The organism is Pseudoalteromonas spongiae UST010723-006, assembly GCF_000238255.3.
Classification (GTDB): Bacteria; Pseudomonadota; Gammaproteobacteria; order Enterobacterales; family Alteromonadaceae; genus Pseudoalteromonas; species Pseudoalteromonas spongiae.
This window is the reverse complement of the sequence record NZ_CP011039.1, coordinates 2,022,812-2,080,482: the sequence shown is the minus strand read 5'-3', so window position 1 is coordinate 2,080,482 and position 57,671 is coordinate 2,022,812. Positions and strand designations below refer to the sequence as shown.

At 41.2% G+C, this 57,671-nt stretch carries 47 protein-coding genes, 5 tRNA genes, 1 other RNA gene and 1 pseudogene (1 of these 54 cut by a window edge); 35 read left to right on the top strand and 19 right to left on the bottom strand.

From position 1 onward, the window contains the following. Window positions 1–7: 7 nt before the first annotated feature. From PSPO_RS09695 to ssrA, 3 genes are all read right to left on the bottom strand, one after another. Window positions 8–1,174: a hypothetical protein gene (locus tag PSPO_RS09695; protein ID WP_010559644.1), complete on the bottom strand. Its 1,167-nt coding sequence runs from the start codon at window positions 1,172–1,174 to the stop codon at window positions 8–10. A 365-nt stretch (window positions 1,175–1,539) separates the two neighbouring features. After that, a complete protein-coding gene (locus tag PSPO_RS09690) occupies window positions 1,540–2,712 on the bottom strand; it encodes an acyltransferase family protein (RefSeq protein ID WP_010559645.1) in 1,173 nt (390 codons plus the stop codon). Between the two features lie 81 nt (window positions 2,713–2,793). After that, window positions 2,794–3,149, bottom strand: a transfer-messenger RNA (tmRNA) gene (gene ssrA, locus PSPO_RS09685). A 216-nt stretch (window positions 3,150–3,365) separates the two neighbouring features. Here ssrA and PSPO_RS09680 point away from each other — a divergent pair. Next, the gene (locus PSPO_RS09680; RefSeq protein WP_148665238.1) at window positions 3,366–4,664 is read left to right on the top strand and encodes a M61 metallopeptidase family protein; all 1,299 of its coding nucleotides are present in this window, start codon (window positions 3,366–3,368) and stop codon (window positions 4,662–4,664) included. A gap of 84 nt (window positions 4,665–4,748) precedes the next feature. On the opposite strand, the gene rnt is transcribed toward PSPO_RS09680, so the two are convergent. Next, the gene (gene rnt, locus PSPO_RS09675) at window positions 4,749–5,408 is read right to left on the bottom strand and encodes a ribonuclease T (protein ID WP_010559647.1); all 660 of its coding nucleotides are present in this window, start codon (window positions 5,406–5,408) and stop codon (window positions 4,749–4,751) included. A 228-nt stretch (window positions 5,409–5,636) separates the two neighbouring features. Here rnt and PSPO_RS09670 point away from each other — a divergent pair, with 228 nt between their 5' ends. Beyond that, the gene (locus PSPO_RS09670) at window positions 5,637–6,473 is read left to right on the top strand and encodes a flagellar protein MotY (RefSeq protein WP_084616552.1); all 837 of its coding nucleotides are present in this window, start codon (window positions 5,637–5,639) and stop codon (window positions 6,471–6,473) included. Between the two features lie 53 nt (window positions 6,474–6,526). Here the strand turns inward: PSPO_RS09670 and PSPO_RS09665 are convergent, their stop codons facing one another. Together PSPO_RS09665 and PSPO_RS09660 are read right to left on the bottom strand one after the other, a co-directional pair. Further along, complete coding sequence (locus PSPO_RS09665; RefSeq protein WP_010559649.1) at window positions 6,527–6,856, bottom strand: hypothetical protein; 330 nt, start codon at window positions 6,854–6,856, stop codon at window positions 6,527–6,529. 14 nt (window positions 6,857–6,870) lie between these two features. Next, a complete protein-coding gene (locus PSPO_RS09660) occupies window positions 6,871–7,305 on the bottom strand; it encodes a CBS domain-containing protein (RefSeq protein WP_010559650.1) in 435 nt (144 codons plus the stop codon). A 372-nt stretch (window positions 7,306–7,677) separates the two neighbouring features. Here PSPO_RS09660 and PSPO_RS09655 point away from each other — a divergent pair, with 372 nt between their 5' ends. Next, window positions 7,678–10,476, top strand: coding sequence for a collagenase (locus PSPO_RS09655; RefSeq protein ID WP_010559651.1), 2,799 nt, complete (start codon window positions 7,678–7,680; stop codon window positions 10,474–10,476). Window positions 10,477–10,541: 65 nt separating this feature from the next. Here the strand turns inward: PSPO_RS09655 and mnmC are convergent, their stop codons facing one another. Beyond that, window positions 10,542–12,524 (bottom strand): bifunctional tRNA (5-methylaminomethyl-2-thiouridine)(34)-methyltransferase MnmC2/FAD-dependent 5-carboxymethylaminomethyl-2-thiouridine(34) oxidoreductase MnmC1, encoded by a 1,983-nt coding sequence (gene mnmC / locus PSPO_RS09650; RefSeq protein WP_010559652.1) that lies wholly within the window; start codon window positions 12,522–12,524, stop codon window positions 10,542–10,544. A 207-nt stretch (window positions 12,525–12,731) separates the two neighbouring features. On the opposite strand from mnmC, the gene fabB reads away from it, so the two are divergent. The 11 genes and pseudogenes from fabB to purF all read left to right on the top strand — a co-directional run bounded on the left by fabB (window position 12,732) and on the right by purF (window position 26,732). Further along, entirely contained in the window at window positions 12,732–13,946 is a 1,215-nt protein-coding gene (gene fabB / locus PSPO_RS09645) for a beta-ketoacyl-ACP synthase I (protein WP_010559653.1), read from the top strand. 116 nt (window positions 13,947–14,062) lie between these two features. Further along, window positions 14,063–15,190, top strand: coding sequence for a 4-phosphoerythronate dehydrogenase (locus tag PSPO_RS09640; protein WP_010559654.1), 1,128 nt, complete (start codon window positions 14,063–14,065; stop codon window positions 15,188–15,190). A 1-nt stretch (window position 15,191) separates the two neighbouring features. Then, complete coding sequence (locus tag PSPO_RS09635) at window positions 15,192–16,208, top strand: aspartate-semialdehyde dehydrogenase (protein WP_010559655.1); 1,017 nt, start codon at window positions 15,192–15,194, stop codon at window positions 16,206–16,208. Between the two features lie 321 nt (window positions 16,209–16,529). Beyond that, window positions 16,530–16,904: pseudogene (locus PSPO_RS22030) on the top strand (FimV/HubP family polar landmark protein); the annotation flags it as partial. Window positions 16,905–20,309: 3,405 nt separating this feature from the next. Next, window positions 20,310–20,786 carry a FimV/HubP family polar landmark protein gene (locus PSPO_RS22025; protein ID WP_416143373.1) on the top strand — a complete coding sequence of 159 codons (477 nt, stop codon included), beginning with the start codon at window positions 20,310–20,312 and terminating at the stop codon, window positions 20,784–20,786. A 100-nt stretch (window positions 20,787–20,886) separates the two neighbouring features. Continuing rightward, the gene (truA, locus tag PSPO_RS09625) at window positions 20,887–21,678 is read left to right on the top strand and encodes a tRNA pseudouridine(38-40) synthase TruA (protein ID WP_010559657.1); all 792 of its coding nucleotides are present in this window, start codon (window positions 20,887–20,889) and stop codon (window positions 21,676–21,678) included. A gap of 131 nt (window positions 21,679–21,809) precedes the next feature. Beyond that, window positions 21,810–22,685, top strand: coding sequence for an acetyl-CoA carboxylase, carboxyltransferase subunit beta (gene accD, locus PSPO_RS09620; protein ID WP_010559658.1), 876 nt, complete (start codon window positions 21,810–21,812; stop codon window positions 22,683–22,685). 29 nt (window positions 22,686–22,714) lie between these two features. Then, on the top strand, window positions 22,715–23,983 hold the full coding sequence (folC, locus tag PSPO_RS09615) for a bifunctional tetrahydrofolate synthase/dihydrofolate synthase (protein WP_010559659.1): 1,269 nt from the start codon (window positions 22,715–22,717) through the stop codon (window positions 23,981–23,983). Between the two features lie 2 nt (window positions 23,984–23,985). After that, a complete protein-coding gene (locus PSPO_RS09610) occupies window positions 23,986–24,636 on the top strand; it encodes an SPOR domain-containing protein (RefSeq protein WP_010559660.1) in 651 nt (216 codons plus the stop codon). A gap of 60 nt (window positions 24,637–24,696) precedes the next feature. Beyond that, window positions 24,697–25,185, top strand: coding sequence for a CvpA family protein (locus PSPO_RS09605; protein WP_010559661.1), 489 nt, complete (start codon window positions 24,697–24,699; stop codon window positions 25,183–25,185). A gap of 26 nt (window positions 25,186–25,211) precedes the next feature. Continuing rightward, window positions 25,212–26,732, top strand: a complete 1,521-nt coding sequence (gene purF, locus PSPO_RS09600; protein WP_010559662.1) for an amidophosphoribosyltransferase — start codon at window positions 25,212–25,214, stop codon at window positions 26,730–26,732. Between the two features lie 92 nt (window positions 26,733–26,824). Here purF and PSPO_RS09595 read toward each other — a convergent pair whose 3' ends face one another. After that, window positions 26,825–27,427 carry a Yip1 family protein gene (locus PSPO_RS09595; protein ID WP_010559663.1) on the bottom strand — a complete coding sequence of 201 codons (603 nt, stop codon included), beginning with the start codon at window positions 27,425–27,427 and terminating at the stop codon, window positions 26,825–26,827. 262 nt (window positions 27,428–27,689) lie between these two features. Between PSPO_RS09595 and miaE the strand changes: the two genes are divergently transcribed. After that, window positions 27,690–28,466 (top strand): tRNA isopentenyl-2-thiomethyl-A-37 hydroxylase MiaE, encoded by a 777-nt coding sequence (gene miaE / locus PSPO_RS09590; RefSeq protein ID WP_040641962.1) that lies wholly within the window; start codon window positions 27,690–27,692, stop codon window positions 28,464–28,466. A 24-nt stretch (window positions 28,467–28,490) separates the two neighbouring features. Here the strand turns inward: miaE and PSPO_RS09585 are convergent, their stop codons facing one another. Together PSPO_RS09585 and PSPO_RS09580 are read right to left on the bottom strand one after the other, a co-directional pair. Then, window positions 28,491–29,213, bottom strand: coding sequence for a UDP-2,3-diacylglucosamine diphosphatase (locus tag PSPO_RS09585; RefSeq protein ID WP_010559665.1), 723 nt, complete (start codon window positions 29,211–29,213; stop codon window positions 28,491–28,493). A gap of 44 nt (window positions 29,214–29,257) precedes the next feature. Next, the gene (locus tag PSPO_RS09580; RefSeq protein ID WP_010559666.1) at window positions 29,258–29,752 is read right to left on the bottom strand and encodes a peptidylprolyl isomerase; all 495 of its coding nucleotides are present in this window, start codon (window positions 29,750–29,752) and stop codon (window positions 29,258–29,260) included. Window positions 29,753–29,893: 141 nt separating this feature from the next. On the opposite strand from PSPO_RS09580, the gene cysS reads away from it, so the two are divergent. Beyond that, window positions 29,894–31,270, top strand: a complete 1,377-nt coding sequence (cysS, locus tag PSPO_RS09575; protein WP_010559667.1) for a cysteine--tRNA ligase — start codon at window positions 29,894–29,896, stop codon at window positions 31,268–31,270. 69 nt (window positions 31,271–31,339) lie between these two features. Here cysS and folD read toward each other — a convergent pair whose 3' ends face one another. After that, a complete protein-coding gene (gene folD / locus PSPO_RS09570) occupies window positions 31,340–32,194 on the bottom strand; it encodes a bifunctional methylenetetrahydrofolate dehydrogenase/methenyltetrahydrofolate cyclohydrolase FolD (protein WP_010559668.1) in 855 nt (284 codons plus the stop codon). Window positions 32,195–32,465: 271 nt separating this feature from the next. On the opposite strand from folD, the gene PSPO_RS09565 reads away from it, so the two are divergent. The 11 genes from PSPO_RS09565 (at window position 32,466) to PSPO_RS09515 (ending at window position 41,862) form a co-directional block, all read left to right on the top strand. After that, window positions 32,466–32,542 (top strand) — tRNA-Pro (locus PSPO_RS09565). A 43-nt stretch (window positions 32,543–32,585) separates the two neighbouring features. After that, window positions 32,586–32,662: transfer RNA gene (locus PSPO_RS09560), tRNA-Arg, on the top strand. Between the two features lie 37 nt (window positions 32,663–32,699). Further along, a tRNA-His gene (locus tag PSPO_RS09555) sits at window positions 32,700–32,775 on the top strand. A 19-nt stretch (window positions 32,776–32,794) separates the two neighbouring features. Next, window positions 32,795–32,871, top strand: a tRNA-Pro gene (locus PSPO_RS09550). Between the two features lie 26 nt (window positions 32,872–32,897). Beyond that, window positions 32,898–32,974, top strand: a tRNA-Pro gene (locus tag PSPO_RS09545). Window positions 32,975–33,280: 306 nt separating this feature from the next. Beyond that, window positions 33,281–34,585, top strand: coding sequence for a trigger factor (gene tig / locus PSPO_RS09540; RefSeq protein ID WP_010559669.1), 1,305 nt, complete (start codon window positions 33,281–33,283; stop codon window positions 34,583–34,585). A 190-nt stretch (window positions 34,586–34,775) separates the two neighbouring features. Next, on the top strand, window positions 34,776–35,387 hold the full coding sequence (gene clpP, locus PSPO_RS09535; protein ID WP_010559670.1) for an ATP-dependent Clp endopeptidase proteolytic subunit ClpP: 612 nt from the start codon (window positions 34,776–34,778) through the stop codon (window positions 35,385–35,387). 111 nt (window positions 35,388–35,498) lie between these two features. Then, a complete protein-coding gene (gene clpX / locus PSPO_RS09530) occupies window positions 35,499–36,782 on the top strand; it encodes an ATP-dependent protease ATP-binding subunit ClpX (RefSeq protein WP_010559671.1) in 1,284 nt (427 codons plus the stop codon). Between the two features lie 173 nt (window positions 36,783–36,955). Next, window positions 36,956–39,313 carry an endopeptidase La gene (gene lon / locus PSPO_RS09525; RefSeq protein ID WP_010559672.1) on the top strand — a complete coding sequence of 786 codons (2,358 nt, stop codon included), beginning with the start codon at window positions 36,956–36,958 and terminating at the stop codon, window positions 39,311–39,313. Window positions 39,314–39,517: 204 nt separating this feature from the next. Beyond that, complete coding sequence (gene hupB, locus PSPO_RS09520) at window positions 39,518–39,790, top strand: nucleoid-associated protein HU-beta (protein ID WP_010559673.1); 273 nt, start codon at window positions 39,518–39,520, stop codon at window positions 39,788–39,790. A 164-nt stretch (window positions 39,791–39,954) separates the two neighbouring features. After that, a complete protein-coding gene (locus tag PSPO_RS09515) occupies window positions 39,955–41,862 on the top strand; it encodes a SurA N-terminal domain-containing protein (protein WP_010559674.1) in 1,908 nt (635 codons plus the stop codon). An 80-nt stretch (window positions 41,863–41,942) separates the two neighbouring features. Here PSPO_RS09515 and PSPO_RS09510 read toward each other — a convergent pair whose 3' ends face one another. Genes PSPO_RS09510 through pspF form a run of 6 tightly spaced genes read right to left on the bottom strand, consistent with a single transcriptional unit; the run spans window position 41,943 to window position 48,362 of the window. Then, window positions 41,943–42,704 (bottom strand): ATP-binding cassette domain-containing protein, encoded by a 762-nt coding sequence (locus tag PSPO_RS09510; protein WP_010559675.1) that lies wholly within the window; start codon window positions 42,702–42,704, stop codon window positions 41,943–41,945. Then, the gene (locus PSPO_RS09505; protein WP_010559676.1) at window positions 42,704–43,702 is read right to left on the bottom strand and encodes a peptide ABC transporter ATP-binding protein; all 999 of its coding nucleotides are present in this window, start codon (window positions 43,700–43,702) and stop codon (window positions 42,704–42,706) included. Before PSPO_RS09505 ends, PSPO_RS09510 begins: the two co-directional genes overlap by 1 nt. Then, window positions 43,703–44,596, bottom strand: a complete 894-nt coding sequence (locus PSPO_RS09500) for an ABC transporter permease subunit (protein WP_010559677.1) — start codon at window positions 44,594–44,596, stop codon at window positions 43,703–43,705. Further along, window positions 44,583–45,617, bottom strand: a complete 1,035-nt coding sequence (locus PSPO_RS09495; protein WP_040641959.1) for an ABC transporter permease — start codon at window positions 45,615–45,617, stop codon at window positions 44,583–44,585. The genes PSPO_RS09500 and PSPO_RS09495 overlap by 14 nt, the downstream gene beginning before the upstream one ends. Continuing rightward, window positions 45,617–47,299, bottom strand: a complete 1,683-nt coding sequence (locus PSPO_RS09490; protein ID WP_010559679.1) for an ABC transporter substrate-binding protein — start codon at window positions 47,297–47,299, stop codon at window positions 45,617–45,619. Before PSPO_RS09490 ends, PSPO_RS09495 begins: the two co-directional genes overlap by 1 nt. Then, a complete protein-coding gene (pspF, locus tag PSPO_RS09485) occupies window positions 47,283–48,362 on the bottom strand; it encodes a phage shock protein operon transcriptional activator (protein ID WP_010559680.1) in 1,080 nt (359 codons plus the stop codon). The genes PSPO_RS09490 and pspF overlap by 17 nt, the downstream gene beginning before the upstream one ends. A 184-nt stretch (window positions 48,363–48,546) precedes the next feature. On the opposite strand from pspF, the gene pspA reads away from it, so the two are divergent. The 8 genes from pspA to PSPO_RS09445 all read left to right on the top strand — a co-directional run bounded on the left by pspA (window position 48,547) and on the right by PSPO_RS09445 (window position 55,219). After that, window positions 48,547–49,212 carry a phage shock protein PspA gene (pspA, locus tag PSPO_RS09480; protein WP_010559681.1) on the top strand — a complete coding sequence of 222 codons (666 nt, stop codon included), beginning with the start codon at window positions 48,547–48,549 and terminating at the stop codon, window positions 49,210–49,212. A 31-nt stretch (window positions 49,213–49,243) separates the two neighbouring features. Beyond that, window positions 49,244–49,477 (top strand): envelope stress response membrane protein PspB, encoded by a 234-nt coding sequence (gene pspB, locus PSPO_RS09475; protein WP_010559682.1) that lies wholly within the window; start codon window positions 49,244–49,246, stop codon window positions 49,475–49,477. After that, complete coding sequence (gene pspC / locus PSPO_RS09470) at window positions 49,474–49,884, top strand: envelope stress response membrane protein PspC (protein ID WP_010559683.1); 411 nt, start codon at window positions 49,474–49,476, stop codon at window positions 49,882–49,884. The genes pspB and pspC overlap by 4 nt, the downstream gene beginning before the upstream one ends. A 37-nt stretch (window positions 49,885–49,921) precedes the next feature. Then, entirely contained in the window at window positions 49,922–51,358 is a 1,437-nt protein-coding gene (locus PSPO_RS09465; protein WP_010559684.1) for a YcjX family GTP-binding protein, read from the top strand. Further along, window positions 51,355–52,386: a TIGR01620 family protein gene (locus PSPO_RS09460; RefSeq protein WP_010559685.1), complete on the top strand. Its 1,032-nt coding sequence runs from the start codon at window positions 51,355–51,357 to the stop codon at window positions 52,384–52,386. Before PSPO_RS09465 ends, PSPO_RS09460 begins: the two co-directional genes overlap by 4 nt. 125 nt (window positions 52,387–52,511) lie before the next feature. After that, window positions 52,512–53,693 carry a trans-sulfuration enzyme family protein gene (locus PSPO_RS09455; protein ID WP_010559686.1) on the top strand — a complete coding sequence of 394 codons (1,182 nt, stop codon included), beginning with the start codon at window positions 52,512–52,514 and terminating at the stop codon, window positions 53,691–53,693. A gap of 373 nt (window positions 53,694–54,066) precedes the next feature. Further along, window positions 54,067–54,864, top strand: coding sequence for a phenylalanine 4-monooxygenase (gene phhA / locus PSPO_RS09450; protein ID WP_010559687.1), 798 nt, complete (start codon window positions 54,067–54,069; stop codon window positions 54,862–54,864). A gap of 13 nt (window positions 54,865–54,877) precedes the next feature. Then, window positions 54,878–55,219 (top strand): 4a-hydroxytetrahydrobiopterin dehydratase, encoded by a 342-nt coding sequence (locus tag PSPO_RS09445; protein ID WP_010559688.1) that lies wholly within the window; start codon window positions 54,878–54,880, stop codon window positions 55,217–55,219. 71 nt (window positions 55,220–55,290) lie between these two features. Here PSPO_RS09445 and dapD read toward each other — a convergent pair whose 3' ends face one another. Together dapD and glnD are read right to left on the bottom strand one after the other, a co-directional pair. Continuing rightward, window positions 55,291–56,118, bottom strand: a complete 828-nt coding sequence (dapD, locus tag PSPO_RS09440) for a 2,3,4,5-tetrahydropyridine-2,6-dicarboxylate N-succinyltransferase (RefSeq protein ID WP_010559689.1) — start codon at window positions 56,116–56,118, stop codon at window positions 55,291–55,293. 9 nt (window positions 56,119–56,127) lie between these two features. Beyond that, window positions 56,128–57,671, bottom strand: the 3' portion of a protein-coding gene (gene glnD / locus PSPO_RS09435; RefSeq protein WP_010559690.1) for a [protein-PII] uridylyltransferase. It continues 1,072 nt past the right edge of the window; the window shows 1,544 of its 2,616 coding nt (coding positions 1,073–2,616); its start codon lies off the right edge, out of view — the gene reads right to left on this strand; it ends in the stop codon at window positions 56,128–56,130.

The window sequence follows — 57,671 nt, the reverse complement described above, 5'->3', positions numbered from 1 at the left end:
TTAGTATTTAAGGGTGACCTAAGTGATTACGAATAGACGTTCTGAATGTTCTTGCGTGGCTTAATCCAGAGCGACTCGTTTCCAGAACATCTTTCTTTTCAGCGTTAAGGAAAGTGCACATATTTATATTTACCTTTGAAGTTTTTTCACGGCATTCAACCACAGTGTAAAGGTGTCCATTATGAGTAATATTAGGAATGGCATTCCATTGTTCTACTGCTGTTTGAATTGACAAGCCTTTTTGCCCAATTAACGATAACAATTGGTTATTTGTGTTATTTACATGATCGTTAATTGCTTGTGTGATTGTGCCGTTACCTCGCACAGCTCTGATTCTAGCGAGCAAATCAGAGTCGTTATAAGTCATGGCTCGAGCACCTAATTTTAAAATACCATTACTGTTATTTGTGCCCGTTCCTATAAAAGAAGAAAAGCCCTTAAAGTTTGCACCCAAAGCATCTTTTGCCCAGCCACTTCCGCCGCCACCCAATCTGTTTGATTGAGTGAGCGCAACATTTATGAATGCTAGAAATAGTGATAAACGCAAACCTTCAATTTGTATTTGAGGAATATTGCGGTGGTGCCAAAGCGCTGCACCTGCTGCAAATAATTCCTGTTGAGCGGTAACTGCGGCTTCTGCAATCGCGATAACTATTCGCTGCTTTCTTCTATCTCCTACGAGCATTTTTATACAGTTTTCTCGGCGATTAGCATTGTTACTTAGCAAGCGGTGCACACCAACACCCACAGTGGTTTGTAGGCTACCACCAATACTGCTGGGGCGAAATTTACCCCAGCGATTTTCTGTGGTGCGGTTACCCCCGTAATTAAAGGTGTTTTGTCCTGTTCTAACCCCTCGAGGTCCTAATGCTTTCCACACTGAGTTGCGTAATCGCAACAAATTCAGATCATTAATACGGTGAGGTTTAGAAACAAGTTCAGCAGGACTTGATTTGCCAAAATTATCAGAATCTTCAGGTGTAATATATACACCTCTGAAGTTTGCAAAACTTCGGGAGCGTACCAAGGGTGTACGCTTAAATACATCATGAAAATTGGCTGCTTGAATAATATCTTCATTGTTCCATCGAGATGAAACACTACCAACGCCTTCAACCTCAATTCCTATCAAAGGGTGGCCGGCAAGTGGCGCCGCTTCGCTATCTATCGGCATACAAATATCCTTTTTCTTGCTTTGAACAGTAAATAATTAAGTTTTTATTATGGGAACAAAAATGCTACCACAGAGATAAATGCCTGCAAAAGTGTTTGTTATACAAATAAATAATAATCAAACTTTATATATTGCTAGTTTGTGTATGGGCGTAATAACATTTACTTAGCATCGCTAAAGCCAAATGATATTGCCAATATATTACGGAAATCAGACTTGTGTTTAAAAAGCCATAAAAAACAAAAAAGCCTGTGCAATGCACAGGCTTTTTATATTGGGTACTGGGGTTATCTTAACTAACACCTTAAGCTTTTGTTATTAAATGACTATTTCTTATTTTTATTTCGTTGGTGGTACATTTGGTGTTACATAGATTGTTTGCTAGCTTTAAATGAACTTTTATTTAAATTGCTGTTTCTATTGACAATCCAATTACTAAACGTCATAGCTTTTTTATCAACAAATTTATGAAATGGGATGGCTAATATAATTGAAACTGTAATTGTTACAATTGAAGCTAAAATTGATGCTAGGGTATAGTTTTCTGATACAGCGTAAATGTATGAGAAAAAATATACGCCAAGAACATACAAAATAGGTAAATGAATTAGGTATATAGAAAACGAAATTTTTCCAAGAAAAACGCCAACTTTGCCAGAAAAGAAATTATTTAGCTCATTATTAAATAAAATAGCGTAAACGATTAAAATACCTGAAATAAAGTTACATAGGTTATAAGTTTTTCCGCCAATAATTTGTGTGAATATAAAATAGGAAGAACTACCGTTATGAGCTCCCGCAAGATATAAACCTGTGACTAGAAGCAGTATTGAATATTTGAAATTGATAATCCTGCCGTGGATACAGAAGATAAAGCCAATTATAAATCCTGCCAGCCCCAGCCCTAATAATGGGTTGAGCATCTTAGTGACTGTCAAAATTAATATAACAAACAATAGTAAAATTGAGAAATATGACTTATTGAATCTATTGAAAAGGTATATAAGCAGAAACACTAGGAAAGAACCGATTAGTTCAATTTTCATAGTCCATAAAACAGGGTTGTATAGGCTTTTACCTGATAAGAAAAACACATCTATAGCACCATTATAAAAAGCACCTAATAGTGAACCGTCAAAGTTACCGAAAGTATTAATCCAATCAGTTAAACTTGGATGATTCATTTCAAATGAAGAAATTACCAAGTATGCCAACACGCATGATAGCAAAGCAGGCAGCATAAGCCTTGGATATCTTTTTAAGCATGCTTTTTTTAATCTTGTATCTGAATAGTTATCAGTTAATACTTTTGTAAGAATGAAACCACTGAGCACGAAAAATACAAAGACAGCGGATAACCCAGAATATAAAAATCCAAATGGTAAATCGTATAAATAGCTTTGAAAGGGGTATAACTGAAAGTCAGTATTTCCGGAGTGTAATATTGGAAAAAATGTCAAAGAAAGGTGCGAAAATACAACAATTAGGCAGGCAATACCCCTAATGCTCTCAACAGCAAGAAGTTTGTTAGTAACCATAACATTCCGTGTTTAATCTATTGATTTATAATTAATTTCAGATAAAGAAAAGCCGCTAAAAAGCGGCTTTGTCTGTGCTATTGGTGGAGCTGGGGGGATTTGAACCCCCGTCCGAAAAGCGTCGACCTTCGGTCCTACATGTTTAGTATCGTCTTTTGGTTAACCTTTAAATCTCGGACGAACACGATAAGTAAAGGCGAGGCCGCTTCAATTTAGCCCTTCAACCCCGGCCAGGGTTTCCGTAGCGATCTTGTGTAGGGTGACACTTCGAATCTCAGTCCACAAGCATACTTGAGTGAAGTGCTAGCGGGAATTAAGCCGCTAGAGCGTAAGAATCGTCGTTTGCGATTACTTTAAATACGGCTTTTTTACGAGGCCAGCCGCACCTCGACATGCACCTTAGGCTTCATGAATCCCGTCGAATCCTAATCAGCCCCTGAATTTGTTTCATCTGAATCATACTCAGTTGGCACGATTATAACGCTTAGTTTTTATGTTAAACAAGGGCAAAGCACAATTAACTGTATTTAAATGGTTTAATCGCTTTAAATTTAAACGAATGTTGATTTGAAAGTGAGTTGGCAGGGATTGCTTACTTGTTAATATTGCCTAGCGCTATACAATGCAGCTGATTGAAATAATGGAGGTTTTCAATGAGTATCAGTAAAACAATAATAATATGTTTGATGTGTATCGCAATGAATGCGGTTGCACAGAGTAAAATAGCGCTGTCGATTAATGTTGAAAAACGGATTGGTAGCAACGTGTGGCAAGTAAGTTATCAATTGCCTAAATTTACTCAAACGTTAGATTTTTCACACTTACCACCTCATTTCCTGACTAATCATTTTGCGCTTAAAGGCAAAGCGGTGGTTAAAGATCACAGCACAATTCAGCTAACTAATCCTAATGACATTTTAATGCTTGAAGTTTCCGATGGTTTTGATGTGAGTGACCTTAGATTTAATGCGCCGTTTATTAACTTTTCTAACAACGGCGCGTTTTATGCTGACTATTTTGTGCCACATTCATTGAAAGTAGCGGATGAATTAATAACACGCGATGCGCTAAGTGTGACATTTAATATAACAGCAAAGATGAAAAATGAGCAAAATCAGCGAACGCTCACCATTAATAACATATCGTCGTTGAATTTAGCGCAGTTTGTTAGTCTAACTTCACCGTCAAATGCCTCTAATCATGGTGTTTCTTTCGTTATTGAGCCAAATTTGCCAAATGAGTTTAAAGTGCAGCTTGAGCAAAACAGCGCTAAATTTATGGGTTATTTTAGCCAACAGTTTAATTCCCCTTTAAACCGCGACGTTATATTCTTGATTAACGCTAATAGCAATGCGCCATACATTGGCTTTTTGGGTAGCGCACTATCAAATCAAATTATGTTTGAGATATCAGGGCAAGATGCAGTCCAGCACTCTAGTAAATACCAACGAACAATTTATTTAACCCTAGCACATGAAGCGTTACACCTTTGGAATGCACATTTTTGGCAACCATCAGATGGTACACCGATTTGGCTGTACGAGGGCTCAGCTGACTTTTTTGCCTATCGCGCAATGGTGCATTCAGGCTTAATGCCACAATCGCATTTTGAGTACTTTTTACAGCAGCAACAAAAAGAGTGTTTAGAAGGGGTTAAACAAACTGCGCTTTCACATCTGGAGTCAACGCCATCAATTGGTGCAAATTATCCATGTGGTCGGGTATTTTTTGAAGTGTTAGTTAACGCGTTGAATAAAAATGGTTTTGAGCTTTGGCTTGAAATTATGAATGTAAACGAAGGGCAAAGTTATTCGGTAGAAGATGTGTATGTGTATATCGAAAGAGCCGAATTATCAGACTCGCTAAAACACGCGATACAAGACATCTTATTTAACAATGAGAAAGCACATGACGCGCTGAAAAGCATTATTTCAGCGCAATCAAAGCACTAAACGTGTCATTTAACACGCGCAGCCAAAAGCTGCTTAGTGCATAAATCCATGTATCAAAAGTAACGGTGGTAATAAACCCCGCCGTTACTCACCTAATTGCTCAGAATCGTTTGGCATTGGCCAGCCACCTAAGGCTTGCCATTTATTTACGATGTAACAATAAAGCTCGGCGGTGCGCTCGGTGTCGTACAGAGCACTGTGGGCTTGGCTGTTATCGAATTCAATGCCTGCGGCGCGACATGCTTTTGCAAGCACTGTTTGACCAACTGCTAAGCCAGCCAGGGTGGTTGTATCAAAACTCACAAATGGGTGAAACGGTGTGCGCTTAATATTATTGCGCTCAATTGCGGCATTTAAGAAGCCGTGATCAAAGGCCGCATTATGCGCTACTACAACACTGCGCTGACAACCTGCTGCTTTTTGTGCTTTGCGCACAGCTTTACAGATTTCTTTTATTGCTTCGTCTTCTTTTACCGCGCCACGCAAGGGCGAAAATGGGTCAATGCCATTAAATTCGATAGCTGATTGCTCAATATTGGCACCCTCAAACGGTTCTACGTGAAAATGCACTGTTTTGTCGATACTTAGTTCGCCTGAATCGTCCATTTTTAGTAGGCTGACAGCAATTTCTAACAATGCATCGGTTTTATTATTAAAGCCTGCGGTCTCGACGTCGATAACTACAGGAAAGAAACCGCGAAAACGCTTGGCAAATAAAGTTGTTGGTGCTTCAGCTTGAGACATATACTTACTTTCAGTGCTTATTAAGGCCGCGTATTATGTCAAAATTAGGTTGTTGCTGACCAGTAAAATATTACGAAAGGACGTTTGATTTAGGTATATTTATTGCTTAAATTTTAATAGGGTGTTGCTTGTTGCAGCGGTGTTTTAATTTAACCAAGCGTTTATCAGATTTAGGAGACCTCAGTGCGAGTAAAAAAGCAAGTACAGTGTTTGTTCGTTGGTCTGTCGATGGGTGCTGTGTTTTCTGCCAATGCGGCGCTACGTAGTTACGGCGCAGCTGAAAGCAATGCAATTTGGAATACCCCTGAAGCATCACGTTTAAGTTGTCAGTTAGAACATAATATTCCGCGCTTTGGTAAGGCGCGGTTTTTAGCGACTGCGAGTAAAGATAAACCGCTGCATTTCACCTTAGATATGCTTATTAAGCCAGAAGGGTACGATGTTGCTGATGTGCTGTCAGTGCCACCTATTTGGAAAGCGGGTAATCCTGCGCGTAGCTTATTTGATGCTAATTTGTTGAAGCAGTTTGACACAGAGCTAGATTCAAAAGCATCTTGGTTACTGCTAACCGAACTTGAAAAAGGTAATGTCCCTACGTTTTATTATCAGGATTGGCATAACAGCCAAGACAAGATCAAAGTTGAATTGTCGTCGGTTAATTTTCGTCGTAATTACTTAAGCTTTTTAGAGTGTCGCGATGCGCTATTGCCATTTAGCTTTGATGATATTGCGTATACAGTGATGCGATATGAGTCGAATAGCAGCGAGTTAACGCGCGATTCGAAAAAGCGTTTAGAGAAAATAGGGTTATATTTGGAGAACGATCCTAATATTGATTCGGTGGTAATTAATGCCTATACCGATTCATACGGTGGTCGTTATATTAACCAACAACTTTCTGAAAAGCGTGCCGATGCAATTAAAAGCTACATGACTGAAAAGGGCATAGCAGCAGAGAAAATTGTTACGCAAGGGTTTGGCGAAAAACGCCATGTTGCAACCAATAACACCATTATTGGCCGTGGCAAAAACCGTCGGGTAGTTATTCAAATAGAAAAGGTTTAGCGGTCTTTAGCAGATAAGTCTGTTAAGACGGTTTCTAAATTATGATGACGAAGTTATTTCGTCATCATAATACTTACTTCACACCAACTTTCTTGCTGGTAAAAACCAATCTTAACGCGTTTACCCGAAACCGTATAAAAATATGTATAGCGGCCAATGTCTTCTGTGATGGTTTCTGGCTCACCTAAGGTATTGCGATAAAACGCCATTACAGAATCTAAGTCTTGTTTTACAAAACCGGAGATGATCATAGGGTAATCGTCTTCAAGTGCCATACGTACTTGAAAATCGTTCGGAAGGGGTACGTCGTCAATATTTGCTTGCGCCGCAAAGCTAAAGCTCATTAAAACGCCCAGTGCGATACTGCAACATAACTTCTTCATTTTATCACTCCTGATCACCCATTTGTGGGTTTACTTTCTAATAGTGTTAAGGATAGTCTAACGAAATCGGATGAGGTAACTATTCCTTGCAACTGGTTGTTGTCGTCTACGACAGGCAAACATCCGTGCCGATTGTTTAAGAAAAAGCGTGCCGCCTCGGTCAATGGCATTGTCGCGTTGGCAAAAACCACGTCTTTATCCACTAGCTCTGAAACAGGTACTTGCTTTTCCCTTCTATTTAACGCATTTACGCCGTATTTGTCTAGTAAATACATGGTTTTAGCAAGCACACTTTTTTGTGTCACCATACCGTAAAAAAGGCCATTCTCTAAAACAGGAATATGGCGAATATTATGATCTTTCATCATTTGGTGAACATCAGCCATCGTATTGTCTAGTTCAATTGATAGCACGTCACACGTCATTAACTCTGCAATTGTTTTTGTCATAACTATTAACTTATTAGTGAACTTAATATTAAGTTTAGCGCTTATTTGTTTTGTCGCTTTGCGCTAGGGCAATGTAAGCCTGAATAACTGTTGTTTTTAGTGCAATTAAACCTGCCAACACTTCATCTCAAAGTAACTATTGCAAATATAGCGTGATTTTCTAATACAATTTTCGCATTTTTACAATATAACCAATTGAAAAATATGCATTATCAAAAAAACTGTTAGTTTGCCCCTATATTTAGAACAAAAGTTAATATATTGTATACAGTATATTGAATCCATGTTTTACCGGTTCAATATGTCGTTCAGCAACGAAACTCGATACTGGTTTTATCGAAAAATTATGACAACAACAATTGGAAATAAACAATGAAACTTACAAAATTGGCGTTAGTGCTTGCCACATTAAGTTATGGTCAAAGTGCGTTTGCAGCCAGCGCGCCTATTTCACAAAATCAACCTAAGGTTCACCATCATGGTGTTGAGTCTAAGCGCATGGACAACGCGCCTACTGCGGTAACCACTCAACAATCAACGCACACTTTCGATCACGCACATAAACACGTTCATACGCTTAAATCACAAAGTATGCAGCAAGCAGTTGCGGCAACGTGTGATGTGAACGCTTTAGCAACGAGCAACTCAACCCAGCTAATTAGCGAAATTAAATCGCAGGGTACAACTTGTGTTAATGAACTATTTGGTGCAGCGAGTAACATTCAAGTTGCGGCGTACGATTCAAATAATATGTACGCAGTAGCGAATCACGTTAAAAACCTTGCTGATAGCTATCAAGGCGGTGGTGATAACGATATCGAGGCATTATTTTTGTATCTGCGTGCCGGTTATTATGTGGAGTTTTACAACGACCAAGTAACGTTTGCGTCTTGGGTAAAACCAGCTGTTAAGAATGCCATTGATGCATTTGTAAATAATAGCCATTTTTATGATGACAATGATGCGCACGGTAAGACACTTTCAGAAGTACTTATCACAATGGATAGCTCTGAGCAGCAAGATGTGTATTTACCAGTGGTTGTTGAATGGCTAAACCGTTGGAATGCAAGTTACGCAGGCAAGTGGAATATGCGTAGTGCGGTAAACGGCGTATTTACAATTTTATTCCGTGGGCAATGGAATACTGAATTTAAAAATAAAGTGGGTTCAGCGAATGATTTGGTAAGTGCACTTGCAAAGTTTACAACAAGCACGTATATGATCGACTCTGATGCTGAATTTATGATTGCAAATGCAGCACGTGAATTAGGTCGATTAAAACAATACCCAGGTACTATTCAAACAGCTGTTGATGCAGCGTTAAATCGTATTTTCACTGATTACCAAATGTATGGGTATGGCGATTCGGTATGGTTAGGTGCGGCAGATACAGCGGGTTACCACGGCAGCTGTGATACTTATAATATTTGTGGATTTGAAGAGCAACTTGAATCCCAAGTGTTATCACAAACGTATACCTGTAGTAGCACGATTAAAATTCGTTCACAAAATATGACTAGCGCGCAGCATCAAGCTGCGTGTAGCAAAATGGGTTATGAAGAAACGTATTTCCACGGTCAATTGCAAACCAATAACACACCGGTTGCTGACGACGTGAACAGCCAGCTACAAGTGAATATTTTTGACTCAAGTGACGACTACGGTAAATATGCGGGTGTTATTTTTGGTATTAACACTAATAACGGTGGTATGTACTTAGAAGGTAACCCATCAACACCGGGTAACATTCCAAACTTTGTTGCGTATGAAGCAAGCTATGCGAATGCCGACCACTTTGTATGGAACTTAGAGCACGAGTATGTACATTATCTTGATGGTCGTTTTGATTTGTACGGCGGCTTTAACGCACCAACAGAAGCAATTGTGTGGTGGAGCGAAGGTGTTGCAGAGTACATTGCAAACGAAAACGATAACCCTGCGGCAATTGATACCATTAAAGATGGTTCGACTTACAGCTTAGGTACGGTATTTGAAACAACATACGATGGTTTTGACCAAGATCGTATTTACCGTTGGGGTTACTTGGCAGTTCGCTTTATGTTCGAAAATCATCGCGATGAACTAAACCAAATGTTAGCGTCAACACGTTCAGGTGATTGGGCAGGGTATAAATCACGTATCAATACTTGGGCAACAAACTATGATGCTGAGTTTACGCAGTGGACACAAGCACTTGCTAACGGTGATACAAACCCACCACAAAATAAAGCACCTGTGGCGGTAATTAATGGTCCATACAGTGGCGAAGTGGGCGAGTTAATTTCGTTTACGAGCAATGGCTCTTATGATGAAGAATCAAGTATCGCGTCATACAGCTGGGACTTTGGCGATGGCACAACAAGTTCAGAAGCTAACCCAAGCCACAGTTACGCAACCGCGGCAGACTATGCAGTAACACTTACTGTGACTGATTCAGAAGGTGCAAGTGCTAGCGTGTCAACTACAGCAACAGTGACAGGTACACAGCCACCAGTTGGTAATGAGCTACAAAACGGCGTAGCGCAGCAGGTAACGGGTAACACCGGCGATGAGAAACGCTTTGTTGTAAACGTACCTGCAAACGCCAGTGATTTAGAAATTACTTTAAATGGTGGTTCGGGTGATGGTGACTTATATGTGAAGTTTGGTGATGCACCAACAATGGAAAGCTATGACTGTCGTCCATATGTTGGCGGTAATAGTGAGCGTTGTACTATCGCACAGCCACAAGCAGGCACTTATCACGTAATGGTTTACGGCTATGCTAATTTTGATACACAACTAAAAGCTAACTACACAGTACAAAGTGGCGGTGGTTTTAATGTACCAAATGCATGTGCAACAGAGGGCCCAAGTGGTGGCGGTCGTTTATACGATGGCGATGTAATGTGTCTTGCGGAACAAGAACCAATTTGGTTAAGCATTGCGGATGTAAGTGGTGCAACAAGTGTAGCTATTACTACGTCAAATGGTTCTGGTGACATTAATCTAGAATATCGTAATGGCGGTTGGCCAAGTGCTGGTAGTGTAGATGCATCATCACAAAATGTGGGTAATGGTGAGTGTATTTACATCACCAACCAAAGCGAGTATTGGGGTTATGTAAAAGTCTCAGGTACTGCAAGTGGTGCGTCGATTGTTGTCGACTTTAATACGCCAGGTTGTCGTTAATTTCCCGAAATTAACTCTCAAAAAAGCCGCATAGTGCAAACTATGCGGCTTTTTTTATCGTTTTTTTATCGCTTGTTGCGTTTTAAATCGCGCACAATAAAGCGATTAGGATGTAGCATTTCACTGATATGGGTTGGCACAGGCAATGGTTCGTCACAAAGTGCCGCTACTAACATCTCCGCAGCGAGTGGCGCTGTACATAGCCCGCGCGCACCTAAGCCGGAAAACACAAATAAACCGTTATTTGGGTTAGCATTAGTTGCAAAGTCGTAATGTTTGCCGTTTCTCAGTGGCGCAAAGTTGTTTAACAATGTGTCTTCATCGGGAACTTCACCAACGATTGGTTGATGATCTGGAGTTGTGCAGCGAATAGCGGCTTTAGCATCGAGTATTGATTCTTCGGTGATCCCCAACTGCTCGGGATAAAACGAGCGCAATTGATTTAAATTAATTAAGTTGTCGCTACTACTAATCTCTCGACTCATACTATGTTTTTCGAACGTTGCGCCCATACAGTGAGTGTTATCTAACTGGGGAGTGAAATACCCTTTATGACACAGCACGGTTTTTAGTTTTTGCGATAAGCCGTTTGCCATAACGCGGGTAACTTGACCACGTACAGGGCTAAATGGCAGTACTTGGGTTTGTGAAAAACGGGTAGTTAACTCACCGCAGGTGATGAACACTTGGCTAAACTCTCCAACACTTTGATTGTTTGAATCAATAAGTTGATAGCCATTTTGTGTTTTTACAATATCGCTAATTTCGGTGTTAAAAACGATATTATGTGATGTATAACTATTACTCGCAGCGAAAATAGCGTTTACTAATGCCGGTGGTTTTACCCAGCCAGCTTCACTAATAAATAAGCCAGAAAAGTTAGCCTCAAAACCGGCAATATCGTTTGCTTGTTGTGCTGATACACCGCGAATTAAAGAACTTGGCCACGCGCTTTTTTCTATAAGACGTTGTTGAATCTCTACTTTACTGTCGCTGATGCCATGTAATAGTACACCGCACCAATCGTGTGGATAGTGATAGCCATCATCATGTATTTGCTGATAAACACGTTTAGCATAATAAAAGCTATGAGCAAAAAACTCGCTTATGGCATTAAAATCAGCTTGTAGATTTGGGTAAACAGCGCCTTGGTGATTATGCGACGCACCTTTTGCGAGTGCATCATCTTTACAAAAAATATCGCAAGCTATGCCCCGTTTTGCAAAGCTGTAAGCTAAGGTTGCAGTGGCAATGCCGCCGCCAATAATTGCAACTTTTTCAAGTGATTGCGTGCTACGCTCAAAATAGGCTGGTTGTGTACTGCTTTGATTTGCTTTTTCTAATGTGCCAACCACCATTTCACGTTTACGGCCGTAACCTTTTACTTTTTTTACGCTAAAGCCCGCATCGGCAAGGCCTCGGCGTACAAAGCCGGCGGCGGTAAAAGTGGCAAAGGTACAGTCGCTACGCCCCAGGTTGGCCATGCCATCAAATAACGACTGTTGCCACATATCAGGGTTTTTACTGGGGGCAAAACCATCAAGGTACCAGGCATCGACAATGCCGTTTTCACCGTAACAAAGCTGTGGCAGGGTGTCTTGAATATCGCCAAACCACAAATCCAATATAACGCGACCTTGATCAAACTCTAAACGATGACAGCCTGCAATGGCAGTTGGATAACTTGCGACAAGTTGCTCACTTAAGCTTGTTAACTCTGGCCAAGCAGCAAGCGCTTGTTGCAGCGCTGATTGTTCAAGCGGGAATTTTTCAAAGCTAATAAAATGCAGTTGTTCAACTGATTTGTCGCTATCTTGGTTAAACCGCTGCCAGGTGTTTAAAAAATTTAGCCCTGTACCAAACCCCGTTTCAGCAATAACAAAGTGCCTTCTAGGATGATGTTGCCAACGCGAAGCAATATTGTTTTGTTGAAAAAACACATAATCTGACTCTAACAAGCCGTTATCGTTCGAAAAATACACATCATCGAAGTCTTGTGCGACCGGTGTGCCTGATTCATTAAACTCAATTTTTGCGTGGCGGATCATAATTATTTAAAACAAACTTAACGTAGCGCTATTGTACGAGATATAGGGGGGCGGTTAAACTTGATTTAGAACAATTAAGTCTTATTTATTTAGCAGTTAAAGTTAAAATACTGTAAATTCGAAACACGTGTACGCTGAGATTAGACCAGTTTTTTGTAAATAACACGTAGAATAGAGCACAATTATCTTTGTAGAAAAGGTTTATCCATGAAAAGAGCCGTAATTACGGGTATCGGTATTGTTTCAAGTATCGGTAATAATCAAGAAGAAGTACTTGAATCATTAAAAGCAGGCCGTTCAGGCATCACATTCAATCAAGAGTTTGCAGATTTAAAATTACGTTCAAATGTGAGCGGTAGCATTGATCTTGACCCGAAAGAGCATGTTGATCGTAAAGCATTCCGTTTTATGGGTGACGCAGCAGCGTATTCATATATCTCAATGCAACAAGCAATTGAAGATGCTGGCCTAAATGAAGAGCAAGTTTCTAACCCGCGTACGGGCATTATTGTAGGTTCAGGTGGTGGTTCATCTAAGTATCAAGTTGAAGCTGCTGATATTCTTCGTGAAAAAGGTGTTAAGCGCGTAGGTCCATACATGGTACCGCGTACTATGGCATCAACTACGTCAGCATGTTTAGCAACACCGTTTAAAATTAAAGGTGTTAACTACTCAATCAGTTCAGCATGTGCAACGTCAGCACACTGTATTGGTAACGCGGTTGAGCAAATCCAGTTAGGCAAACAAGATGTTATTTTTGCTGGTGGCGGTGAAGAACTTCACTGGACATTAGCAATGGAATTTGACGCGATGGGTGCATTATCAACGAAGTATAATGAAACTCCTGAGCTTGCTTCACGTACTTATGACGCAAATCGTGATGGTTTTGTTATTTCTGGCGGTGGCGGTATCGTTGTTGTTGAAGAATTAGAGCACGCGCTTGCGCGTGGTGCGAAAATCTACGGTGAAATCGTAGGTTACGGCGCAACGTCAGACGGTTACGACATGGTTGCACCATCAGGTGAAGGAGCAGTTCGTTGTATGCAACAGGCGCTTGCCACGGTTGAAGGTGAAGTGGATTACCTAAACACGCACGGTACATCAACACCGGTAGGTGATGTAAAAGAGCTTGGCGCAATTCAAGAAGTGTTTGGTGGTAAATCACCTGCAATCAGTGCGACAAAAGCAATGACAGGTCACGCTCTGGGCGCCGCTGGTGTACACGAAGCGATTTACTCAATTCTAATGCTACAAAATAACTTTGTTGCACCATCTATCAACATCGATGAATTAGATGAGCAAGCTGAAGGTTTAGATATCGTAAAAGAAGCGCGTGAAACCGAGCTTAACACTGTGATGTCAAACAGCTTCGGTTTTGGCGGCACAAACGCAACGCTTGTAATGCAAAAATACAAGGGTTAATTAGCGAACGTTTTAGTTATCGCTAAATGAATCTAAGAAAAGCCACTTAAGTGATTGAGTGGCTTTTTTATTCCCGTTAAAATAGCGTATCACCCGTTTGCCTTAATAGGACAAGTATGCGCATTCTTGCAGACCAAAATATGCCTTTGGTCGAAGAGTTTTTTTCAGAATTCGGTGAAATCACTCGATTTGCCGGTCGTGAGCTAGATCCCCAACAACTTATTGATACTGATATTCTATTGGTACGTTCAATTACCAAAGTTGATGCCAATTTATTAGCGCATGCAAACAAACTGAAATTTGTTGGCACTGCAACTATAGGCACTGATCACGTTGATCAAACGCTGTTACAGCAAAAAGGTATCGCGTTTTCCAGCGCACCGGGTTGCAATGCAACGGCTGTGGCCGAGTATGTCATATCAAGCCTACTCGCGCTTGCGCAAGAAGATGATTTTAGCTTACGTGATAAAACGGTCGGTATTATTGGGGTAGGCAATATTGGTAGCCGCCTTGCGGTTAAACTTGAAGCTTTGGGCTGTAAGTTACTTTTGTGCGATCCGCCAAAGCAAGCTGCCGGCGAGCTAAGCGAAGGTGTGTCACTTGATACAGTGATTGAGAAAGCTGATATCTTGAGCTTTCATGTGCCATTAGTAAAAGAAGGCATTCATAAAACAAAACATTTACTTAACCAAGGCAATTTAGCCAAGTTAAAATCAAATGCGATTGTGGTGAACTCATGTCGCGGTGATGTCATTGATAACTCCGCATTGCTCAACTTTATGCAAGCGGGCGGTGGATTATCGTTAGTGTTGGATGTCTGGGAGAATGAGCCGAATATTGAACAAGCCTTACTGCCATACACACGTATTGGCTCAGTGCATATTGCCGGTCACAGCCTTGAGGGTAAAGCTGGTGGAACGGATATGTTGTATCAAGCAGTTTGTCAGCAACTCGGTAAACCAACAACGCACAAAATGGCAGATTTTCTCCCTCAACCTGAGTTTATGGCGGTACATTTAGGCACAACGTTTAGCGATGCAAATATTTGTCAGTTAGTGCATAGCGTGTATGATGCGCGCCGCGATTATGGCTTATTAAAAAACGGCTTAAATAGTGAAGGATTCGATAGTTTAAGAAAAAACTATCCGGGACGTCGCGAATTTAGCACTTTAACGGTAAAATGCAGTTCAACTGCAAATGCAAAACGTTTAAGCCAACTGGGCTTTAACGTGATTGAGGAATAACATGTCACAAAAATTCAATGTTGCCGTTTTAGGTGCAACGGGCCTAGTAGGCCGTCAAATTATCGAAACACTAGAAGAGCGTAAGTTTCCAATTGATACGCTGTATTTATTGGCATCAGAGCGCAGTGCAGGCGAAGATATTAAGTTTGCAGGCGAAGACATTGAAGTGATTGATGTTGAGACCTTCGATTTTGCTAATGCCCATATTGCCCTGTTCTCAGCGGGTGGCAGCGTTTCGGAAAAATATGCGCCAATTGCAGCAGAAGCAGGGTGTGTGGTTATCGACAATACCTCACATTTTCGTTACGACTACGATGTGCCGTTAGTTGTGCCTGAGGTTAACCCTGAAGCACTGAGTGACTTTAGAAATCGCAATATTATTGCTAACCCGAACTGTTCAACTATTCAAATGATGGTGGCACTAAAGCCGATTTATGATGCCTATGGTATTGATCGTATTAACGTAACTACTTATCAGTCTGTTTCAGGTGGTGGTAAAAAAGCGGTTGATGAGTTAGCAAAACAAACAGCAAACCTAATGAATGCGCGTCCACTTGAAAACGACGTATTTCCTAAGCAAATCGCGTTTAATGTGATCCCACAAATTGATTCGTTTGAAGATAATGGCTACACCCGTGAAGAGATGAAAATGGTGTGGGAAACGCAGAAAATATTCGGCGATAGCAGTGTAATGGTTAACCCAACGGCTGTGCGCGTACCTGTATTTTATGGTCATGCAGAAGCGATTCACTTAGAAACGCGTATGCCGGTAGATGTTGAACATGTGAAGCAGTTGTTAAACGATGCGCCAGGCGTAGAATATATCGAAGACGAGCAAGACTACCCAACACCGGTGACAGATGCGAGCGGCAATGACGCGGTATATGTTGGCCGTGTACGTCAAGATATTAGCCATCCACATGGATTAAATTTGTGGGTTGTATCTGATAACACACGTAAAGGTGCGGCAACAAATAGTGTACAAATCGCAGAGTTGTTAATCGAACAATACCTATAATTGTCATTTCTTTGATGCCAAACAATTATACCACCGTAATTGTTTGGCATTATTCGTAACTTATTGAGTTTCAGTTTAAAGCGGCATGTTCAAATACTGAGATAATGTAATCCCGCCAGTTACTTTACTAATGCTAATTAATGGATATTCAGTGTTTTCTGGTTTATAGTTTTACGCTGAAAATTATAAAAAGAGTCGCACTATTTTAAGATGTTACAGCTAGGAAACTATAAAAATGGTGCAAACTTTGCATAAGTTTGATGTTCGAGCACCGTGTTCAAGAACATATAAACTTCTCAGAGTTAATATTAAAGGAAACCCATGCGCAGCTTCTTTTCTTCAAAAGCGATAATTTTATTTTCGGCAGTGTTGCTAGGTGCATCGACCCTATCATTCGACCTTTTTGCCGACAGCACTCGCATCCGCGGACCGAAAAACGTAGATATCGGTGAACAGGGGAAACGTTATGGACCAATTCGCGATTCAGACACGCTATGGCGTATCGCAACTAAATTAAGACCTGATAACTCGGTTACGATTTATCAGGTAATGCAAGCGATTTATCAGAAAAACCCCAATTCTTTCCTCGATAATAATATTAATCACTTGCGCCCTGGCGCTTATTTAGCAATGCCATCAATGCGCGAGATCCGAAGCATTAATGCAGGCTTTGCCCAAGAGCGTTCAGAGCTAGATGACAAACTTTGGGATAAAAAGGTTAAAGGCGAACTTACTCAAACCGAAATCGACGTTGTTGCAAAGCAAGCAGAGCAGGCGAAAAAAGAAGATGTAATCGTTGCTAAAAAAGAACTAAGTGACGAAATTAAGCAGGCAAAAGAAGCACAAAATGAGAAGTTAGAGCAGCTTAAAGACGAATTTAAATCATCGGTTGATAACGTTGAGGCAATTCTTAACGAAAATGAAAACCTGAAAAAGCAAGTTACCAGCTTATCAACTGAACTTGAGCATATTCGCGGTCAATTAGACAGCGATAGACAAACACTAGACGAATTAAAAGCGCTACTTGCTGACCAGCATCGCATTCTTGCAGAACAAGAAGCCAAGGCCAAGGCTGAGGCAGAATCATTTAGTTTACAAAATTTGACAAATAACCCACTGCTGTTAGTCGTGCTTGCACTTATTCCTGGGTTTTTAATTGTTGGCGGCGCAATTTATTGGTTTAAATCGCGTGCAAATAAAGTTGAACCTGAAGAACCTATTTTTGATACACCAATGTCAAAGGTACCAGACCCTATCGTAAACGATACGTTAGATGATGATTTAAGCGATGGGTTAGATGACGTTCTGGCAGATAACACAGTAGACGATGATTTAAGTTCAGGTTTAGACCAAGGATTAGACGACCCATTTGATGATGTGCTTGATCAAAGCTTTGACGATGCACTAGACGATGATGTTGTTGCACTTGATGATGATCTAGACGATACATTGGGCGAACCTGAAGACTTGCTCTACGAAGATGAAGAGCCTGCGCTCGAAGAAACTAACTCGCTGCTAGATCAAGATGAGCTTGACGGTCTACTAGGTGATGCACTTGATGATGATTTGCTAGATGAAAGTGATTCAGATGACCTCGTGCCAGATTTAAATAATGATAGCGCAGACGACGAATTAGCAGATGCTGACGATATTGATGCGATTCTAGCGCAAGATTTTGACACAGGCGCTGATAGCGATGATGTGGCGATTGACGAAATAGCAGAAAGCGATAGTGAAATTGAACTAGATATTCCAGAAGAGCAAGAGCCGCTCAGTCAGGAAGAGCCTGATGTAGCTGATGTCGATGCTATTATGGATGAGCTAAGTAATGATGAACTAGAGTCTGAAGTAACTGAAAGCGAAGAAGAGAAAGAACCTGAAATCCAATTAGATATGGATGATATTGATGCGATGATCAATGAGGTTGAGGCTGATGATACTGACCTAACCAATCTTGATGCATTAATCGAAGAGGCTAACTCAGACGCAGAACGTCTAGCTGCGCAACAAGCCGCTGCAGAAGCTATTGCAAATACAGACACATCAGAAAATGAACTTGAAGATTCGCTCGATTCAGATGATATTTCTGTTGACACATTAGAGGAACAAGCAGCGGAAGTTGAGACAAGCGATGTTGATGATATTGACGCATTGTTAGATGAAGCTGCGCAGTCGACAGAAGCTACTGAGTCAGATGATGATATTGATGCCTTATTAGAGCAGACAGCTGAAAGTGATAACGGATCGGCACTTGATGACATCGATGAGCTAATTGAACAAAGTGTAGAATCAGAGTCTGAATTAGATGCGACAGAGTCAAATGATACTGAAATTGATGTTGATGATGTAAACGTTGAAGCAGCTTCCCTTGAAGATGAAATCAGCTCTGAAGCGTTAGACGAGCCAGTAGAAGAATCACTAGATGATTCACTCGAAGACTCGTTGGATGACACACTTGCATCAAGTGAAGATGCGCTAGATGAATTAGATGAACTTGATACGATTGCGTCAGAAGCGGAAGAATTAGAAGCGTTTGAACTTGATGAAGCGTCTAGTAATGCCGATATCGATGAAATTGATGTTGACGACATTAATGTTGAAGCTGCCCTTGAAGACGAAATAACCTCTGAAGAATTAGATGAGTCAGTAGAAGAGTCGTTAGATGATTCACCTGTATCTAATGAAGAGGCGCTAGATGAGCTTGATGCAATTGCGCCAGAAGCGCTTGAATCTGATGAAGCGTCTAGTGAAGCTGATATCGCTGAAATTGATGTTGATGATGTAAACGATGAAGCTGTCGCCCTTGAAGACGAAATAATCTCTGAAGAATTAGATGAGTCAGTCGAAGAGTCACTAGATGATTCATTTGCATCAAATGAAGAGACGCTAGAGCAATTAGATGAACTTGATGCGATTGAGCCAGAAGCGCTTGAATCTGATGAAGCGTCTAGTGAAGCTGATATCGCTGAAATTGATGTTGATGAAGTCAACGATGAAGCAGTTGCTCTTGAAGACGAAATAATCTCTGAAGAGTTAGACGAGTCACTAGAAGAATCACTATATGATTCACTCGAAGAGTCGTTAGATAACTCCCTCGAAGACTCGTTGGATGACACACTTGCATCAAGTGAAGGTGCGCTAGATGAATTAGATGAACTTGATGTGATTGAGCCAGAAGCGCTTGAATCTGATGAAGCGTCTAATGATGCAGATATCGCTGAAATTGATGTTGATGATGTAAACGGTGAAGCAGCCGCCCTTGAAGACGAAATCATCTCTGAAGAATTAGACGAGCCAGTAGAAGAGTCGTTAGATGATTTACCTGTATCTAATGAAGAGGCGCTAGACGAGTTCGATGAACTTGACGCAATTGAGCCACAAATAACAGCTTCAGAAGATATTGACGCATTTGAGTCTGATTTAACGGATATTGATGCTAACAACTTCGATAATTTAACTGAGCAAACGGTCGAGCATGATTTATCGATGCTTGATGAATCTGCATCTGACGTGCAAACAGCAGATGAAGCGTTACTCGATGCACTTGATGGTGACGATGCATTATTAGATGCGCTTGATGAGCCACTTGAAATAGCTGAGCAGAATGAATCAGTAGAAAGTGATGAGGCAACGGATACGCTTGAGCCAGAGCAATTGCTTGAAGATATGGCTTTTCCTGATGGTGAATCGTTAAATGACGATGAATTAGAGAACGATCTTAATGACACGCTTGATATTGGCATCGACGACAGCATTTTATCTGAAGAAAATGTTGATTTTGGTGATGATCCATTAGCAATTGATGTCGATCTTGGCGCTGAAGATGAGCGTCTGTCTGAGCAATTTGAGAGTGACGAGCAATTACGCGCCGATACACCAAGTCAAACACTTGATGAATACCCAGAACTTGAACTGGATGAAGCGCTTGAAGAGCTGGATGCGCCAGTGTTTGATAACGAGCAACCGTTACCAGAAATAGAACAAGCGCAAGCAATCAATGATGAAGTTATTACAACAGAAGATCTATCAGCGACAGAATCAGAAAATGACGACTTACTTGATGATGATTTGTTAGGTAGTGACTTAGACAATAGCAATGATATGCTAATCGATGAGCTAGAGAGTACTGACTTTGACAGCTTGTTGAATGAATTAGCAGAGCCTGAGCCTATTTCTAGTGAATCTCAGAAAGATTTTGAATTAGATTTTGATTCTTTACTTGATGAAAAGTCAGAAGCGGAACCGTTTGAAGTAGAAGAGATTGATACTGCCGAATCAGATTATTTAGATATTGATGATCTGCTTGACGAAAGTGATGATTTAGACGCCGATAATGAGCCTTATCAAAATGTAGATATGGACGTTGGTTTAGGTGATTTTGAGGATTTACTGGCAGGGGAAGACTCACTAGATGTAGATACCGAGAACCAAGGTTTTTCTGCAAAACTAGACCTTGCCCGCGCATACCTTGAAATTAACGATTCAGAAAGTGCGCTGAAAGTTATTGACGAAGTGATCAAAGACGGCCCGCCTGAAGTACAAGACGAAGCACTTGCATTAAAACAGCAACTGTCTTAAGTTTAATTTGAAAAAGCCCGCATAGCGGGCTTTTTTATACTTGGTATCAAGACAAGCTCTCGGTATAATTAGGGTTTTTCAAATTCATGGAATAGTGTTCATGCGAGTCGCTCTAGGCGTAGAATATGATGGTTCTCAGTACAGTGGTTGGCAGCGCCAACAACACGTAAACAGTGTACAAGAAGAGCTCGAAAACGCGCTTTCAAAGATCTGTAACGAAAAAATAGAAGTGACTTGTGCGGGTAGAACCGATGCTGGTGTACATGGAACAGGGCAGGTAGTGCATTTTGACACCACCGCTGATAGAGCCATGGTGGCGTTTACGCTCGGTGTGAATGCCAACTTACCGGATGCCATTGCAATTCGCTGGGCAAAACAAGTAAGTGAAGACTTTCATGCGCGTTATAGCGCAACAGCAAGACGCTATCGCTACATTATATATAACAGTACTTATCGACCAGGCATTTTACGTTCGGGTCTTAGTCATTATCACCACCCACTTGATGTAAAACAAATGCAGTTAGCTGCGCCTTATTTGTTGGGCGAGCAAGACTTTACATCGGTGCGCGCTGTGCATTGTCAATCAAAAACGCCATTTCGAAACATTATGCATCTAAATGTTGAACGTTATAACGACTTTATTGTGATTGATATTAAAGCCAACGCGTTTGTTCACCACATGGTACGAAATATTGCCGGATGTTTAATTGATATTGGCCAAGGCAAGTACCCACCAGAGTGGATGCAACAAGTATTAGCGCTTAAAGATCGCACCCAGGCATCTGCAACGGCAAAGCCTGGTGGGTTATATTTAGTGGAAGTGGATTATCCTGAACATTTTGAAATACCTAAATCGGATCCAGGGCCGCTATTTTTACCAAATAGCTTATAAAAAACCGATTAATTAACACAATTTAGCGACATATTAGACCAGTTTTTTATACCTTAGTCGCACGATTAGTGTTTTAATTGCAAAAATTTTCTGTGTAGTTCAAAGCAGATATAGCAGTGAGAGAGATTTAAATGAGCTGGTTAGAAAAAATCTTACCAAAAACAACCAAGTCTACGGGTCGTAAAGAAATTCCTGAAGGTGTTTGGGCTAAATGTGGTGATTGTGACACGATCGTTTACAAGGCAGAACTAGAAAAACAACAACATGTTTGCCCTAAATGTGATCATCATATGCGTATTGGCGCACGTAAACGTCTTGAGCAGTTTTTAGATGATGGTGAGCGTCTAGAGCTTGGCCAAGAGTTTGAGCCAAAAGATGTTTTAAAATTTAAAGACTCAAAGAAATACTCAGACCGTATTTCAAGCGCACAAAAAGTAAGTGGCGAAAAAGACGCACTTGTTGCGATGACTGGCCGCTTAAAAGGTGTACCTGTTGCAGCTGTGGCATTTGAATTCTCATTTATGGGTGGTTCAATGGCATCGGTTGTTGGTGCGCGCTTTGTTGAAGCAGTTAACAAATGCTTAGAGCATAAAATGCCTCTAATTTGTTTCTCTGCATCAGGTGGTGCACGTATGCAAGAAGCACTTATGTCACTAATGCAAATGGCAAAAACCAGTGCTGCACTGGATAAAATGAGCGAGCAAGGCTTGCCGTTTATTTCAGTACTTACTGACCCAACTATGGGTGGTGTTTCTGCGTCATTAGCAATGCTAGGTGATATTAATATTGCTGAGCCGAAAGCGCTAATTGGTTTTGCTGGTCCGCGTGTAATTGAGCAAACAGTACGTGAAACGTTACCAGAAGGTTTTCAGCGCTCTGAATTCCTTTTAGAGCACGGCGCAATTGATATGATTGTTGACCGTCGTGAAATGCGTGACACCATTGCACGCCTAGTTGCGAAATATATGCACTTGCCGTCAACTGAACAAGAGCATAGAATTGCATAATCTAAACTGATTTAGCAACTTATTGCACTATGATACATGTTGTACCAAGCCAATCATCGAGTCTAGATGATTGGCTTTGTTATTTAGAAAGTATTCATCCTTCAAACATTGATATGGGTTTAACGCGCGTTCGCCAGGTCGGTGAAAAGCTCGGTTATACCGCACTTCCTAATGTTATTTTAATCGCAGGTACCAATGGTAAAGGCACAACCGCACGTTGTTTAGAAGCCTTATTACTATCTCAAGGTTATTCAGTTGGCACTTATGCGTCACCCCATTTAATTCGTTATAACGAACGTGTACGTATTAATGGGTCGGAATTACCAGACCAAGATCATGTTGCAGCGTTTCATGCGCTAGAGCAGGGGCGTGGTGAAATTAGTCTGACTTATTTTGAATTTGGCACACTGGCGGCACTTGAAGTATTTAAACAGAAAAAGCCTGACTACATCTTATTAGAGGTAGGTTTAGGTGGTCGATTGGATGCCACTAACATTGTTGAGCCCATCGCTTCTGTTATTACAACTATCGATTTAGACCACAAAGAATACTTAGGTGATACTCGAGAGTTGGTTGGTCGCGAAAAAGCAGGTATTTTCAGAGCTAATGCCCCTGCGATTGTTGGTGATTTGGCTATCCCAAGCTCTATTTGGCAATATGCAGAAGAGCTGGGCACAGAGGTAACTGCGGCACAGCAAAACTATTCGTTTGCACTGACAACTGATTTGCTAACGTACCAAAATGGCGATTTAACCTTGTCTTTACCGGTACCGAATATTCCAGCGCAAAATGTGGCAACGGCGATTACAACGCTTTACACACTAGGTTTGCTGCCAAATGAAGACACCATTTGTGATGTATTGGCTAACCTTACGGTTGAAGGACGTTTTCAATGCTTGAGCGAACAGCCGCTGGTGTATGCGGATGTTGCACACAATCCTGAATCGGCACGATACTTAGCATCGAAATTGGCGACATTTCAAGCACAAGGCAAAACGATTATTGCACTTACCGGAATGCTGCAAGACAAAGACCAAAAAGCGGTGTTTAATGCGGTTAAGTCAAATATTGATCAATGGCATTTAGCCAATCTAACGTGCTTTAGAGGCGATAAAGCCGATAATTTATTACTGCAATTACACAGTGAAGTGGACACGCCAAACGCAACAATTCATGACAGTGTCGCAAGCGGCTTGCAAACGGTTTTAGCAAATATGACTGAAGATCAGTTGCTAATTGTATTTGGCTCATTCTACACTGTGGCTGATGCAATCGCGTTTTGGCAAAATAAGGAGTAAAGGTGAATAGTCAATTTATCAATCGCTTAGTGGGTACGGTTATTGTTGTAACAGCGGCGATTGTATTTATTCCTAATATATTAGATGGCGAAAAAGTACAAAAACGCGAAACGTTTAAAGATATACCTGAACGCCCAGAGTTTAGAGCTATCGATTTAGATCCAGAACCCGATCAAGTGCTTGCACGTGAGTCATTGCCAAGTACGCCCGTGATTGAAGAAGCCGCAATCGATGAAGGCGAAAATTCGCCATTCAATAGTGATTTAGTTGAAAAAGCGCAAAATGAAGCCGAGTTTACGGAAGAAAAGAAAGTCGCAACGGTTGATTTAGGTGAAACACCAACGGTGAACGATACTAAAGTTGAACCGAAAGTTGCGGTTAAACGACCTGAAAAAAGCAATCTTGAGGATTTCGCTTGGGTGATTCAATTAGGTAGTTTTTCTCATAAAGCGAACGTTGAATCGTTACTTGCGAAGCTTAAAGGTGCGGGCTTTACCGCGTTTACAAAACCGATTAAAACCCCATCAGGCACACTAACAAAAGTGTTTGTAGGGCCTGAGTTAGATAAGCAAAAATTAGAATCACAATTACCCCAATTGAAAAAATTAACCAAGCTGAATGGCCGAGTGACACAATTTGAAATCACAAATTGAGCTGGCAATTAGGCGTAAGCTTATATAAAATGCGCGCGAAACATAAAAGGGCAGGTTAATATGATCTGGGTAGATTACACCATTTTGGGTATCATCGGACTTTCATCCTTAGTAAGTTTGATGCGCGGCTTTGTTAAAGAAGCAATGTCGCTTGCTGTTTGGATCGCTGCCTTTTTTATCTCAAGCATGTTTTATGAACATCTCGCCGTCTTCCTTGCTGACACTATCTCCGAACCCCTAGTACGTAATGGCGCTGCAATCGCAATCTTGTTTTTCTCTACCTTGATTGTTGGCAGTTTAGTGAATTATGTACTTGGAGAACTCGTTCAGCGCACAGGTTTATCAGGTACAGACCGAATTATTGGTTTAGTGTTTGGCGCATTGCGTGGCGTGCTCATAATTAGTGCACTATTATTTTTTCTCGATGCTTTCACCAGTGCCCCAAGTAAAGACTGGTGGAGTAGTTCAAGTTTAATTCCAGAGTTTAGCTTTATTATCGAATGGTTTTTTGAATACCTCGAAGATAATTCAAGCTTCTTAACTCAATAACCCCTTATCAGGCGAGGATTTTTCTCATGTGTGGTATCGTTGGTATCGTCGGAACTACCCCGGTAAATCAAACTCTTTATGACGGTTTAACCGTTTTACAGCACCGTGGTCAGGATGCGGCGGGTATTATTACCATTGACAATAACACCTTTAGCTTACGTAAAGACAATGGCCTAGTGAAAGATGTATTTCACACACGCCATATGAAGCGTTTACAAGGCGATATGGGTATTGGTCATGTTCGTTACCCAACGGCTGGTTCTTCAAGCTCAGCTGAAGCACAACCGTTTTATGTAAACTCGCCATTTGGTATTGCGCTTGCGCACAATGGCAACTTAACCAATGCAGAAGCGTTGAAAGAAGATTTATTTAAAACAGCAAAGCGCCACGTTAACACCACATCAGATTCAGAAGTATTACTGAATATCTTAGCCCATGAACTTGCCAAACCGAATAAACTTGAGCTATCGCCTGAAGACGTATTCACTGCGGTAACAACGGTAAATAGCAAAGTTGTTGGTGGTTACGCGTCAATTGCGATGATTATCGGCCACGGCATGATTGCATTTCGTGATGCTAACGGTATTCGCCCACTGGTATTTGGTAAACGCGAAACTGAGCAAGGTGTTGAGTACATGTTTGCATCAGAAAGTGTTGCACTTGATGCGTGTGGTTTTGAATTTATTCGTGATGTTGCGCCAGGCGAAGCCATTTTTGTATCAAAAGACGGCCAGCTACATTCGCAACACTGTGCACAAAATGCTGCATACAGCCCATGTATTTTTGAATTTGTATACTTCGCACGTCCAGATTCGACAATCGATAAAATCTCGGTTTACGCTGCACGTGTAAACATGGGTACTAAACTAGGTGAAAAAGTAAAACGCGAATGGGCTGACAAAGAAATTGATGTTGTTATTCCAATTCCTGAAACTTCGTGTGATATCGCGTTAGAAATGGCAAACGTACTTGACCTTCCGTATCGTCAGGGCTTCGTTAAAAACCGTTACATTGGCCGTACTTTCATTATGCCTGGTCAAGAACTACGTAAAAAATCGGTTCGCCGTAAGCTAAATGCCATCGCACAAGAGTTTAAAGGCAAAAACGTATTACTTGTAGATGACTCAATTGTACGTGGTACAACATCGGCACAGATTGTTGAAATGGCGCGCGAAGCAGGTGCTAAGAATGTTTATTTTGCATCAGCAGCACCGGAAATTCGTTTCCCGAACGTATATGGTGTTGATATGCCATCAGCGCAAGAGCTAATTGCACATGGCCGCGAAGTTGAAGATATCAATGCAAGCATTGGTGCAGATGGCCTAATTTATCAATCATTGCCTGATCTTATTAGTGCTGTAAGTAAAGAAAACCCTGAAATCAGCAACTTCGAAACATCTGTTTTCGATGGTAACTATGTAACTGGTGATATTGATCAAGCTTACTTAAATCGTATCGATGCACTGCGTAATGATGCGGCTAAATCTGGTCGCGAATCAGCGATGTCATCGGGTTTAGAGCTTCATAACCAAGATGCGAGTGAATAATTTCTAAGAAGTTAATCGATAAAAAAGGAGCTTAAAGCTCCTTTTTGTTTTTATTAACTATATAGTTTGCTGGAAATAGGAATTAATTGATTTTAGCCTGATGTAAACATAGGTCCAAAACCCGATGTCCACATAATTGCGGTTGCCGCAAGAATTATCACCAGTAACACTAAACCGCAGGTCACTACTGAACTTGCGTAAATAAAACCTCGCTCTTCAGGAATGTGCATTAAAATAGGCACGCCGGTATACAGTAAGTACACTGAGTAAGCGACCGCGCCACAACCCACAATCACGATAAACCAAAGCTCTGGATATACCGCAGCAAGCGCCGACATGAAAATAGGTGTTGAAGTGTAAGCTGCAAGCTCAAGTGTTTGCGTATAACTTGGCTCTGCACCGAACGTGATGGCCATCCAATGCGCTAGGTAGGCAAGTGTAAATACGCCGGCAATAAGGGCGAAGTACATTGATATCGCAAGTAGCATTGCACTTGATTCAGTTAAGAAAATCCGGTCGCCTACGCCAACACTCCAGCCTAAGTAAACCGATGAAAAATACCCCATAATGCTTGGTACTAAAGCAATCAGTAAAATGTGTGACATGCTGTACCCAAAGCTTTCGTGGCGAGCATCAATTGTTTGCCATTCTTCTTTTGGGTGAGCATATAAGCCCCAAAGATGATTTAATATCATATTGTGTTCCTTGTATTACCCTAAACGGATTGGCTAATGTGGTTTTTGACTTCAAATTCATCACTTAGCGTTTGTTGTTTTTTTAAACAAGCTCACTACTACTTATTGGTTATTGTTAATAAAATGTCAAGAAATATAATTTAGGGTTGCTTTTGAAATCTGATAAAGATCAATCTAAGCAAAGGCGGTGCAAGAAGAATCAAGACTTAGTTTAAGTTGTTATGATAAAATTAATTATTATTCATTTTTGTCTAACATAGATATGAGTCTAGCGAAATATCAGGAACTATTAGCGCCCATTTATCAGTTTTTACAGTGTGAAACTCCCGATGAATGGATCACTGAAGCCAAAAAAGCAGAAAACTTACCTGTTTTATTACTCGATCATTTAATTTGTGAATTAAAAGCTGGGCAAACGGCTATGTGGTTAATTCGTAAATATGCCGCAGACAAAAAAAGTGGCGAAGCCTTACTTGAATGGTTTCAGCCTTATGAGAAGTTTGTCTATAAAAAAGAAGGTTCGCTTGAATCCTTGGCTGAACATTACAAATTAAGTAAAGAAATTGTGCCAAAGAGTGACTCTAATTTTGGCCAAGACTTAATTGATAAAATGGTATTGCTAATTAAAGAAGAGCTTCATCATTTTTACCAAGTATTAGAGATCATGGTTGCTCGTGGTATTGATTATGAAAATATTACGGCAAGCCGTTACGCTAAAGGCATGATGACCCATGTACGTACTCACGAGCCTGCAATTTTGGTAGATAAACTGATTTGTGGCGCTTACATTGAAGCACGTTCTTGTGAGCGTTTTGCCAAGCTCGCACCACACTTAGATGATGAATTGTGTAAGTTCTATATTTCATTGCTTCGCTCAGAAGCGCGTCATTATGAAGATTATCTGGCCCTTGCAGAGCAAGTTGCCGGAGAAGATATTTCCGATCGCGTAAAGTTCTTCGGTGAAATAGAAGCCGAGCTTATTTCATCACCGGATGATGATTTTAAATTTCACAGTGGAAAACCAAAAGAGCGCAGTTAGCGCTCTTTTTGATTGTGTTACATTTTATATAGGCTCACTAATTAGTTTAATGCCTTGTTGTGATGCCTCGATATACCATAAATCAGTATACCAATCGCCAAGTACATAGCGCGTTTTATTATCATACTTATGCACATTAGGGCGGTGAGTGTGGCCGTGGATCATCTGGCTGACGTTAAATTTAGTAAAGGTGTCACTTACAGCTTGCTCGTTAACATCCATAATGGCCTGCGACTTCATTTTTTTTGATTGTTTGCTGTGAGCACGAATCTTAGCCGCTTTTTTTTGGCGAAAACTGAGCGGTAAGTTAAGCATTAATGTTTGCCACCACCAAGAGCGACTCTTTTTACGGAATTTTTGGTATTCGATATCGTCGGTGCAGAGCTCATCGCCATGACAAACTAGCGTTGGCGTGCCGTATAAATTAATGATTGTTTGCTCTGGCAGGAGCGTCATATTGCAGGCTTTGGCGTAGCGCTTTTTAATTAAAAAGTCGCGATTACCATGGGTAAAATAGAGTTTTACCCCTGCCTGACTCAATTCGTTTAATTCATTGGCAACTTTTTGATTGAGTGCTGTATGATTGTCATCGCCAATCCAGGCTTCAAAAAAGTCACCCAAAATATACAGGGCATCTACTGATTTTGCGTTCTGCTTTAAGTTATCTATAAAGTTAAAAAAGCCTTGATTGATCAAGGAGGTGTCGTCGCTTAAGTGCAGATCTGCAATAAAGTAGGTTTTATTCATAATAGATAAGAATTTGCCCCAGTTACCCGAGGCAAATATGCTTATTAAGCGTCGATAGTTGCGCTTTCAATCACAACTGAATCAAGTGGAACGTCTTGGTGGAAACCATAACTACCTGTTGGTACTGCTTTGATTTTCTCTACGATGTCCATGCCTTCAACAATCTCGCCAAATACACAGTAACCCCAACCTTGCGATGTTTCGCTAGTGAAGTTTAAGAAGTCATTGTTGTTCACATTAATGAAAAACTGTGCTGTTGCTGAGTGTGGATCTGGCGTACGTGCCATTGCAATCGTGCCTACTTTATTTTCTAGGCCGTTATTTGCTTCGTTTTCAATTGGTGCTTGTACGTCTTTTTGTTCCATGTCAGCAGTGAAACCACCACCTTGAACCATAAAGCCGTCAATAACACGGTGGAAGATAGTACCGTCGTAAAAACCCGATTTTACATAGTTAATAAAGTTTTCTACTGTTTTCGGTGCTTTTTCTGCATTTAAAGCGATTTTGATGTCGCCAAAATTGGTTTTAATAGTAACCATGTTTATTCCAACTGTTAGTTTTTAATAAGTGTCAGGCTATTTTATAAAATATCTGGTAATAGAACAAAGAAAGATTTATCCGTTAACCACAACCATGTTAAAATGCCGCTTTAGTATGCGCAAACATAGAGGAAATTATAAATGTTGCAGATTTACAACACACTTACACGACAAAAAGAAGCCTTTAAACCACTTGTAGCTGGCAAAGTAGGCATGTATGTGTGTGGTATCACCATTTATGATTACTGTCACGTTGGTCATGCACGCACGTATGTGTCGTTTGATGTGATGAATCGTTTTCTTCGCCACAGTGGCTTTGATGTTACTTATGTACGTAATATCACAGACGTTGATGATAAAATTATTAAACGTGCAAACGAAAATGGCGAAGCAATTGATGCGCTAACCGTACGTATGACCAAAGCGATGCACGAAGATTTTGATGCGCTGAATATGTTGCCAGCTGATATCGAGCCAACAGTAACCGGTCATATGGATGAAATCATTGAGATGATTGAACGCTTGATTGATAAAAAGCATGCCTATGTAGCAAGCAACGGTGATGTGCTTTTCGATGTATCAACCTTTGAGCAGTACGGTTCACTGTCGCAACAAGATTTAGATATGTTGCAAGCAGGCGCGCGCGTAGACGTTGCTGAAGGCAAAGACGATCCACTTGATTTTGTTCTTTGGAAAAAAGCCAAAGTAGACGAACCATCATGGTCAAGCCCGTGGGGTGAAGGCCGCCCAGGTTGGCATATTGAGTGTTCAGCAATGAGCAACAAGCATTTAGGCGCGCATTTTGATATTCACGGTGGTGGGTCAGATTTACAATTCCCTCACCATGAGAATGAAATTGCCCAGTCATGCTGCGCTACCGGTGAAAAGTATGTGAATACGTGGATCCACACTGGCATGGTACAAGTAAATAAAGAAAAAATGTCTAAGTCGTTAGGCAACTTCTTTACTTTGCGTGATGTATTGAAAGAGTATGATCGTGAATCGGTACGCTTTTTCTTAATTAACGGTCATTATCGTAGCCAGCTAAATTACTCAACCGAGAATTTAGAACAAGCGCGTGCAGCAATGGAGCGTATCTATACCGCACTTCGTGGTGTTGAGGTGGTCGAAACATCACTTGAAAATGACTATGTAGCACGCTTCAACACTGCGATGAATGATGATTTCAATACGCCTGAAGCATTGCCTGTTATTTTTGAACTGGCAAAAGAAATTAACCGTTTAAAAGATGAAGATGCGAACCAAGCTGGTCAACTTGCATTTATTCTTAAAACACTAGGTGAAATTCTAGGCATCGCACAGCAAGATCCTGAAAGCTTTTTGCAAGGTGAACAAGCCGATGATGAAGTAGCAGAAATTGAAGCGCTGATTTTACAGCGTAATCAAGCACGTGCTGACAAAAACTGGGCACTAGCAGATGAAGCGCGTGATAAGCTAACCGCTTTGGGGGTTGTGCTAGAGGATAGCGCAGGCAAAACAACGTGGCGTAAAGCTTAAATTTTTAAGTTTGAACAATAAAAAAGGTTGCCGCGGCAACCTTTTTTATTGGGATTTGAACTCTAAACTCTAGCTGTGATATGTCTCACATGCTTCAAGCGTGTTAGCAATTAAGCTCGCCACTGTCATTGGGCCAACACCACCTGGTACAGGGGTAATAAAGCTTGCGTTTTCAGCTGCAACATCATATGCCACATCACCCACTAGTTGACCTGACTCTAAACGGTTAATACCTACATCAATAACAATTGCGCCTTTTTTAATCCACTCACCAGGAATAAATTCAGCTTTACCTACAGCCACAACGACTAAGTCAGCACGGCGAACGTGCTCTTCAAGGTTTTTAGTAAATTTATGACAAACGGTTGTTGTACAACCAGCAAGTAACAGTTCTAACGCCATTGGGCGACCTACAATATTAGATGCACCAACAACCACTGCGTCCATACCTTTGTATTTAACGCCAGTTGAATCAAGCAATGTGATAATACCTTTAGGCGTACATGGACGAAGCGCAGGCATACGTTGTGCTAGTCGACCTACGTTATAAGGGTGGAAGCCATCAACATCTTTATGTGGTGTAATTCTTTCTAAGATTTGCTCTGCATCTAAACCTTCAGGTAACGGTAGCTGTACTAAGATACCGTCAACTTCTGAGTCATTGTTTAGCTGTTCTACTAAATCGAGTAGTTGCTGTTGTGTTGCATCACCAGGTAAATCGAACGACTTAGACACAAAACCCACTTCTTCACATGCTTTACGTTTTGAGCCAACATAAACTTGACTAGCAGGATCTTGACCTACTAACACAACCGCTAGGCCGGGGGCGCGTAGTCCTTGTGCTTTACGTTCTGCTACACGTTCTGCAACAGATGTTCTAACTTGTTTTGCAATTGCTTTGCCGTCAATGATGTTTGCTGACATTAAAAAACCTACATATAAGATACTAAAGTGTGGAGTGGGGCGCATTTTCTCATGAATTTAAACAATAGCCAACAGGTGTTAGCGGACAAATGTCCGATATGTTTGATTATCTTTTATGCGTTAAAGTCATGCTTTTAACAAAATGTGAACACTTAGGGTTAAATTTAACCAGTTGAACAGTTTTTTCAAAAAAAAGGTTTGACGGGGCAAGGTCAAATCACTATTATGCACCCCGTTGTTTACGAGCACTCACATGAATGTTCAAAACAGTCGGCGTTTAGCGCAGCTTGGTAGCGCACTTGGTTTGGGTCCAAGGGGTCGCAGGTTCAAATCCTGCAACGCCGACCACTTTTTTATAAAGGGTTTCTGCACGTAAGGTGTGGTTCGAAATGCGCCCGTAGCTCAGCCGGATAGAGCAACGGCCTTCTAAGCCGTCGGTCGAAGGTTCGAATCCTTCCGGGTGCGCCATTTTATAAAAGTAAACAACACACTGCATAAAGTAGTGGCGGCTGTAGCTCAGTTGGTAGAGCCCTGGATTGTGATTCCGGTTGTCGCGAGTTCAAGTCTCGTCAGTCGCCCCATCTTACTTTAGTACTGTTTCGGCGTTTAGCGCAGCTTGGTAGCGCACTTGGTTTGGGTCCAAGGGGTCGCAGGTTCAAATCCTGCAACGCCGACCATTTTTACAGTACACACATCTTATAGTCGGCGTTTAGCGCAGCTTGGTAGCGCACTTGGTTTGGGTCCAAGGGGTCGCAGGTTCAAATCCTGCAACGCCGACCACTTTATCTCCCTCAAAAATCTTTCATTCTGCTTCAAAATTCATCGAAATTATCCGTGTTTTTATCCATTTTCATTAATTTCACTAGGATGCTCGACTATCTCAATTATTGCGTTATAATGCCGCGTCTAAAGTTTAACTTGAAACGCTTCATACCAATCTGATAAGCAAATTTGACGGTTTGATTATCAGATTGGTATTAGGGTTATTCCACAGTGAGCAATAAAGCGATACACACTCTTTTTTGCACATGTCACTGGGTAAAGGAAGGCGTAAAAAACGCCATATTTAAAAGATTGAGGTAAAACATGCAAGTTTCTGTTGAGACTACTCAAGGCCTAGAGCGCCGCATTACAATCACTGTTCCAGCTGAGAACATTGATACAGAAGTTAAAAAACGCTTACAACAACTTTCAAAAACACAGCGTATCGATGGTTTCCGTCCAGGCAAGGTTCCTGTGTCTATCATCAATAAGCGTTACGGTGCAGCAGTACGTCAAGAAGTTGCTGGTGACCTTATGCAACGTCAGTACATTGATGCGGTAATCGCTGAGAAACTGAACCCAGCTGGCGCGCCTTCATTCGAGCCAAAAACGCTTGAAGCTGGTAAAGACCTAGAATTCTCTGCAACTTTTGAAGTTTACCCAGAAGTTGAAATCAAAGATTTAGAAAAAATCTCAGTAGAGAAGCCAGTTGCAGAAGTAACTGACGCAGATCTTGAAAACATGCTTGTAACACTTCGTAAGCAACACGCTACTTGGGTTGAAACTGAAGAAGCAGCTGCAGCAGAAAGCCGTGTAACAATCGATTTCGTAGGTACTATCGACGGTGAAGAGTTTGAAGGCGGTAAAGCTGAAAACTTCCCACTAGAACTTGGCCAAGGTCGTATGATCCCAGGTTTCGAAGACGGCATCGTTGGTAAGAAAGCGGGCGAAGAAGTTGTTGTTGACGTAACTTTCCCTGAAGAATACCACGCAGAAAACCTTAAAGGTAAGCCTGCTCAGTTCACTATCACTGTAAACAAAGTTGAAGTTCAAGAACTTCCTGAACTTACAGATGAATTCGCAGTAACATTCGGTGTTGCAGAAGGCGGTTTAGACGCACTTAAAGAAGAAGTGAAGAAAAACATGAGCCGTGAACTTGACCAAGCTGTTAAAGCACAGGTTAAAGATCAGGTAATTAAAGGTCTTCTTGAAACTAACGAAATCGAAGCGCCTAAAGCACTTATCGGTCAAGAAATCGACGTACTTCGTCAGCAAGCTGCACAACGTTTTGGCGGCGACGCTAAAAACATGCCTGAGCTTCCAGCTGAGCTATTCCAAGAGCAAGCAGCGACTCGCGTAAAGACTGGCCTACTTTTAGGTGAAGTAATCAAGTCAAACGAGATCAAAGCAGACGACGCTAAAGTTGAAGAGCTTATCGCTACTATGGCTTCAGCATACGAAGATCCGACTGAAGTTGTTGAGTACTACAAGTCAAACGAGCAACTTATGCAACAGATGCGTAATGTAGCGCTTGAAGAAGCTGCAATTGATTCAGTACTTGCAAAAGCAACTGTTTCAGAAGTAGCAAAAGGCTTTGACGACATCATGAATCCACAAGCTGCGCAATAAGTCATTGACTTAAACGTTAGCTAACGATTAAATGGCTCGTGTATCTCTGCAAAATTTGCAGTTCGTACCGGGCCATTTTTATTGCCGGTAATCTGATAATCAGTTGGAATGTTAATTCCGCATAGTTTCAGCGTCATATGTTAACAAAATTACGTTTGGACTTTGTTAGCACAAAAGGAAAGTATTAATAATGTTAAATAACCCAGTCGATCCTTTAAATGCATTAGTGCCTATGGTAGTTGAGCAAACTGCTAAAGGTGAGCGCTCATACGACATCTATTCGCGATTATTAAAAGAACGTGTTATCTTTCTAACAGGTCAAGTTGAAGACAATATGGCTAACTTAATTGTGGCTCAATTATTGTTTTTAGAATCAGAAAACCCTGAAAAAGACATTTTTATTTATATTAACTCGCCAGGTGGCTCGGTTACCGCGGGTATGGCAATTTACGACACCATGAAGTTTATCAAGCCAAATATCAGTACGGTATGTATTGGTCAAGCGGCAAGCATGGGCGCATTTTTGTTATCTGGTGGTACTAAAGGCAAACGTTTCTGTTTACCAAATTCTCGTGTGATGATTCACCAACCACTGGGTGGCTTCCAAGGTCAGGCATCTGATTTTGAAATTCATGCTAAAGAAATTTTATCAATCAAAGATAAACTAAATAGATTAATGGCCGAGCACACTGGACAGCCGTTAGAAGTTGTATCGAACGATACAGATCGTGACAACTTTATGAGTGCTCAGCAAGCAGTTGACTACGGTTTAGTTGACGGCATACTTTCACAGCGAGATTAATTTAGCGTTGCTAATAAACCTTTGCCATAATGGTAAAGAAGCTCGTTGTAAACAAACGCCTTTTATTTAGGTAAAATAAAAAGGTCGGGAAGAATATTAAGAGGTAGCTTAATGTCTGAAAATCGGAGTGACGGCGATAAGAGCGGAAAATTACTCTACTGCTCATTTTGTGGTAAAAGCCAGCACGAAGTTCGTAAACTTATCGCAGGGCCATCAGTGTATATCTGTGATGAGTGTGTTGAACTGTGTAATGACATTATTCGTGAAGAAATAAAAGATATTGCGCCAGCACAAGCTAGCCAAGATCGCTTACCAACACCAAAAGAAATTCGCAGTAACTTAGATGACTATGTAATTGGTCAAGAGCATGCGAAGAAAGTACTTTCGGTTGCAGTATACAATCACTACAAACGTTTACGTCATTTAACTGGCAAAAACCCTGTAGAGCTAGGTAAAAGTAATATTTTGCTTATCGGTCCAACAGGTAGTGGTAAAACATTGCTTGCTGAAACCATGGCTAAGCTACTTGATGTACCATTTACGATGGCAGATGCAACTACGTTAACTGAAGCAGGTTACGTGGGTGAAGATGTCGAAAACATCATTCAAAAGCTGCTACAGAAATGCGATTACGATGTTGAAAAAGCGCAGCGTGGTATTGTTTATATTGATGAAATTGACAAAATTTCACGTAAAGCAGACAACCCATCGATTACCCGTGATGTATCGGGTGAAGGTGTGCAGCAAGCATTACTTAAGCTAATTGAAGGTACGGTTGCGTCAGTTCCACCACAAGGTGGCCGTAAGCATCCACAGCAAGAGTTTCTACAAGTAGATACTTCTAAAATCTTATTTATCTGTGGCGGCGCATTTGCAGGCCTAGATAAAGTGATTGAAGCGCGTGGAAGCAAAAATACCGGTATTGGCTTTGGTGTCGATGTAAAATCAAGCGACTCAAAACGTTCACTTACGGAAGCGTTCCAAGACGTTGAACCAGAAGACTTGGTTAAATATGGTCTTATTCCTGAGTTCATTGGTCGTCTACCTGTTGTTGCAACATTAGGCGAGCTTGACGAGGCTGCACTTGTGCAAATCTTAAGTGAGCCGAAAAACGCATTAACCAAGCAATATGGTTCATTGTTTGAAATGGAAAACGTTGAGCTAGAATTCCGCGAAGATGCACTTAAAGCGATTGCGCATAAAGCAATGGAGCGCAAAACAGGTGCACGTGGCCTACGTTCAATTGTTGAAGGTGTACTGCTTGATACTATGTACGAGTTACCATCAATGGATGAAGTATCAAAAGTCGTAATCGATGAAACAGTAATCAAGGGTGAGTCAGACCCAATTCTGATTTACGAGAATGCAACGCCTGATAAAGCAGTATCAGAATAGTTGTTTGATTATTGAACGAAAAAGGGGCCAAATGGCTCCTTTTTTTATAAAAGCATTGATCTCTTGATTAACTATCCCCATATTCACAAATAATCTAAAAATTTATAATTTGCTGACTAAACTGAATACAGTTTAAAAAAGCTAAAGTTACCAGTTTTACGCAAGGAACAAGTATGACCCTTGAACGTACCGATACGATTGAAATTCCAGTTCTCGCACTACGCGATGTAGTTGTGTATCCACACATGGTTATTCCGCTCTTTGTTGGCCGTGAAAAGTCAATAAAATGCTTAGAAGCCGCAATGGATAACGATAAGCAAGTGTTGCTTGTTGCACAAAAAGACTCAAATATTGATGAGCCAGAAGCGTCAGATATTTATGAAGTAGGCACAGTTGCCACTATTTTACAGTTATTAAAACTGCCGGACGGTACAGTAAAAGTACTTGTTGAAGGTACGCAACGTGCTGTAGTAAAAGAATTTGTAAGCACTGATGAGTTTTTTGTTGCGACAGCTGAGTTTTTAGAATCAACTGAAATCCCAGAAGCTGAGCAAGATGTATTTATGCGCAGCGCTGTAAGCCAGTTTGAAGGCTACGTTAAGCTAAACAAAAAGATTGCGCCAGAAGTATTGAGCTCAGTGCAAGGCATTGAAGAAACAGCGCGCCTAGCTGATACCATGGCTGCACATATGCCGCTTAAAGTTTCTGAAAAGCAAAAAGCGCTCGAATATGCAGATGTAAAAGAGCGTTTAGAGTTTTTAATGGCGTTGATGGAAGGCGAAATTGACTTATTGCAAGTTGAGAAGAAGATTCGTTCACGCGTTAAAAAGCAAATGGAAAAAAGCCAGCGTGAGTATTACCTCAATGAGCAGATGAAAGCGATTCAAAAAGAATTAGGTGACATGGATGATGTACCTGATGAGTTTGAAGGCTTAACCAAAAAAATTGAAGAAGCGGCAATGCCGGCAGAAGCAGAAGAAAAGACCAAGTCTGAGCTAAATAAGCTGAAGATGATGTCACCAATGTCTGCTGAGGCGACAGTGGTACGCACTTATATCGATACTATGATCGGTGTACCTTGGAAAAAACGCTCTAAGGTGAAAAAAGATCTTGCAAAAGCAGAAGAGATTTTAGATGCCGATCACTATGGCCTTGATAAAGTGAAAGAACGCATTATTGAGTATCTTGCAGTTCAACACCGCACCAATAAGCTAAAAGGCCCAATTTTATGTCTAGTAGGTCCTCCTGGTGTTGGTAAAACGTCACTAGGCCAATCAATTGCTCGCTCAACAGGCCGTAAGTACGTGCGTATGGCACTCGGTGGCGTGCGTGACGAAGCTGAAATTCGCGGTCACCGCCGTACTTATATTGGCTCTATGCCGGGTAAAATCGTACAGAATATGTCGAAAGTAGGCGTTAAAAACCCGTTATTCCTATTAGATGAAATTGATAAGATGTCATCTGATATGCGTGGTGATCCGTCATCAGCATTATTAGAAGTACTTGATCCTGAACAAAATACGAGCTTTAACGACCATTACTTAGAAGTTGACTACGATTTAAGCGATGTTATGTTTGTGGCAACGTCAAACAGCTTCAATATTCCAGGTCCACTACTGGATCGTATGGAAGTTATTCGTCTTTCTGGTTACACCGAAGATGAAAAGCTGAATATCTCGATTCGTCATTTAATTCCAAAGCAAATAAAGCGCAATGGATTAAAAGAGTCTGAAATATCAATTGAAGATAGCGCAATTATCGGCATTATTCGTTACTACACCCGTGAAGCGGGTGTGCGTAGCTTAGAGCGCGAAATTTCAAAGCTGTGTCGTAAGGCAGTTAAGAGCATCTTACTTGATAAGTCGCTGAAACAAGTCGTAATCAATGAAGACAACCTTGAAGACTATCTCGGCGTTAAGCGTCATGATTACGGCAAAGCGGAAGATAGCAATAAAGTTGGCCAGGTAACCGGTCTCGCGTGGACTGAAGTAGGCGGTGATTTGCTGACTATCGAATGTGCGTCAATGGCGGGTAAAGGTAAGCTTAACTACACAGGTTCACTTGGCGATGTAATGCAAGAGTCGATTCAAGCGGCAATGACAGTAGTACGTAGCCGTGCAGAAGCGCTGCGCATTAATGAAGATTTCTACGAAAAACGCGATATTCACGTTCACGTACCAGAAGGTGCGACACCAAAAGATGGCCCAAGTGCGGGTATTGCAATGGTGACAGGACTTGTATCGAGCTTAACGGGCAATCCAGTGCGCTCAGAAGTGGCGATGACAGGTGAAATCACCTTACGCGGTGAAGTATTGCCAATTGGCGGCTTAAAAGAAAAGCTGTTGGCGGCACACCGTGGTGGCATTAAGACCGTGATTATTCCAAAAGAGAATGAGCGCGACTTAAAAGAGATCCCAGAAAACGTAATGGAAGGGCTTTCTATCCACCCTGTTAAGCGAATTGAAGAGGTACTTGAACTCGCTTTAGCCGAGCCAATTGCTAGTTTTTCAATCGAAACGGCAAAAAATTAAAAAAATTCATCAAAAACCGTCGAAAAGGGCTTTTCAAATAAAATGTCTGTGCTAATTTAGGCACTGTAATTTTGCTAGCCCTTTAAATACGGTGATTAGCGCGAATTTTTATTGTTAATTTAACGCATTATTTTGGTGCATTAACTTAGCCTTTGTGTGGTCTTATACCACGATTAAATAATAACAATGGAAGGGGATGATATAGTGAACAAGTCTCAACTAGTTGATCAAATCGCAACAGATGCAGATATTTCTAAAGCAGCGGCAGGCCGTGCGTTAGATTCATTTATCGAATCAGTAACAGGTGCACTAAAAGACGGTGATTCTGTTGCATTAGTAGGTTTTGGTACTTTCTCAGTACGTGAGCGTGCTGCTCGTACAGGTCGTAACCCACAAACTGGTGAATCAATTGAGATTGCTGCTGCAAATATTCCATCTTTTAAAGCGGGTAAAGCGCTAAAAGACGCAGTAAACTAATTGACTGTAGAAGGCTAAACTTGCCAATTTCAAAATAACCTTTGAAACAGCAATTTTAATCTTCAAGTAAAAAGGCGCATCTGCTAAGATGCGCTTTTTACATATATAGCGTCCTGTAATTTCAGTCTGAAATTGACACTGAAACAGAATAAAAGAGAAAAACAATGCTAGAGAGAATTAGAGAAGGCTCACAAGGTGCTACGGCAAAAGTCATTTTAACCTTAGTGATTTTATCATTTGCTCTTGCCGGTATTGGTAGTTATTTAGGTCAACCTACGGAAACGCCTGTTGCAACTGTCAATGGCAAGGAAATTAGCCAGATGAGCTTTGCTCGTGCTTACGAGAATGAACGCAGTCGTCTAGAGCAGCAATTTGGTGAATATTTTTCACAAATCGCGTCAGACCCTGCATATGTTGCACGTATGCGTGAAAACGTAATGCAACGCCTAGTACAACAAGAACTACAAATGCAACTTGCACAAGAACTAGGCCTGCGTGTAAGCGACGAAGCAATCAAAAAAGAAATCCGCAATATTCCAGCATTTCAAGTTGCTGGTCAGTTTAATAATGATCGCTACCTTCAAGTAATTCGCCAAATGAACTATCAGCCAGATGGTTTCCGTGATTACTTACGTAAAGAAATGACGCTAAACCAATTAGCGACAGCGTTAATTGCAACTGACTTCACGTTAGATAATGAGCTTGAGAGCGCGGTAAAACTACAAAACCAATTACGTGATATTGAAACTGTGACGTTAAGCGCTGCAAACTTCAAATCAGACGTAGCGGTTTCAGAAGACGAAATTAAAGAATACTATCAGCTTAATCAAAACCAGTTTATGGCTCCTGAAATGGTGGCATTAGAGTACATTGAGTTAAAAGGTTCAGAGCTACCACTTGAAGAGGCGGTAACAGACGCTGAAGTAGCAGCTAATTACGAAGAAAACAAGGCACTATACATGGAGCCTGAGCGTCGTCGTGTGGCACATATTCTTGTTGAGAACTTAGAAGACGATGCAGCTGCTCAAGCAAAAGCGGAAGAAATTTTAGCTGAGTTACAAAACGGTGCTGATTTTGCAAAGCTAGCTGAAGAAAAGTCAGATGATTTAGTTAGTGCAGAGCTAGGTGGTGATCTTGATTGGATCGACCGCGATATGATGGACCCTGAGTTTGAAACAGCAGCGTTCGCGCTTGAAAGCGTAGGCGATATTTCTGAAATCGTAAAAACAGAATTCGGTTACCACATCATTAAACTAACAGATTACGAGCCAGAGCAAGTAAAAGAACTTGCTGAAGTATCTGCAGATATCAAAGCGCAGTTAGAACTTGATAAACGTTTAAATCAATTTTATGAAGTACAAACACGTGTTGCAGATCTTGCATTTGAAGTTGCAGATAGCTTAGCAGATGCAGCAGAAGTTGCAGGTGTTGAAGTTAAGAGCACTGAGTTATTCTCTCGTAATAACGCACCAGCGCCACTTAACAACCCTAATGTGTTAAATACAGCATTTTCGGTAGAGATTTTAGAAGATGGTGTTAACTCTGAGCTGATTGAAATTGCTGATGAACACATTGTGTTTATTCGTGCAAAAGAGCATAAAGCGGCAGCGGTAAAACCACTTGAAGAAGTAACTGCGGGTATTCAGCTAACACTTGAGAACCAAAAAGCGAGCGAACTTGCAAAATCTAAAGCACAAGAGCTATTCGCAAGCCTACAAGCAGGTACTGCACTTAGCGAAATCGCAACACAAGCAAATTCTGAAGTGGTTGCGACTGAAGCGGTAACGCGCCAGTCGTTTGCACCATCGTATGAAGTAGTTCAAGCAGCATTTAAAATGCCAACACCAAGTGATGCGCAAAGTGCTGAGTTAGTGACGCTTGGTAACGGTGATGTTAGCTTAGTTGTGTTAAATAAAGTGTATGACGCGCCAGCGGCAGAAATTAACGACCAACTACGTGATGGCATTGCACGCCAGCAAATGAATAAACACTATGAGAGCTTTATCGAAGCGTTAAAAGACGATGCTGAAGTGAAAACAGCAGCAGTTGAAACGCAAGAGCCAAACTTATAATGTTTCGCAATTAAAAAAGCGCCTAAGGGCGCTTTTTTTATGTCTTTAATTAATGCTTCTTTAGTTACTTTGAGCGTTGCTTAGTTAGCGAGCATGCGTTCAGCCAACTTAGTTTGTGGCTTGGCAAAGACTTGATGTGTTTCGCCATACTCAACCACCTTGCCTTTATGAAGCAGTAACAAGCTGTCACTCATATGCTTTACTAAGCTTAAGTGGTTAGTGATAAGAATATAGCTTAACCCTGTTTCGCGTTGTAATCGCAACAAAAGGTTTACCGTTTGCGCCCGTACTGACGGGTCGAGTGAGGACAGTGCTTCATCTAACACTAAGATTTTAGGGTCGAGAATAATTGCCCGAGCAAGCGCGACACGCTGAATTTGGCCGCCAGAGAACATATGCGCGTAGTAATTGCGGTGTTCGGCAAGTAAACCTACGTTCAAAAGCGTTTGGTTAATGCGTTCTCTGCGCTGCTGTTTATCTAAGTCGGTATTTAGCACTAAAATTTCGCCCAAGATGCTACCAATGGTATTACTTGGGTTTAAGCTTTTCATGGGATCTTGGAAAATTAGGCGAATATCTTTACTGTTTTCTACACGTTTTCCGCCATCTTCAATGATTTGGCCATCTAGTAGAATTTGTCCTGAGCTTGCGGTTTCAGCGCCCGCTAAAATTTTGCCTAATGTACTTTTACCTGAACCTGTTTCACCAATGATGGCGAGGGTTTCACCTTTGCCTAAGCAAAACGATACATCAGAGACCGCATTAAACTGCTTACTTCTAAAAAGCCCTGCGCGCACATTAAAGTGTTTGTGCAGTGCTTGTACCTTAAGAATAGGTTCCATTAGCACTTTTCCTTGTCTTGATTAAGCGGAAAGTGACAGGCATAGGTGTGACCATGGCTATCTGACACCGGAGGTGTTGCCACACATTCTCGCTGAGCTTGCGGACAGCGTGGTCCAAGTCGGCAACCTATAGGAAGGTGCTGCAAGGTCGGGATTGTGCCTTTGAGCGCGTACAGCGGTGCTTTATGAGCTAAGCTTTGGTTATATTCAGGCAAACTTTTAAGTAACGCTTGTGTGTAAGGGTGTTTTGGCTTGGTAAATAATGTTTTAGTACGTCCAGCTTCTACCATTTGCCCACAATATAAAACGTGTAAGCCATGAGTCCAATCACTTAGCTCAGATAATTCGTGACTGATCATCAAAATAGACATGCTTTTGAGCTGATTTAAACTGCGTAGCAAACGAAAAATTTGTGCACGTGTTGTGCTCTCAAGCGCTGTTGTCGGCTCATCGGCAATCAGTAATTTTGGTGAGCGTGCAATTGCCATTGCAATCATCACTTTTTGACAAATACCTTCAGAAAGTTCATGGGGATAGCTGTCAAATACGTGTTCATGCTCTTTAATGCCGACTTTGTGTAGTAATGCCTTTGCGCGTTTTTTTAACAATAAGCGCTTTTGAAAAAAATGACCGTTAATTTTATCGCGCGGAATACTTTCAATCAGCTGATCGTAGATTTTCGCTGTGGGATCAAGGCAACTACTAGGTTCTTGGTAGATCATCGCGATTTCATTGCCGATTAACTGGCGACGTTTTTCACCACTTAGTCGCATTAAATCAATGCCACGCCAATGCATGCGGTCGGCTGTGATACGCCAGCGCGCATTTAATACGCCCATTAATGCTTTGGCGATTAAACTTTTGCCCGAGCCAGATTCACCAACAAGGGCATGCACTTCACCTTCTTTTAAGCTAATGCTAACGCGGTCCACCGCGCGGATCACCGTTTCGCCGGTATCTAACTCTATCGTTAAGTTACGAATATCAAGCAATTGCATTTAGCTGGCCTTACGTTTTTGCAGTGCTTGGCGCAAACCATCACCAACTAGGTTAGTAGATAAAATAGTAATAAATAGCAAGAAGCCGGGCAGGGCTACTGTCCATGGGGCAAGATAAATTAAACTTAAGTTTTCTGCCAAAATTGCGCCCCATTCAGCAGTAGGCGGTTGAGCGCCTAATTGCAAAAAGCCAAGTGCTGCGATATCCAGTATGGCAGTCGATAACGACATGGTAAAAATTAATACAATTTGCTCGTAGATATTAGGCAAAATACCTTTTAATAAAATACGCCATTTACTCGCACCGTCAAGGCGGTGAGCTATCACATAATCTTTGCTTATTTCTTGGCTAACAATATTTCGGATTGAGTGAATGTATTGCGGTAACAGTGACAGAATAATTGCCCACACTGTGTTCATTAAGCCAGGACCAAGAATTGCCACAATAATAATTGCCAACAGTAAACTTGGGATCGCCAGCGTTACATCAAGTAGGTGATTTAAAACCGAAGAACGCCAGCCTTTAGTAAGTGCTGCTAAAATGCCTAAAATGACACCAAAAAGAGTTGTTAATAATGCCGTGATGATGGCAAGACCAAAGGTCATAGTGGCACCGTTCATTAAGCGTGAAAGCAAATCACGCCCGAGGCCATCGGTTCCAAGTAAAAAGTTTACGCTACCTTGATCATCCCAAGATGGCGGTAAAATAAGCGAATTATTATGCTGCTCGTTGATACCATAAGGTGCAATAAGCGGCGCAAACATGGCAAGTACCGTTAAAAACAAAAACACCCAAAGGCCCAATAATGCAAGGTGATTCGACTTAAAGTTACGCCACAAATGGCGTAATGGCGACTTGTTTGAGTCTTCGGTAAATAACTTAAACTTTGCCATGACTTTGATTTCTCGAAACTGGGTCTAATAGGTTGTGTAAAATGTCTGCCGCAATATTCGCGATAATCACAAATAACGATACGGTTAACAAGCCACCTGAAATTGCTGGGTAATCGCGCTGATAAATACTATTAATCAGCCATTGCCCAACGCCTGGCCATGAGAAAATAACCTCAGTGATCATCGCAAGCGTAATCAGTGTACTAAACTGCAAACCAATTTGTTTAATAATTGGTAGTAGGGCATTTTTCAGCGCATGGCGGGTGATAATTTCATATCGAGTCAACCCTTTAGCGCGTGCAGTTTTAATATACGGTTTATCTAATACAGTGAGCGTAGAGTCTTTGGTAAAGCGCGTGAGTACGCTGGTTGGATAAGTTGCGAGCACTAAAGTTGGTAGCGTTAAGTGTTTAAATGCATCAATAAATGCCTGTTGTTTATAATCGATATCGCTAAGAGCAATATCAATCAAAATAAACCCAGTTGTATCAGGAATTTCATACAGTAAGCCGACACGGCCACTCATTGGCAGCCAACCTAGCTGTAAGCAAAACACCATGATTAAAATAAGCGCCAGCCAGAATATCGGGGTCGAAATACCTATCAGTGCAAATGAATTGATCGTGTAGTCGGGTAGTCGTTTGTGATACGCCGCCGACAAAATTCCCGCCGGAACACCAATAATAATCGACACAATAAGGGCATAAAATGCAAGCTCTATCGTTGCTGGGAAAAGCTCTTTAATATGCTCAAAAACCGGCTGTCCGGATGAAAAAGACGTACCCCAATCACCATGAAAAATATTAGAAATAAACTTGCCATACTGCGCAATATAACTTTTATCTAGGGCATATTTTTGGCTCAGCGCATCGCGTTCCATTGGTGTGGGTGTTTGCACACCACTTAAATTGGAAATCGCTTCACCTGGAAACAAATACGCCAATGAAAACGTAAATGCGCTTAATAACAGCAGCATAAAGAAGAATAGCGTTAGCCTTCTCGCAAGGTAGTCACGTAACATCATTGTGCTTTCCTCGCATTAGCGAGCGAAATACCACCAAATGGCGGTACTTCAACACCTGTGATGTGTGTTGATTTAGCTTGAAGGCGCAGTCCATGGGCAATTGGCAGTAAAGGTAATTCCTGAGCAACCATTTGTTGCGCAGCAAAGTAAATTTCTTTTCTCGCCTCAATATCTTCTGTGTCGTGGGCTTTTGTTAGCAGTAAATCAAACTCAGCGTTACACCAATTAGAAGGGTTCTTACCGCTAAATACTGATGCACAGCTTAAAATTGGGTTTAAAAAGTTATCGGGTTCTGGCGAGTCAGCTGCCCAGCCAATTAAAACCGAATCGTGTTGATGCAGGGTTAATCGCTCAAGGAACGTGTTCCACTCGTACTCAATAATATTCACTTTTATGCCAATTTGCTTTAATTCGCTTTGAATAAGCTCGGCCATTTTTCGGGCGTTAGGATTATAAATACGGCTTACAGGCATCGCCCACAGATCCATGGTGAAGCCATCTTTATAACCTGCGGTTTCAAGTAATGATTTTGCTAGCTCTAAGTTATAGCTAGGGTAGTTTGGTTGGGCTTGGTAGGCCCAAGATTCTGGCGGCAAAATAGATTGTGCCATATCTGCGTTATTAAAATAGACCGCTTGCAGTATTTTCTGTTTGTCGATGGCGTGAGAAATTGCGCGGCGTACTTCAACTTTATCAAATGGTGCTTTTTGCGTATTAAAGGCTAAATAGCCCACATTTAAATTTGCCAGCTTTTCAACGGCAATGTCTTCACGGTTATTTAAAACTTCGATGTGTGCGCTACTTGGGTGAGCAGCAATATCACACTCGCCAGTAAGTGCCTTAGCGATGCGGGTGTTGGAGTCTGATGTAATATCAAAAACCAATTGCTCAATCGCCACATCACTTTTCCAGTAATCTTCATTGCGATAAAAGCGCACAAAAGCATCTCGTTTAAAACGTTTATATTTATAAGGGCCTGTGCCTATAGGTAAGCGGTCGATATCTTCCAAAGACTCATTTTTACTTAGCATATCGGCATATTCTTTTGATAGCACAATGGCAAAATCGGTGGCCATGTTGGATAAAAAGCTGCTATCTGGGCTAAACAACTCAAATGTAACTTGGTACTCGCCTGTTTTAGTCACTGAGCGAAAAGACTGATCTAAACCAATACTTTGGAAATACGGATAATTACCACCGCCGACAAAATGGTAAGGGTTATAAACATCAAATAAGCGGGTAAATGTAAACACCACATCGTCTGCGTTAAGTGAGCGGCTTGGTGTAAAGTAATCGGTTTGATGAAACGCCACATCTTGGCGCAAATTAAACACCACTTTTTTGCCACCATCTTGCAATGACCAACTGGTTGCTAATTCTGGTATAAATTCACCACTGGTTGGGTCGATTGATAACAAACGGTTATAGAGTTGATGAGAGATAATGTCGATGGTTGACCCTGTGGTGGTCAACTGTGGATTAAATGCCACCGGGTTTGCTTCCGAGCAGTACACTAAGCCATTAATGGTCTTTTGCTCTTCAAAGGTGCACGCAGCAAGCAAGGTGCATGCGAAAATAGCCGACACCTTTGAGCAGTTAGTACGAAGTAATTCGAGTAATTTTGGCAAGTTACTTCTTTTTTTATCCGTTTGTGTTGTTGTGTTACAACGTTCGCGCATTGGCATCTAATAAATTGTATTTTTTTAAGTAGCCTCGCAGCTGATGGTAGGTTAACCCTAAGCTATCGGCCGTTTTTCTTTGATTATATTGGCAATACTTCAATGCGTCATTAATTAAATCAATTTCGTACTGATTTGATAATGTTTTTAAGTCACATGGAAAGTTAAATTCTGGCTTGCTGGTTACTGGCTCCTCCACAACTGGTGGCGCAACAGCATTAGTTGGCTCAATTGGAGCGACGCTGACACGGTCGTTTGTTTTAACTTTTTGTTTTGGTCTAAATGGGCTAATAAATGGGTCGAGTATAATTTCATGTACTGGTACATGTGGGTTGGCGGCGCGATAAACACTTCGTTCAACCGCATTTTTAAGTTCACGAATATTGCCTGGCCAGTGGTAATCAAGTAACGTTTCTTGTGCTTTTCGTGTAAAACCGCTGAATAACTCCCATTCAAGATCTCGCGCCATATTAATTGCAAAGTTTTCAGCTAGTAGCAAAATATCTTCTTTACGCTCTCTTAAAGGCGGCAGTGTAATCACATCAAAAGCCAAGCGGTCGAGTAAGTCGCTGCGAAACTCGCCTTGCTCAGCAAGACTGGGTAAATCCTCATTGGTTGCGCAAACTAAACGCGTATTAACGCGTACAGTGGATTTACCGCCAACACGCTCAAACTCACCATACTCAATGACACGTAATAGTTTTTCTTGAATAAGGCCTGAGGTATTAGCTAATTCATCTAAAAACAGTGTGCCACCATCAGCTCGCTCAAAACGCCCTTCATGGCGTTTGCTTGCGCCGGTAAATGCGCCCGACTCATGTCCGAATAATTCACTTTCTAGCAGGTTTTCGTTTAGTGCCGCACAATTAAGTTTTACATAATTTTGGTCCCAACGGCTTGAGAGGAAATGTAAACGTGCAGCAATCAGTTCTTTACCTGTTCCGCGCTCGCCAATTATGAGTACGGGCTTATTAAGCTGTGCTACTTGCGATACATGCTCTAATACTTCTAAAAAGCTGTTAGACTGACCTAAAAGATTGTCCTGTTGATTAGTGCGACTCATTTTTGCTAACTCTTAGTCAAATTTACTAACATCTAGTGTATTTTAATTCCGGATGTGTTTAAAGTATTTTGTATTTCAAAATATTTCATTTTAAAATCAGTGTTTTAGGTTTATTTAAAAGTTGGCAAGCATCTTGATACAGTAAAAGCGGTCAGTCATAAATTTTAAAATTGAGGAAAGTATTATGGGAATTTTTTCACGCTTTGCAGATATTGTGAATTCAAATATCAATGCTTTGTTAGATAAAGCAGAAGATCCAGAAAAAATGGTTCGCCTGATTATTCAAGAAATGGAAGACACGCTTGTAGAAGTGCGTTCTACCTCGGCAAAAACCATTGCCGAAAAGAAAGAACTAGTACGTCGTGTTGAAAAACTTGAGCAGGAAGCTGCTGATTGGCAAGCAAAAGCTGAGTTAGCACTAAGCAAAGAGCGCGAAGATCTAGCGCGTTCAGCACTTGTTGAAAAGAAAAAATCAACCGAAGCGGCAACCGCAGTAGCGCATGAGCTTGCGCAAGTTGAAGAGCACATTGAAAAATTGCAGCAAGAAGTTGCAGCATTGCAAGACAAACTAGCTGATGCAAAAGCACGTCAAAAAGCAATTATTCTTCGTCAACGTTCTGCTGAGTCGCGTTTAGGTGTTAAGAAAGCGCTTGATTCATCTAAAGTGGAAGATGCACTAAGTCGTTTTGAACATTACGAGAACAAAATTGATGGCCTTGAGTCGCAAATTGAATCGTATGAAATGGGTAAGAAAACATTGTCTGATGAAATCGCCAGTCTTCAAGATGAAGAGAAAATCGATGATGAACTAGCAGCTCTTAAGAAAAGCATGGCTAAAAAAGATAAGTAATAATTAAAGCTTGGGAGAGCAGGAGGGCACTATGAGTGGGTTTGAAGCAATAGCAGTTCCAACAATCTTGTTTATGATTTTTGTTGCACCATTATGGCTAATTTTACATTACCGCAGCAAAAAGCAAGTGAGCCAAGGTTTAAGTGAACATGAACATCGTCAGCTAATTGAACTGGCAAACAAAGCAGAAAAAATGGCCGACCGCGTGAAAACGCTAGAGTCTATTTTAGATGCGGAGGCGCCTGAGTGGAGGGCTAAGGTATGAGTAGACGTAGAGGCGAATTATATCGTGACCCAAAACGTGGCAAAGTAGCTGGTGTTTGTGCAGGGTTAAGCGACTACTTTAATATGGAGCTATGGCTGGTAAGAATTATTTTTATTTCAGCAGTACTCTTGCTCGGTGGCCCATTCTTTATTGTTGCTTACATTGCATGCTGGTTTATTTTGGAGGTAAAGCCAGAAACTTTACCTAATCAAAGTAAAACAGAAACGGTTAATACTGAAAAACCGATCGAAGTTAAGTCAAAAGTGTGGCAAGCAGGTGAACCACCACGTCGCGCGCTTCACGACTTAAAAGAACAGTTTGATCGCATTGATGGCCGCTTACAAGCGATGGAAAAGTATGTTACTTCACCGGAGTTTACTGTAAGCCGTGAAATCAACAAACTGTAGCGATAAGGCAACGTACCTAAACGGATAAGTCTCACCATTGGCAAACTTATCCGTTTTGTTTGTTAAGGAGAAAGTTATCAACCAATCGGAAAAGTTACAAAAACTGCGTGCCAAAGCACAAAAACTAGTAAAACGCGGTTTAGATCAACATGTAAAACTTGCCGTAACAGGACTGAGTAAAAGTGGTAAAACCGCTTTTATTACATCGTTTATTCATCATTTAACGCAACCCAAAAGCAAGCTGCCATTTTTTTCATTACAACAGCAAGAGCGTTTTATTGCGGGCAAACTCGTAGGCCAAGATGATTTAAGCGTTGCTAGCTTTGACTATGGTAACGCGTTAAATCAGTTGCAATTGGGTAAATGGCCGGCATCAACCAACCGATTAAACACCTTACGTTTAAACATTAAATATAAGCCGAATAGTGGTTTACGCGCCCATCTAACCGATGTTAGCACCCTAACAATCGATGTTTTTGACTATCCTGGCGAATGGTTACTTGATTTACCTATGCTTGATGAGTCGTTTTTGGCATGGAATAACCGTCAGTTTGCATTGCTTAAAGAGCAGCCGCGAGCAGCTCATAGTGAAACGTTTATCAATAAATTATCGCAATTTGATTGGGCCCAAGAAGTCGACTTCGACCAACTTAAACAGTTTGCACATGAATATCGAGACTTATTGCTGATATTTAAAAATCAGTGTCAATTAACGCAGTTACAGCCTGGCCGTTTAATTATGCCTGGTGAGTTGGAAGACGCACCAATTACTCATTTTTTCCCAATCCCTGAGATTGATGAACAAACACTGTTAAGCGCTCCTGAAAACAGTTATTTAGCAACCCTTAAAACACGTTATGAGCAATATAAAAAAGACGTTGTTAAGACCTTTTACAGTAACTTTTTTGGCGGCTTTGACAGGCAAATTATTTTAGTTGATTTATTAGGTGCGCTAGATAAAGGACGCGATGCACTGGTAGAGCAAAGTGATGTACTTAAGTCGCTATTAAAGCATTTTGACTATGGCAAAAATAACTTTTTAAGCCGCTTATTTTCACCCAAGATCGATAAAATTTTGTTTGCTGCAAATAAAGTTGACCATTTGAGTGTTGAGCATCATAAAGACTTAGCGTTATTACTTAACAATTTAGTGCTTGATGCGCAAAATGAATTGAATTACCAAGGTGTCATGGTAGAAACCATGGCGATGAGTTCAGTGAAAGCAACCAAGCAGGTACAAGTTAAGGAAAGCGGAGAAATACTTAATTGTATTTATGGTAAATCAATCGAAAGTGAGCAGTTGCTAACGTATTTGCCAGCGCAACCACCAATGCGTTTGCTTTCACCGGAACAGTGGCCAAAAAATGGCTTTAACTTTCCAAGCTTTTACCCGATGTTAAACGCGCAGCATCAGCTTGAGCATGTCAGGTTAGACCATGTAATAGAGTATTTAATTGGAGATAAGGTGCTATGAGTGAGTTGCAGCAAGGCCGAGTTATCAAAGAATGCGAGCCGCAAAACGATAGCCAATTGGATTCATTATTAAAGCAAAGTGAGCAATTGCAGCAAGGTAAAGTTGTTGCCCAATCACACAGCGAACTAGAAATGGCTGAAACGCCACTTGAAACTGAATTAGATTCGTTAACAAAGCCTCCTAAGCCCAACTGGCTGGCGCGTATTTTTGTTTTATCGCTGGTGACGTTAGTGTTGTCTGAAGTCACCTTTACGATTATTGAGGCGATTAGCACGTCACCGTTTTTAGCCGCCGTGTACGGCGTGGCGGTGTCAACGGCTCTGGCTTTAGTTGGTAAAGTCGCTTTTCGTGAATTCCGTTTATTACGAAAATTAAAAAATACAAAAATTCAGCAGCATGATGCCGCTAGATTAATGCAATCTGTGCAAATTGGCGAAGCGGAAAGATTTCTAACTAAAATCAACGGTCACCTTAGTAATGATAAGTTAGCGCAAATGCTCTCGAAGCTCGATGCCCATCACACAGATCAAGAGGTGATGTCGCTGTATGCTAATACCGTTTTGGTCGAGCAGGATGAAAAAGCACAGAATATTATTAAAAAATACGCTTCTACCTCAGGCGTGATGGTGGCGATATCGCCTATCGCATTAGTCGATATGGCGGTGGTGCTATGGCGTAGCACAAAAATGATTGAAGATATTACCCAAGTGTATGGTTTGCCGTTAGGGTATGTCAGTCGCATAAAGTTGTATCGTATGACATTAAAGCAAATGCTGTTTGCAGGCAGTGCTGAGCTTATCAGCGATTTTGCTACAACCGCATTAAGCGCTGAACTCGCTGGCAAGTTATCTGCACGCGCCGCGCAAGGTGTGAGTGTGAGTATCTTTACGGCACGTGTCGGTTACAAAGCAATGGAATTAAGTCGTCCACTACCAGGCTTACCAAATAAGAAAAACTTGTTAACATCATGCGTTAAACTCGCCATAGACAGTGTAAAAAGCAAAGACAACGGACAGAGTGGAAAATAAACTTTACGCATTTTCAGCCTTTTGTATACAATTTTAGCCGTCTAACAATCTAGCGTGCTTGTTGTTTTTTCAGTTGTGCATTAATTATGTAGTTAATAATTATGACAACAATTTAAGCAAGTAGTATGAAATCACAACTTTCGGATAACAGTTTATGTATCCATGGCGGAAAGCAACACGATCACGCCCATGGTCCTCTTAGCACGCCTATTTACCAATCTTCTACCTTTGTTTTTGATAACGCAGCGCAAGGCGCTGCGCGTTTTGCGGGCGATGAAGCAGGCTATATTTATTCTCGCCTTGGCAATCCAACGACCCGAGAGCTAGAACTTAAAATCGCGGCATTAGAAGAAATGGAAGATGGCGCTGCCACGGCTACAGGCATGGGCGCTGTATCAGCATCTGTTCTGAGCTTTTTAGCGCAAGGTGATCACTTGATTGCCTCAAAAGCGGTGTATGGCTGCACCTTTGCTTTGTTTTCTCATATGTTACCTAAGTTTGGTATTGAAGTGACATTTGTTGATATGGAAGACCATAACGCAGTTGAAAACGCACTTAAACCAAATACTAAAATGATCTTTGCTGAAACGCCAATTAACCCTAACCTTGTGGTTATTGATCTAGCGTTTATTGGTGATTTTGCCAAGCGCCATAATTTAATTTCGGTAATCGATAACACCTTTATGACGCCGTTACTGCAAAAACCAAAGCACTTTGGAATCGATATTGTGCTGCACAGCGCAACTAAATACTTAAATGGTCATGGCGATGTGGTTGCAGGTTTAGTGTGCGGTAGTAAAGAGCATATCGAAACCATTAAGCTCACTGTGTTAAAAGATATTGGTGCAACCATTAGTCCGCACGATGCGTGGTTAATTATTCGCGGTATGAAAACACTCAGCGTTCGTATGGAAAGACACTGTAACAACGCACAAAAAGTCGCTGAATTTTTAGCACAGCACGAAAAAATCGAACAAGTATATTACCCTGGCCTAAAATCTCATCCCGGTAACAAGTTTATTGGCACGCAAATGAAAGCGGCCGGTGGTGTAATTGCGTTTGAGCTAAAAGGCACACTTGAAATGGGCGCGCAATTTATTAACGCAACTAAATTGTGCACGTTAGCAGTAAGCTTAGGTGATGCTGAAACGCTGATCCAACATCCCGCATCGATGACACACTCTCCTTATACACCTGAAGAACGCTTAGCAGCAGGGATCTCAGATGGGTTAGTGCGTATTTCTGTTGGCCTTGAAGAAGCTGACGATATTATTGACGATTTAGCACAAGCATTAGCGCAAATTTAATGTTCTCTATTTGGCTAAGTTGAAGAGGCGTTTAGCCTCTTTTTTTTGTTTCGAAGTAACTAGTAAAAAATAAATACGGCTTCTGTTAACATTTACCTCCTTGTAAAAGTGATGTGATGTAATGTTATTTTTACATTGTTGATGATTTAAAGCTCTTTATCTATAAGGTTGGTTTTAAATGTTTACTTGTATGTAATTTTAAGTTTACATTTTGTGGCTTTATGGTAAGTACCAAAATTGCCGCAGTCATTACCTTTTGAGTAACTTTGTCATAACATCTAGAACATCTAAATTCAGCGTGTAATGTCACCGTTTTGCGTTTGAATGTTGTGCTTAAGCAAGTACGTCACTTGCTGATTAAGAGATGAAATTTATGGGCAAAAGTAGTAGTTATATTTCTAAACAGCCAGATGATAATGGGTTTATCAATTGGTCTGATGAAGAAAATCAAATTTGGTCAGAACTGATCGCACGTCAATTAGAATGTATAAAAAATAAAGCGTGTGATGAGTATATGCATGGCTTAGATAAGCTAAACCTGCCGCTTGACCGTATTCCACAATTAGAAGAAGTGAGTAAAGTGCTGCGCGAATCGACCGGTTGGGAATGCGCGCCAGTTCCTGCATTGATTGATTTTGATGAGTTTTTCCGTTTGCTGGCAAATAAAAAATTCCCGGTAGCGACCTTTATTCGCTCACGTGAAGAGTTTGATTATTTGCAAGAGCCAGATATCTTTCACGAGATCTTTGGTCACTGCGCTATGTTAACGCATCCCGCATTTGCAGAGTTTACACATAAATATGGTCAGCTTGGCTTAGCTGCTGAGAAAAAAGACCGCGTATATTTAGCGCGTTTATATTGGTTTACCGTTGAGTTTGGTTTAATGCAAACTAAAGATGGTCTACGCATTTATGGCGGTGGTATTTTATCAAGCCCAGGCGAAACCCAGTATGTGTATTCAGATGTGCCACAAATCAAGCCGCTTGAACCACTCGATGTGTTACGCACGCCGTACCGTATCGACATTATGCAACCTTTGTATTACACCATTAATGCAATTGAAGATTTATTTGATATTTCACAGCTCGATATTATGTCGCTTGTAGAAAAAGCAAAAGAGCTAGGGCTCCACGAGCCACTATTTCCACCTAAACAAAAGAAAGCAAGTTAGAAAAGGGTTTATTATGTCTGAATTAAGTGCTCAAAAATGTGAAGCGTGTCGTGCTGACGCACCAAAAGTTTCAGATGAAGAGCTAGCCGTATTAGTTAAGCAAATTCCTGATTGGACACCAATTGTGGTTGACGGCATTATGCAATTAGAGCGTGTATTTAAGTTCAAGAACTTTAAACTCGCATTGGAATTCACCAACAAGTTAGGTGCAATGGCGGAAGATGAAGGTCACCACCCTGGTATCTTAACTGAGTGGGGCAAAGTAACAGTAACTTGGTGGAGCCACTCAATTAAAGGTCTTCATAAAAATGACTTTATTTGTGCCGCTAAAACAGATGCACTGCTAGAAGACTAATTGCTTCTAAACAATAAAAAAAGAGCGCTAATTAGCGCTCTTTTTTGTGTTTTTAGTATGCGTTTAACGCATTATTCGCTTACTGAGCGAAGTAGGGCATTAATACCTACTTTTTCACGTGTTTGCTGGTCAACTTTTTTCACGATAATTGCAGCGTATAAGCTGTGTGAGCCGTCTTTTGATGGTAGTGAGCCAGGTACAACTACGGCGCCAGCCGGTACGCGGCCATAATGAGTTTCGCCTGTTTCACGGTCATAAATACGTGTGCTTTGGCTAATGTACACGCCCATTGAAATTACTGCGCCTTCTTCTACCACTACGCCTTCTACAATTTCAGAACGCGCGCCAATAAAGCAGTTATCTTCAATAATAGTAGGGTTTGCTTGTAGTGGCTCTAGTACACCACCAATGCCAACACCACCTGATAAGTGTACGTTTTTACCGATTTGTGCACATGAACCTACGGTTGCCCATGTATCAACCATTGTGCCTTCATCAACGTAAGCGCCAATGTTCACATAAGAAGGCATTAACACTACATTTTTGCCTACGAAGCTGCCCTGACGAGCCACCGCGTTTGGTACTACGCGCATGCCTTCTTGCTTAAATTGCTCAGGCGTGTAGTCAGTGAATTTAAGCGGTACTTTGTCGTAAAACTGGTTTACACCATCGCTCATTGGTGCGTTGTCACGAATTCTAAATGATAATAACACCGCTTTTTTAAGCCATTGGTGTACAACCCATTCACCTGAGATTTTTTCAGCCACACGTGCTTTACCTGAATCTAACAAAGCGAGGGACTCGTTAATAGCGTTGAAAACCTCATCAGAAACTGATGCTGGTGAAATATTATCGCGATTTTCCCATGCTTGCTCGATGGTTAATTTCAATTGTTCCATAGTGTGCCTTTAATCGTTTTCGGAATTGAATTTTTCAAGAAGGCGGTTTTTCAAATCGCCACATTCTTGTTCATTTAATGCGTTATAGTCAGCGTTAGATACCACAAAAAAATCTTCAGCACGTTCGCCTATGGTCGTAATGCGCGCGGCGTGTATATGTAACGCTAAACTTGAAAATACATCGGTTATTTTGGTTAATAAGCCTGGAATGTCAACCACTTGAATTTCTACAAGGGTACGGTCTTTACGCCCATGTGGTGACACAATAACTCGGGGCTTAATATTAAAGCCTTTAAAGCGCTTTTTACGGTTCTTTTTGACTCGAACTTTCTTATTTGGTTCGTCAATAACTTGCTGAATTGACTTCTTAATAGAGCTAGCGCGACTTTGGCTCGTTACCGGTTCACCGTTTTGTTCTAAAATAACAAAATTATCAACCGCATAGCCGTCTTTGGTATTCATTATTTGCGCGTGTAATATGTTGGCTTTTTTAGCGCCCAACACCGCTACCAAACGCGCAACTAAATTGGCTTGGTCTGGACAGTAAACAAATACTTGGCTACCGCCATTAATAGGCTGACCAGAAAGCAGCACCAATCCTTTACTAGGATCTTTTGACGCCAAGATATGCTCGCATTGCCATGCAATCATTTGCGTTGAAAAACGCGTGAAATAATCGGGCTTAAAACGCAGCCACAATGCATCAATTTGACCTTCTGCAAAACCTAAATTAAGTAAACGTTGTTTTGCTTGTGCTTTTTTATCGCGAATTTGGTCACGTAAATCCATTGGGTTTTCAAGACCGCGGCGCAGCGCGCGTTGTGTGTGGGTATAAAGATCGCGCAGCAGTGTGCTTTTCCAATCATTCCACAAGTTATCGTTGGTGGCGCGAATATCAGCAAGCGTTAAGCAATAAAGGTAATCGAGTTGCTTTTCATTTTTAACTCGTGCTGCAAATTCAGCAATTACATCTGGGTCGTTAATATCTTTGCGCTGTGCAGTTACCGACATAAGCAAATGGTTTTCCACAAGCCATGCAATAAACTTACCCTCAAAGGTTGTTAAGCCGTGTAATTTGGCAAACTCTCTGGCATCTACCGCACCAAGCTCGGAGTGATCACCACCTCGGCCTTTGGCAATATCGTGGAAAATACCCGCTAAATATAATAGCTCTGGCTTTTCCATGCGTACCACAATTTCACGACACAGCGGAAACGTATTGGCGCACTCTGGCTGGAAATAATGATACAAATTTTGAATTAAACGATGGGTGTGTTCATCTACCGTATAGGCATGGAATAAATCGAACTGCATTTGCCCAACGATATTACGCCAATTTGGTAAATACGCCGATAAAATGCCGTGTTTATGCATTAACGTAAAGGCACGCCCCATACCATTAGGATGGGAAATAAGCTTAAGCAGCATAGTGCGACACAGCGAATAATCTTGTAGGTCGCCTAACAAACGACGTCTTACCTGGCGCAGTAAACGAATTGTACTTGGGTAAATATGGGTTATTTGAGGGTTATCTGCAATGTGCCAAAACAGCT

Excerpts from the sequence above, each read along its gene's own strand:
- PSPO_RS09495 (WP_040641959.1), bottom strand. The coding sequence starts at position 45,617 with ATGTTACGTGACTACCTTGCGAGAAGGCTAACGCTATTCTTCTTTATG.
- PSPO_RS09460 (WP_010559685.1), top strand. The coding sequence starts at position 51,355 with ATGAGTGAGTTGCAGCAAGGCCGAGTTATCAAAGAATGCGAGCCGCAA.
- truA (WP_010559657.1), top strand. The coding sequence starts at position 20,887 with ATGCGAGTCGCTCTAGGCGTAGAATATGATGGTTCTCAGTACAGTGGT.
- PSPO_RS22025 (WP_416143373.1), top strand. The coding sequence starts at position 20,310 with ATGCTAATCGATGAGCTAGAGAGTACTGACTTTGACAGCTTGTTGAAT.
- clpX (WP_010559671.1), top strand. The coding sequence starts at position 35,499 with ATGTCTGAAAATCGGAGTGACGGCGATAAGAGCGGAAAATTACTCTAC.
- mnmC (WP_010559652.1), bottom strand. The coding sequence starts at position 12,524 with ATGATCCGCCACGCAAAAATTGAGTTTAATGAATCAGGCACACCGGTC.
- PSPO_RS09655 (WP_010559651.1), top strand. The coding sequence starts at position 7,678 with ATGAAACTTACAAAATTGGCGTTAGTGCTTGCCACATTAAGTTATGGT.
- PSPO_RS09515 (WP_010559674.1), top strand. The coding sequence starts at position 39,955 with ATGCTAGAGAGAATTAGAGAAGGCTCACAAGGTGCTACGGCAAAAGTC.
- PSPO_RS09595 (WP_010559663.1), bottom strand. The coding sequence starts at position 27,427 with ATGATATTAAATCATCTTTGGGGCTTATATGCTCACCCAAAAGAAGAA.
- dapD (WP_010559689.1), bottom strand. The coding sequence starts at position 56,118 with ATGGAACAATTGAAATTAACCATCGAGCAAGCATGGGAAAATCGCGAT.
- PSPO_RS09505 (WP_010559676.1), bottom strand. The coding sequence starts at position 43,702 with ATGCAATTGCTTGATATTCGTAACTTAACGATAGAGTTAGATACCGGC.
- tig (WP_010559669.1), top strand. The coding sequence starts at position 33,281 with ATGCAAGTTTCTGTTGAGACTACTCAAGGCCTAGAGCGCCGCATTACA.
- folD (WP_010559668.1), bottom strand. The coding sequence starts at position 32,194 with ATGTCAGCAAACATCATTGACGGCAAAGCAATTGCAAAACAAGTTAGA.
- cysS (WP_010559667.1), top strand. The coding sequence starts at position 29,894 with ATGTTGCAGATTTACAACACACTTACACGACAAAAAGAAGCCTTTAAA.
- pspF (WP_010559680.1), bottom strand. The coding sequence starts at position 48,362 with ATGAGTCGCACTAATCAACAGGACAATCTTTTAGGTCAGTCTAACAGC.
- PSPO_RS09695 (WP_010559644.1), bottom strand. The coding sequence starts at position 1,174 with ATGCCGATAGATAGCGAAGCGGCGCCACTTGCCGGCCACCCTTTGATA.
- pspB (WP_010559682.1), top strand. The coding sequence starts at position 49,244 with ATGAGTGGGTTTGAAGCAATAGCAGTTCCAACAATCTTGTTTATGATT.
- PSPO_RS09445 (WP_010559688.1), top strand. The coding sequence starts at position 54,878 with ATGTCTGAATTAAGTGCTCAAAAATGTGAAGCGTGTCGTGCTGACGCA.
- PSPO_RS09670 (WP_084616552.1), top strand. The coding sequence starts at position 5,637 with ATGGGTGCTGTGTTTTCTGCCAATGCGGCGCTACGTAGTTACGGCGCA.
- PSPO_RS09665 (WP_010559649.1), bottom strand. The coding sequence starts at position 6,856 with ATGAAGAAGTTATGTTGCAGTATCGCACTGGGCGTTTTAATGAGCTTT.
- PSPO_RS09690 (WP_010559645.1), bottom strand. The coding sequence starts at position 2,712 with ATGGTTACTAACAAACTTCTTGCTGTTGAGAGCATTAGGGGTATTGCC.
- clpP (WP_010559670.1), top strand. The coding sequence starts at position 34,776 with ATGTTAAATAACCCAGTCGATCCTTTAAATGCATTAGTGCCTATGGTA.
- PSPO_RS09500 (WP_010559677.1), bottom strand. The coding sequence starts at position 44,596 with ATGGCAAAGTTTAAGTTATTTACCGAAGACTCAAACAAGTCGCCATTA.
- pspC (WP_010559683.1), top strand. The coding sequence starts at position 49,474 with ATGAGTAGACGTAGAGGCGAATTATATCGTGACCCAAAACGTGGCAAA.
- PSPO_RS09510 (WP_010559675.1), bottom strand. The coding sequence starts at position 42,704 with ATGGAACCTATTCTTAAGGTACAAGCACTGCACAAACACTTTAATGTG.
- PSPO_RS09605 (WP_010559661.1), top strand. The coding sequence starts at position 24,697 with ATGATCTGGGTAGATTACACCATTTTGGGTATCATCGGACTTTCATCC.
- purF (WP_010559662.1), top strand. The coding sequence starts at position 25,212 with ATGTGTGGTATCGTTGGTATCGTCGGAACTACCCCGGTAAATCAAACT.
- lon (WP_010559672.1), top strand. The coding sequence starts at position 36,956 with ATGACCCTTGAACGTACCGATACGATTGAAATTCCAGTTCTCGCACTA.
- PSPO_RS09455 (WP_010559686.1), top strand. The coding sequence starts at position 52,512 with ATGAAATCACAACTTTCGGATAACAGTTTATGTATCCATGGCGGAAAG.
- fabB (WP_010559653.1), top strand. The coding sequence starts at position 12,732 with ATGAAAAGAGCCGTAATTACGGGTATCGGTATTGTTTCAAGTATCGGT.
- folC (WP_010559659.1), top strand. The coding sequence starts at position 22,715 with ATGATACATGTTGTACCAAGCCAATCATCGAGTCTAGATGATTGGCTT.
- pspA (WP_010559681.1), top strand. The coding sequence starts at position 48,547 with ATGGGAATTTTTTCACGCTTTGCAGATATTGTGAATTCAAATATCAAT.
- PSPO_RS09635 (WP_010559655.1), top strand. The coding sequence starts at position 15,192 with ATGTCACAAAAATTCAATGTTGCCGTTTTAGGTGCAACGGGCCTAGTA.
- PSPO_RS09585 (WP_010559665.1), bottom strand. The coding sequence starts at position 29,213 with ATGAATAAAACCTACTTTATTGCAGATCTGCACTTAAGCGACGACACC.
- PSPO_RS09680 (WP_148665238.1), top strand. The coding sequence starts at position 3,366 with ATGAGTATCAGTAAAACAATAATAATATGTTTGATGTGTATCGCAATG.
- phhA (WP_010559687.1), top strand. The coding sequence starts at position 54,067 with ATGGGCAAAAGTAGTAGTTATATTTCTAAACAGCCAGATGATAATGGG.
- accD (WP_010559658.1), top strand. The coding sequence starts at position 21,810 with ATGAGCTGGTTAGAAAAAATCTTACCAAAAACAACCAAGTCTACGGGT.
- miaE (WP_040641962.1), top strand. The coding sequence starts at position 27,690 with ATGAGTCTAGCGAAATATCAGGAACTATTAGCGCCCATTTATCAGTTT.
- PSPO_RS09640 (WP_010559654.1), top strand. The coding sequence starts at position 14,063 with ATGCGCATTCTTGCAGACCAAAATATGCCTTTGGTCGAAGAGTTTTTT.
- PSPO_RS09490 (WP_010559679.1), bottom strand. The coding sequence starts at position 47,299 with ATGCGCGAACGTTGTAACACAACAACACAAACGGATAAAAAAAGAAGT.
- PSPO_RS09660 (WP_010559650.1), bottom strand. The coding sequence starts at position 7,305 with ATGACAAAAACAATTGCAGAGTTAATGACGTGTGACGTGCTATCAATT.
- PSPO_RS09580 (WP_010559666.1), bottom strand. The coding sequence starts at position 29,752 with ATGGTTACTATTAAAACCAATTTTGGCGACATCAAAATCGCTTTAAAT.
- rnt (WP_010559647.1), bottom strand. The coding sequence starts at position 5,408 with ATGTCTCAAGCTGAAGCACCAACAACTTTATTTGCCAAGCGTTTTCGC.